At 63.8% G+C, this 57,671-nt stretch carries 43 protein-coding genes (1 of these 43 running past the window's edge); 20 read left to right on the top strand and 23 right to left on the bottom strand.

What is annotated here, in order from left to right; genetic code table 11:
* Positions 1-2,689 carry the 5' portion of an efflux RND transporter permease subunit gene (locus XH80_RS08085; protein ID WP_271598138.1) on the bottom strand. The gene continues 476 nt to the left of window position 1, outside the view, so only the first 2,689 of its 3,165 coding nucleotides appear in the window; it begins with the start codon at positions 2,687-2,689; its stop codon lies beyond the left edge, outside the window.
* Positions 2,686-3,939: an efflux RND transporter periplasmic adaptor subunit gene (locus XH80_RS08080; RefSeq protein ID WP_271598137.1), complete on the bottom strand. Its 1,254-nt coding sequence runs from the start codon at positions 3,937-3,939 to the stop codon at positions 2,686-2,688. The genes XH80_RS08085 and XH80_RS08080 overlap by 4 nt, the downstream gene beginning before the upstream one ends.
* Positions 3,940-4,214: 275 nt before the next feature.
* On the opposite strand from XH80_RS08080, the gene XH80_RS08075 reads away from it, so the two are divergent.
* From XH80_RS08075 to XH80_RS08045, 7 genes are all read left to right on the top strand, one after another.
* Positions 4,215-5,369: an iron-containing alcohol dehydrogenase gene (locus XH80_RS08075; protein ID WP_271598136.1), complete on the top strand. Its 1,155-nt coding sequence runs from the start codon at positions 4,215-4,217 to the stop codon at positions 5,367-5,369.
* Between the two features lie 19 nt (positions 5,370-5,388).
* Entirely contained in the window at positions 5,389-6,939 is a 1,551-nt protein-coding gene (locus XH80_RS08070; RefSeq protein WP_271598135.1) for an AMP-binding protein, read from the top strand.
* A 392-nt stretch (positions 6,940-7,331) separates the two neighbouring features.
* The gene (locus XH80_RS08065) at positions 7,332-8,930 is read left to right on the top strand and encodes an ABC transporter substrate-binding protein (protein WP_271598134.1); all 1,599 of its coding nucleotides are present in this window, start codon (positions 7,332-7,334) and stop codon (positions 8,928-8,930) included.
* Between the two features lie 41 nt (positions 8,931-8,971).
* A complete protein-coding gene (locus tag XH80_RS08060) occupies positions 8,972-9,919 on the top strand; it encodes an ABC transporter permease (RefSeq protein WP_057747179.1) in 948 nt (315 codons plus the stop codon).
* A 191-nt stretch (positions 9,920-10,110) separates the two neighbouring features.
* The gene (locus XH80_RS08055) at positions 10,111-11,004 is read left to right on the top strand and encodes an ABC transporter permease (protein WP_271598133.1); all 894 of its coding nucleotides are present in this window, start codon (positions 10,111-10,113) and stop codon (positions 11,002-11,004) included.
* Complete coding sequence (locus XH80_RS08050; protein WP_271598132.1) at positions 11,004-12,011, top strand: ABC transporter ATP-binding protein; 1,008 nt, start codon at positions 11,004-11,006, stop codon at positions 12,009-12,011. The genes XH80_RS08055 and XH80_RS08050 overlap by 1 nt, the downstream gene beginning before the upstream one ends.
* A complete protein-coding gene (locus XH80_RS08045) occupies positions 12,008-13,003 on the top strand; it encodes an ABC transporter ATP-binding protein (protein WP_271598131.1) in 996 nt (331 codons plus the stop codon). Before XH80_RS08050 ends, XH80_RS08045 begins: the two co-directional genes overlap by 4 nt.
* A 78-nt stretch (positions 13,004-13,081) precedes the next feature.
* Here XH80_RS08045 and XH80_RS08040 read toward each other — a convergent pair whose 3' ends face one another.
* The 6 genes from XH80_RS08040 to XH80_RS08015 all read right to left on the bottom strand — a co-directional run bounded on the left by XH80_RS08040 (position 13,082) and on the right by XH80_RS08015 (position 20,768).
* Entirely contained in the window at positions 13,082-15,073 is a 1,992-nt protein-coding gene (locus XH80_RS08040; protein ID WP_271598130.1) for an acetyl-CoA carboxylase biotin carboxylase subunit, read from the bottom strand.
* Complete coding sequence (locus XH80_RS08035) at positions 15,070-16,686, bottom strand: acyl-CoA carboxylase subunit beta (RefSeq protein WP_271598129.1); 1,617 nt, start codon at positions 16,684-16,686, stop codon at positions 15,070-15,072. Before XH80_RS08035 ends, XH80_RS08040 begins: the two co-directional genes overlap by 4 nt.
* Positions 16,687-16,786: 100 nt before the next feature.
* On the bottom strand, positions 16,787-17,653 hold the full coding sequence (locus tag XH80_RS08030; RefSeq protein ID WP_271598128.1) for a 3-keto-5-aminohexanoate cleavage protein: 867 nt from the start codon (positions 17,651-17,653) through the stop codon (positions 16,787-16,789).
* A gap of 200 nt (positions 17,654-17,853) precedes the next feature.
* Positions 17,854-18,657 carry a helix-turn-helix domain-containing protein gene (locus tag XH80_RS08025; RefSeq protein ID WP_271598127.1) on the bottom strand — a complete coding sequence of 268 codons (804 nt, stop codon included), beginning with the start codon at positions 18,655-18,657 and terminating at the stop codon, positions 17,854-17,856.
* Between the two features lie 195 nt (positions 18,658-18,852).
* On the bottom strand, positions 18,853-19,506 hold the full coding sequence (locus tag XH80_RS08020) for a glutathione S-transferase family protein (RefSeq protein ID WP_271598126.1): 654 nt from the start codon (positions 19,504-19,506) through the stop codon (positions 18,853-18,855).
* A 125-nt stretch (positions 19,507-19,631) separates the two neighbouring features.
* Positions 19,632-20,768 carry an acyl-CoA dehydrogenase family protein gene (locus XH80_RS08015; protein ID WP_271598125.1) on the bottom strand — a complete coding sequence of 379 codons (1,137 nt, stop codon included), beginning with the start codon at positions 20,766-20,768 and terminating at the stop codon, positions 19,632-19,634.
* 265 nt (positions 20,769-21,033) lie between these two features.
* Here XH80_RS08015 and XH80_RS08010 point away from each other — a divergent pair, with 265 nt between their 5' ends.
* Positions 21,034-22,584, top strand: a complete 1,551-nt coding sequence (locus XH80_RS08010) for an acyl-CoA synthetase (protein WP_271598124.1) — start codon at positions 21,034-21,036, stop codon at positions 22,582-22,584.
* A 52-nt stretch (positions 22,585-22,636) separates the two neighbouring features.
* Here XH80_RS08010 and XH80_RS08005 read toward each other — a convergent pair whose 3' ends face one another.
* Positions 22,637-24,091 carry a glycosyltransferase family 2 protein gene (locus tag XH80_RS08005; RefSeq protein WP_271598123.1) on the bottom strand — a complete coding sequence of 485 codons (1,455 nt, stop codon included), beginning with the start codon at positions 24,089-24,091 and terminating at the stop codon, positions 22,637-22,639.
* Positions 24,092-24,094: 3 nt separating this feature from the next.
* Positions 24,095-24,865 carry a helix-turn-helix domain-containing protein gene (locus XH80_RS08000; protein WP_271598122.1) on the bottom strand — a complete coding sequence of 257 codons (771 nt, stop codon included), beginning with the start codon at positions 24,863-24,865 and terminating at the stop codon, positions 24,095-24,097.
* Between the two features lie 186 nt (positions 24,866-25,051).
* Between XH80_RS08000 and XH80_RS07995 the strand changes: the two genes are divergently transcribed.
* The 5 genes from XH80_RS07995 to XH80_RS07975 all read left to right on the top strand — a co-directional run bounded on the left by XH80_RS07995 (position 25,052) and on the right by XH80_RS07975 (position 32,504).
* The gene (locus XH80_RS07995) at positions 25,052-27,325 is read left to right on the top strand and encodes a marine proteobacterial sortase target protein (protein WP_271598121.1); all 2,274 of its coding nucleotides are present in this window, start codon (positions 25,052-25,054) and stop codon (positions 27,323-27,325) included.
* A 105-nt stretch (positions 27,326-27,430) separates the two neighbouring features.
* Positions 27,431-28,024: a class GN sortase gene (locus XH80_RS07990; protein WP_271598120.1), complete on the top strand. Its 594-nt coding sequence runs from the start codon at positions 27,431-27,433 to the stop codon at positions 28,022-28,024.
* A gap of 150 nt (positions 28,025-28,174) precedes the next feature.
* Positions 28,175-29,167 (top strand): glycosyltransferase family 2 protein, encoded by a 993-nt coding sequence (locus XH80_RS07985; protein ID WP_271598119.1) that lies wholly within the window; start codon positions 28,175-28,177, stop codon positions 29,165-29,167.
* A 133-nt stretch (positions 29,168-29,300) separates the two neighbouring features.
* Entirely contained in the window at positions 29,301-31,520 is a 2,220-nt protein-coding gene (locus XH80_RS07980) for an acetate--CoA ligase family protein (protein WP_271598118.1), read from the top strand.
* 153 nt (positions 31,521-31,673) lie between these two features.
* Positions 31,674-32,504: an MlaD family protein gene (locus XH80_RS07975; RefSeq protein ID WP_271598117.1), complete on the top strand. Its 831-nt coding sequence runs from the start codon at positions 31,674-31,676 to the stop codon at positions 32,502-32,504.
* A gap of 8 nt (positions 32,505-32,512) precedes the next feature.
* On the opposite strand, the gene XH80_RS07970 is transcribed toward XH80_RS07975, so the two are convergent.
* The 8 genes from XH80_RS07970 to urtA all read right to left on the bottom strand — a co-directional run bounded on the left by XH80_RS07970 (position 32,513) and on the right by urtA (position 40,559).
* The gene (locus XH80_RS07970) at positions 32,513-33,553 is read right to left on the bottom strand and encodes an aliphatic amidase (protein ID WP_271598116.1); all 1,041 of its coding nucleotides are present in this window, start codon (positions 33,551-33,553) and stop codon (positions 32,513-32,515) included.
* Between the two features lie 43 nt (positions 33,554-33,596).
* Positions 33,597-33,974, bottom strand: coding sequence for an FmdB family zinc ribbon protein (locus XH80_RS07965; RefSeq protein ID WP_271598115.1), 378 nt, complete (start codon positions 33,972-33,974; stop codon positions 33,597-33,599).
* 177 nt (positions 33,975-34,151) lie between these two features.
* Positions 34,152-35,381: a formamidase gene (gene fmdA, locus XH80_RS07960; RefSeq protein ID WP_271598114.1), complete on the bottom strand. Its 1,230-nt coding sequence runs from the start codon at positions 35,379-35,381 to the stop codon at positions 34,152-34,154.
* Positions 35,382-35,409: 28 nt separating this feature from the next.
* On the bottom strand, positions 35,410-36,099 hold the full coding sequence (gene urtE / locus XH80_RS07955) for an urea ABC transporter ATP-binding subunit UrtE (protein ID WP_271598113.1): 690 nt from the start codon (positions 36,097-36,099) through the stop codon (positions 35,410-35,412).
* 216 nt (positions 36,100-36,315) lie between these two features.
* Complete coding sequence (gene urtD / locus XH80_RS07950; RefSeq protein ID WP_271598112.1) at positions 36,316-37,071, bottom strand: urea ABC transporter ATP-binding protein UrtD; 756 nt, start codon at positions 37,069-37,071, stop codon at positions 36,316-36,318.
* A gap of 10 nt (positions 37,072-37,081) precedes the next feature.
* Complete coding sequence (gene urtC / locus XH80_RS07945) at positions 37,082-38,224, bottom strand: urea ABC transporter permease subunit UrtC (protein ID WP_271598111.1); 1,143 nt, start codon at positions 38,222-38,224, stop codon at positions 37,082-37,084.
* A gap of 18 nt (positions 38,225-38,242) precedes the next feature.
* Positions 38,243-39,169, bottom strand: a complete 927-nt coding sequence (urtB, locus tag XH80_RS07940; RefSeq protein WP_057749914.1) for an urea ABC transporter permease subunit UrtB — start codon at positions 39,167-39,169, stop codon at positions 38,243-38,245.
* A 130-nt stretch (positions 39,170-39,299) separates the two neighbouring features.
* A complete protein-coding gene (urtA, locus tag XH80_RS07935) occupies positions 39,300-40,559 on the bottom strand; it encodes an urea ABC transporter substrate-binding protein (protein ID WP_057749917.1) in 1,260 nt (419 codons plus the stop codon).
* Between the two features lie 171 nt (positions 40,560-40,730).
* On the opposite strand from urtA, the gene XH80_RS07930 reads away from it, so the two are divergent.
* Together XH80_RS07930 and XH80_RS07925 are read left to right on the top strand one after the other, a co-directional pair.
* Positions 40,731-44,102, top strand: coding sequence for a hybrid sensor histidine kinase/response regulator (locus tag XH80_RS07930; protein ID WP_271598110.1), 3,372 nt, complete (start codon positions 40,731-40,733; stop codon positions 44,100-44,102).
* Positions 44,086-45,012: a response regulator gene (locus tag XH80_RS07925; RefSeq protein ID WP_057749923.1), complete on the top strand. Its 927-nt coding sequence runs from the start codon at positions 44,086-44,088 to the stop codon at positions 45,010-45,012. Before XH80_RS07930 ends, XH80_RS07925 begins: the two co-directional genes overlap by 17 nt.
* 217 nt (positions 45,013-45,229) lie before the next feature.
* Here XH80_RS07925 and XH80_RS07920 read toward each other — a convergent pair whose 3' ends face one another.
* Both XH80_RS07920 and XH80_RS07915 read right to left on the bottom strand, forming a co-directional pair.
* Positions 45,230-46,732: a flavin-containing monooxygenase gene (locus XH80_RS07920; protein ID WP_271598109.1), complete on the bottom strand. Its 1,503-nt coding sequence runs from the start codon at positions 46,730-46,732 to the stop codon at positions 45,230-45,232.
* Positions 46,733-46,854: 122 nt separating this feature from the next.
* A complete protein-coding gene (locus XH80_RS07915; RefSeq protein WP_271598108.1) occupies positions 46,855-47,613 on the bottom strand; it encodes a S1 family peptidase in 759 nt (252 codons plus the stop codon).
* Between the two features lie 85 nt (positions 47,614-47,698).
* On the opposite strand from XH80_RS07915, the gene XH80_RS07910 reads away from it, so the two are divergent.
* Positions 47,699-48,334 carry an HAD-IA family hydrolase gene (locus XH80_RS07910; protein ID WP_271598107.1) on the top strand — a complete coding sequence of 212 codons (636 nt, stop codon included), beginning with the start codon at positions 47,699-47,701 and terminating at the stop codon, positions 48,332-48,334.
* A gap of 95 nt (positions 48,335-48,429) precedes the next feature.
* Here XH80_RS07910 and mtnA read toward each other — a convergent pair whose 3' ends face one another.
* The 3 genes from mtnA to XH80_RS07895 all read right to left on the bottom strand — a co-directional run bounded on the left by mtnA (position 48,430) and on the right by XH80_RS07895 (position 50,852).
* Positions 48,430-49,539: an S-methyl-5-thioribose-1-phosphate isomerase gene (mtnA, locus tag XH80_RS07905; RefSeq protein WP_271598106.1), complete on the bottom strand. Its 1,110-nt coding sequence runs from the start codon at positions 49,537-49,539 to the stop codon at positions 48,430-48,432.
* A gap of 29 nt (positions 49,540-49,568) precedes the next feature.
* Positions 49,569-50,444, bottom strand: coding sequence for an S-methyl-5'-thioadenosine phosphorylase (locus tag XH80_RS07900; protein ID WP_271598105.1), 876 nt, complete (start codon positions 50,442-50,444; stop codon positions 49,569-49,571).
* 135 nt (positions 50,445-50,579) lie between these two features.
* A complete protein-coding gene (locus XH80_RS07895; RefSeq protein WP_271598104.1) occupies positions 50,580-50,852 on the bottom strand; it encodes a phosphopantetheine-binding protein in 273 nt (90 codons plus the stop codon).
* A 360-nt stretch (positions 50,853-51,212) separates the two neighbouring features.
* Here XH80_RS07895 and XH80_RS07890 point away from each other — a divergent pair, with 360 nt between their 5' ends.
* The 4 genes from XH80_RS07890 (at position 51,213) to XH80_RS07875 (ending at position 57,407) form a co-directional block, all read left to right on the top strand.
* Positions 51,213-52,430: an acyl-CoA dehydrogenase family protein gene (locus XH80_RS07890; protein WP_271598103.1), complete on the top strand. Its 1,218-nt coding sequence runs from the start codon at positions 51,213-51,215 to the stop codon at positions 52,428-52,430.
* Positions 52,431-52,469: 39 nt separating this feature from the next.
* Positions 52,470-53,450, top strand: a complete 981-nt coding sequence (locus tag XH80_RS07885; RefSeq protein WP_271598102.1) for an amino acid--[acyl-carrier-protein] ligase — start codon at positions 52,470-52,472, stop codon at positions 53,448-53,450.
* Between the two features lie 36 nt (positions 53,451-53,486).
* On the top strand, positions 53,487-54,362 hold the full coding sequence (locus tag XH80_RS07880; protein WP_271598101.1) for an acyl-CoA acyltransferase: 876 nt from the start codon (positions 53,487-53,489) through the stop codon (positions 54,360-54,362).
* A gap of 177 nt (positions 54,363-54,539) precedes the next feature.
* Positions 54,540-57,407 carry a PAS-domain containing protein gene (locus tag XH80_RS07875; protein ID WP_271598100.1) on the top strand — a complete coding sequence of 956 codons (2,868 nt, stop codon included), beginning with the start codon at positions 54,540-54,542 and terminating at the stop codon, positions 57,405-57,407.
* Positions 57,408-57,671 lie beyond the last annotated feature (264 nt).

Genomic DNA, 57,671 nt, shown 5'->3' with positions numbered 1-57,671 from the left:
CGAGATAGACGAACAGCACGCAGATCGGGAACACGTAGAGGCCGGCATTGCCGCCGGTGATCTGCTGATAGGACAGGTCGGTCCATTCGAAGGTGAAGCCGCTCGGCAAGGTGTCGTCGGCGAGCTTCTTGATGGCGTTGAGCGCGGTGGTCGAGCTCGTCCCCGGCGCCGGCTCGCCCTGCAATTCGGACGCCGCGTAGAGATTGTAGCGCGCCACGCGATCCGGACCCGAGACGTCCCTGAAGTCGACCACGCTGCCGAGCATCACCATGTCGCCGGAGGCGTTGCGCGTGCGCAGCCGCGCAAGGTCAGCCGGTTCTTTTCGGAACGGGAAATCAGCCTGCGCGGTGACGTGATAGGTGCGGCCGAACAGGTTGAAGTCGTTGACATAGGTCGATCCGAAATAGGTCTGGATCGTGTCGTTGATGTTCGAGATCGGCACGCCAAGCTTCTGCGCCTTGGTGCGGTCGATGTCGACGAACAGCTGCGGCGTATTGGCCGAGAACGGCGAGAACACCGAGGCGCCGAGGAGCGCGGGCGACTTGCGCGCGGCGGCGACAAGTTCGTCGGTTGCGGACGCCAGCAGCTGGGGTCCACGGCCCTGCCGGTCCTGGATGCGGATGGCGAAGCCGCCGCCGGTGCCGATGCCGGGCACGGCCGGTGGCGGAATCACGATGATGAAGGCGCCCTGGATCGCGGCGAGCCGCTTGCGCAGCTCGGCCGTGATGGCATTCGCCGTCAGGCCCTTCTTCAGCCGCACCTCGGGCTCATCGAACACAGGGAAGAGCGCCGCCGCATTGCCGGCCTGGGTTCGTGTCGCGCCCGAGAAGCCGGCGAAGGCCGCAACACGGATGATGCCCGGCGTGTCCAGCGAGATCCGCTCGATCTCCCGCACGATCTCGGTGGTGCGCGCCAGCGACGCCGCCCCCGGCAATTGCACCGAGATGATGACGTAGCCGCGGTCCTGGGCCGGGATGAAGCCCTGCGACGTCGTCCCGATCAGCCAGCCTGCGCTGCCGATCAGCACGACATAGATCAGCAGCATCACCACCGAGTGCCGGATGACGAAATTGGCGAGGCCGGCATAGCCATGCGAAAGCCGGTCGAACACACGATTGAAGGCGCCGGTGAAGGCGTTCCAACCCCGCGCAAGCAGATTCCAGGCGGCGGGCGGCCGCTTCTCCTCATGCGGGGTGAGGATCTGCGAGGCCAGTGCGGGCGACAGCGTCAGCGAGCAGAAGCAGGAGATCGCGGTCGCAACCGCGATGGTCACCGCGAATTGCTGGAAGAATTGCCCGGAGATGCCGCCCAGGAACGCCGTCGGCACGAACACCGCGCAGAGCACGAGCGCAATCGAGACCAGCGCGCCGCCGACCTCTTCCATGGTCTTCAGCGCCGCGTCGCGCCGGCTGAGGCCGTGCTCGAGATGCCGCTCGACATTCTCGACCACGACGATGGCATCGTCGACCACGATGCCGACGGCGAGCACGAGCCCGAACAGCGTGAGATTGTTGATGGAGAAGCCAAGCGCCGCCATCACCGCGAAGGTACCGACCAGCGACACCGGAATCGCGATGATCGGGATGATCGCCGGCCGCCACCCCTGCAAAAACACCAGCACGACGACGACCACGAGCAGCATGGCCTCGTAGATGGTCTTGATCAGCTCGTGGACCGACTGCGCGATGAACTCGGTCGGGTTGTAGCCGATGTTGAAGTCGAGGCCCTTCGGAAAGCTCTGCTTGAGCCTCGCCATGGTGTCGGAGATGTTCTTGGCCGTCGCGAGCGCATTCGAGCCCGGCCGCTGCGTCACCAGCATGGCGACCGCGGATTTGCGCAGCAGGAAGCTGTTGGTCGAATAGGCCAAAGCACCGAGCTCGATGCGGGCGACGTCGCGCAGGCGCACCGTGCGGCCGTCGGAGCCGGCCTTGATCAGGATGTCCTCGAACTGCTTCTGGTCTTTCAGACGCCCGGTGAACACGAGGTTCGGCTGGAAGGCGCGGTCGGCGATCGGTGGCTCGGCGATCTGGCCGCCGGCGATCTGAACGTTCTGGGCGCGGATCGCGGCCAGCACCTCCGCCGAGGTCAGGCCAAGATTGGCGATGCGATCCGGGTCGAGCCAGAGCCGCATCGAATAGTCGCGCGCACCAAAGATCTGGATGTCGCCGACGCCGTCGATGCGCAGCAGCTGGTCGCGGACCTGCAGCAGCGCGTAGTTGGATATATAGAGCTGGTCGAACGTGTCGTCGGGCGACAGCATGAACACGACCATCAGGATGTCGGGCGAGTTCTTGCGGGTGACGACGCCGTTGCGCTGCACCTCGTCCGGCAGTTGCGGCTGCGCGATCGCGACGCGGTTCTGCACCAGCACCTGGGCCTTGTCGAGATCGGTGCCGAGCTTGAAGGTGACGGTGATGGTGAGCTGGCCGTTCGAGGTCGCCTGGCTGTAGAGATACAGCATGTCCTCGACGCCGTTGATCTGCTGCTCGATCGGAGCGGCGACGGTGTCGGACACGGTCTGCGCCGAGGCGCCGGGATATTGCGTGGTGACGACGACGGTCGGCGGCACCACTTGCGGATATTCGGAGATTGGCAGCGTCGAATAAGCGAGCGCACCGACGATCAGGAGCACGATCGACAGCACCATCGCGAGGATGGGCTGGTTGATGGACAGACGGCCAAGATTCATGACTTGTCACCAGCCTTGCCACCGGCCGGGGCTTGAGCGGTCTGCGGGCTGACCTTGGCGCCAACACGGGCGCGCTGGATGCCATTGACGATGACGCGGTCCTCGGCCTTCAGCCCTTCGCGGATTACGCGCAGGCCGTCATCGAGGGGCCCGAGCACCACCGGGCGCGCTTCCACAGTATCGTCGGGCTTCACCACGAACACGATCTTGCGCGACTGGTCGGTCGCGACTGCCGCATCCGGAATCAGCAGCGCCTCGTAGGGCACGCTGCCGATCAGGCGAACGCGGCCGAATTGGCCGGGCAGGATCGAGAGATCGGTGTTCTTGACCACCGCGCGGCTGCGCAATGTCCCGGTGGAAACATCGAGGCGGTTGTCGAGGAAGTTGATGGCGCCGTCATGCGACGGCTTGGTCTCGCCTGCGAGCGTCACCTGCACGGGGTTCGCAGTATCGCGCGAGCTCGGGCGCTTACCCTCGAACCACAGCTTGCTGTATTTGATGAAGGTCGTCTCATCCATGTCGAAATAGATGTAGATCGGATCGAGCGAGACGATCGAGGTCAGCAGCGTCGAGGTGCCGGTGTCGCTGCCCTGCACAAGGTTGCCGGGGCTGACGAGGTGCCGGCTGACGCGGCCGGTCAGCGGCGCTGTGACATGGGTGAACTCGATGTTGAGCCGGGCGGCCTGCAGTGCGCCTTCGGCCTGGGTTTCCGCCGCGTGCGCGGCCTGCAAGGCCTGGCGCCGCTGGTCGACGACCTGCTCGGAGACCGCGCTGGTCTGCACCAGGTTCAGGCCACGATCGAGCTCGCGCTTGGCCAGCTCCACCTTGGCGCGGGCGTCGGAGAGCTGGCCCTCGGCCTGCGCCGCCACTGCCTCGAATGGCCGGGGGTCGATGACGTAAAGCAGATCACCCTGGTGCACGATGGCACCGTCCTGGAATTCGACCGAGTTGACGAAGCCGCCGACACGCGGACGCACCTGGACCTCCTCGACCGCCTCGAAGCGACCGGTGAACTCATCCCAATCAGTGACGGTGCGCTTGACCGGCTGGGCGACGGTCACCGCCGGCGGCGGCGGCGCAGCCGCTTGCGAGGTCGGCTGGCCACAGCCACTGAGTGCGAAGGCGGCGACGAGAAGGCCGGCTATGGCGTAGGGCTTGGCATGAGGCTTGTCATAAGGCTTGTCATAAGGCTTGGGCCGAACGAAATCGTGCGTTTTGACAAATTGCTCGCTTCCGTCCGATCCACTCATCCCAGGTCCTCGCATGAAAGCCGCGGAAAATGCAGCGTAGTCCTCTACCCGCGGGCGCCACAAGATGGGTGGCGATAATGAAATCTTCAAGACTACGTCACGCGCAATGCTCCGCCGGATGTCCTAGCCTGATGACGGGTTGACATTGCCTTCGCCTCTCCCCCGCTCGCGGGGCGAGGGAGACGAGCAATCAGCGTCTTCGCACATGACGGAGGCGGCCGGCTTGGCTAGACTACCCCCAACAAATCAAGACGAATTATCCGGGGAGGGCAGGCGTGCACCAGGGACGTGTCGTTTACGGCGCGATCGAGGAGGTCGTGTTCGGCCATCCGGCGGCCGAGGCCGTCGTCGCGCAGATGGACCGGCTGGGAACCCGCCGCGCCTTCCTGATGGTGTCAGGGACGCTGAACCGCCAGACCGACGAGATCACGAGGATCGTGCAGGCGCTGGGCTCGCGCTGTGTCGGGCTGTTCGATGCGATGCCCGCGCACACGCCGCGCGAGGCGGTGATCGCGGCCACCAACGCAGCACGCGAGGCCGGCGCAGATCTCATCGTCACTGTCGGCGGCGGCTCGATCACCGACGGCGCCAAAGCGGTGCAGCTCTGCCTTGCCAATGGGATCGACGATATCGCAGGCATCGACCGCATCCGCGTGCGCAAGGGCGTCGCGCCCGAGATGACCGCGCCGACCGTGCGCCAGATCAGCGTGCCGACCACGATTGCCGGCGGCGAGTTCTCGTCGATCGCCGGCGTGACCGACAGTAGCACGCATGTGAAGCAGATGCTGCGGCATCCGCTCACCGTGCCGCGCGCGACCATTCTCGACCCTGCGATCACCGTGCACACGCCGGAATGGCTGTTTCTCTCCACCGGCATCCGCGCCATCGACCATTGCGTCGAGGCGATCTGCTCGCACGAGACCCACCCTTACGCCGACGCGCAATCGGTGAAGGGCCTCGCCATGCTCGCCGACGCGTTGCCGCGGGTGAAGGCCGACCCCAGAGATCTCGACGCTCGGATGGACGCGCAGATCGGCACCTGGCTGTCGATGGGCGCGCTCGCGGCCGGGGTGCCGATGGGCGCGAGCCACGGCATCGGCTACGTGCTGGGCGCCGCCTTCGGCGTGCCGCATGGCCACACCTCCTGCATCATGCTGCCGGCGGTGATGCGCTGGAACGCGAGCGCCAATGCCGAGCGCCAGATGATCGTCGCCGCCGCGATGGGCTTTCCCGGTCACAACGCCGCCGACGTGCTCGACGCCTTCATCCGCTCGCTGGGCATGCCGCGCAGCCTCGCTGAGGTGAGTGTCTCGCCCGAGCATTTCGACTCCATCGCCGAGCAGGCGATGCGCACGAACTGGATTCCGCATAATCCGCGCAAGATCGAGAGCCCGCCGCAGATACGCGAAATCCTGGATCTCGCTGCATGATATTAAGGCAGGAGGACTGATGTACCCTGGTCTGCATGCCCGCCTGCGCCCGCTGCAGCCCGCCTTCATCATGGCGGCGACCGGCGAGGCCGTCACCTATCGCGAGCTGGACGCGCGAAGCAATCGGCTGGCGCATCTGTTTCGCAAGCACGGATTGAAACGGCTCGATCACTACTCGATCTTCATGGAGAACAACTCCCGATATCTCGAAGCCTGCGGCGCGGGCGAGCGGTCCGGACTGTACTATACCTGCATCAACTCGTTCCTGACGCCGGGGGAGCTCGCCTATCTCCTCGTCAACAGCCGGTCCAAGATCCTGATCACGTCGGTGGCAAAGCTCGGCATCGCACGCGAGGCGATCCAGGCCTGCCCCGATGTCAAGCTCTGCATCGTCGCCGACGGCCCGGGGGAGAGCGATCGCATTGTGAGCCTTGCCGACGTCACCGCCGACCTGCCGAAGACGCCGATCGCGGATGAATGGCTCGGCACGGCCATGCTCTATTCATCCGGCACGACGGGGAGGCCGAAAGGCATCTTGCGGCCGTTGCCGGAAGAGCCGCCAAAACACAATCTGCCGCTGTTCGATTTCCTGACAAGGCTTTGGCACTATCGCGAGGGCATGGTCTATCTGTCGCCGGCGCCGCTCTACCACTCCGCACCGCAGGCTGCCGTCAATCTCACGATCCGGATGGGCGGCACCGTGATCATCATGGAGACGTTCGATCCCGAGCGTTACCTTCAACTCGTCCAGCAATGGGGCATCACCCACACCCAGCTGGTGCCGACGATGTTCTCACGGATGTTGAAGCTGCCGGAAGAGGTGCGCAAGCGCTACGACCTTTCTTCGCTGGAGATCGCGATCCACGCCGCGGCACCCTGCCCGGCGCTGGTCAAGGATGACATCATCAAATGGTGGGGCCCGATCATCCACGAATATTACGGCGCGACCGAAGGCCTCGGCTTCACCGCCTGCAACAGCGAGGAATGGCTGGCGCATCGCGGCACCGTCGGCAAGGTGCTGCTGGGCGACCTCCACATTCTCGACGAGAATATGCGGGAGTGCCCGACAGGCACGCCGGGCCAAGTCTGGTTCAAGACGGCGTCGCCGTTTGAATATTTCAACGACCCCGAGAAGACGAAGGAGGCGCGCTCGGCCGACGGCAGCATGAGCACGGTCGGCGATGTCGGCTATGTCGACGAGGACCGCTTCCTCTATCTCACCGATCGCGCCACCTTCATGATCATCTCCGGCGGCGTGAACATCTATCCGCAGGAATGCGAGAATTTGCTGATCACCCATCCCAAGGTTGCGGATGCCGCCGTGTTCGGCGTGCCCAATGCCGATCTCGGCGAGGAGGTGAAGGCGGTGGTGCAGCCGATGCCGGGCGTAATGCCTGGCGAGGCGCTTGCGGACGAGCTGATCGCCTTCTGCGCAAAATCGCTGTCGCGGCAGAAGGTGCCGCGCTCGGTGGATTTCGAGAAGGAATTGCCGCGGCTGCCGACGGGCAAGCTGTACAAGCGGCTGCTGCGGGACCGGTATTGGGGCAACAAGACGTCAAGGATTGTGTGAAGCGTTTGGTGTGCGGGTCTTTGGCACGCACGGCGCCACAAAATCGATGTCGTCCCGGCGCAGGCCGGGACCCATACCGCGTGATTTTTCGATTGTAGTCGGAAGCAATACCGAGCGACTTTCTTCGTCAAACTCCTGCCTGTGGTTATGGGTCCCGGCCTGCGCCGGGACCACGGCGGAGTTTGTGAAGGCGGCTGCGCGCAACACGCGCTTAGGAACCGTTCGCACCTGCACTCTAACATTGTGAGAGAGTGAAACCTGCGACCTTCCGTCATCCGAATTGCCGAGAGCGCGGCCGCCCTTGCCCGTTGCCTCGCTGCACCTGCCTCGCTATCGTCCTGACAAACAGGCCAGAAAAGGCCCAGAAGACTAAAGTCCAGGGAGGACCGAGGATGCGGAGCGTGCGGGCATTCGCCGCGGCGGCGGCGTTGTCTTTGTTGGCGTTTTCGACCACGACTTTCGCCGGCGAGCCCAAGCAGGGCGGAATCCTGCGGATGTATCACCGCGACAGCCCGGCGAATGCGTCGATCCTCGAGGGCGCGACCTATTCGGTCAACGTGCCCTTCATGGGGGTGTTCAACAATCTCGTCATCTATGATCAGCATATCGCGCAGAACAGTCCTGATACACTCAGGCCTGAGCTGGCCGAGAGCTGGTCCTGGGGCAGTGACAACAAGAGCCTGACGTTCAAGCTGCGCCAGGGCGTCAAATGGCATGACGGCAAGCCGTTCACGTCGGCCGACGTCAAATGCACATTCGACCTCCTCATGGGCAAGTCGCAGCAGAAGCTGCGGCAGAATCCGCGCAAGGCCTGGTACAGCGAGGTCGACGACGTCACACCAAACGGCGACTTCGAGGTCTCCTTCAACCTGAAGCGGCCGCAGCCCTCGCTGCTGGCGATGCTCGCCTCCGGCTATACGCCGATCTATCCCTGCCATATCTCGCCGGCGGACATGCGCACCCACCCGATCGGGACCGGCCCCTACAAATTCGTCGAGTTCAAGGCCAATGAATCGATCAAGCTGACGCGGAATCCGGACTATTGGAGGAAGGGCCTGCCCCATCTCGATGGCATCGAATACACCATCATCACGAACCGCTCGACCGCGATCCTCGCCTTCGTCGCCGGCAGGTTCGACATGACGTTCCCGACGCATATCACCATCCCGTTGCTGAAGGACATCAAGTCGCAGGCGCCGAACGCCGTCTGCGTCGTCGAACCGACCAACGTCTCGACCAACATCATTGTCAATTCTACCTCGGCCCCGTTCGACAACATCGATATCCGCCGCGCGATGTCGCTGGCGCTCGATCGGAAGGCGTTCGTCGATATCCTGTTCGAAGGTCAGGCCGACATCGGCGGCACCATGCTGCCGCCGCCGCAAGGCATCTGGGGCATGCCCAAGGACAAGCTCCAGACCATTCCGGGTTACGGTCCCGACGTGAACGCGAACCGCGAAGAAGCGAAGAAGCTGATGCAGAAGGCGGGTTACGGCCCCGACAAGCATCTGGCTGTGAAGGTTTCGACGCGCAATCTGGCGGAATATCGCGATCCCGCGGTAATCCTGATCGACCAGCTCAAGAGCATCTATATCGACGGTGAACTCGATGTGGTGGAGACCGCGAACTGGTTCCCGAAGGTTGCGCGCAAGGACTACATGCTCGGCCTCAATTTGACCGGCAATTCCGTCGACGATCCCGACCAATCCTTCTACGAGAACTATTCCTGCGGTTCGGAGCGGAACTACACCAATTACTGCAACAAGGAGATCGAGAAGCTGTTCGACCTGCAGTCGCAGGAGATCGATATTGGCAAGCGCAAGCAACTGGTCTGGGACATCGACCAGAAGCTGCAGGAGGACGTCGCCCGTCCGATCATCTTCCATGCGCGGGCCGGCACCTGCTGGCAGCCTTATGTCAAGGGGATCACGATCATGTCGAACAGCTCCTATAACGGATTTCGCTACGAGGATGTGTGGCTCGACAAATAAAGCGGCAGGCTGAAGATTAGCAGTTTCGGCGGAGGGCGCGAATGTTTGCCTATCTGGTGCGGCGCCTGTTCCTGATGCTCGTGACCCTGTTCGGGATCTCGGTCGTCATCTTCTTCCTGCTGCGTATCGTGCCCGGCAACATCGTCGACATCCTGTTCGCCGCGGCCGGCTACGTCGATCCCGCCGACAAGGTCGATCTCGAGAAGCAGCTCGGCATCGACCAGCCGCTGGTGGTGCAATATCTGCACTGGATCGGCGGCTTGCTGCGCGGCGATCTCGGCTACTCCTACGTCTCGGAGAAGCCGGCGCTGCAGGAGATCCTGCCGCGCATCCCGATCACCGCGCGGCTCGCCGGGCTCGCGCTGCTGTTTTCGGCGTCGATCGGCATTCCGCTCGGCGTCATCAGCGCGGTGAAGCAGGGCTCGCGGATTGACTACGCGCTGCGCGTGCTGAGCCTGAGCGGATTGTCGCTGCCCTCGTTCTGGCTCGGTCTGCTGGTTCTGACCGCGTCCGTCGCCATGTTCGGGCAGATGCCGATCTTCAATCCCAATCCGCAGAGTTTTGCCGAGGCCTTCGCAACCTATTGCATCCCGGCGATGGTGGTCGGCTTCCGCAGTTCAGCGCTGACCATGCGCATCACGCGATCGTCCATGCTGGAAGTGCTGCGGCAGGATTATATCCGCACCGCCCGAGCCAAGGGCGCATCTGACGCGGCCGTGAACTATCACCATGCGCTGAAGAACGCGATCCTGCCCGTGATCACCGTGATCGGCATCGAGGCGGCGTTCCTGATCGGCGGCCTCATCGTCACCGAGACCGTGTTCAACATCCCCGGCGTCGCCCGCTTCCTGGTCGAGGCGATCCGCTGGCGCGATTATCCGATCGTGCAGAACCTCGTGATGTTCATCGCGGTCGTGGTGGTGTTCGCGAATTTCACCGTCGACATGCTCTACGCGGTGTTCGACCCGCGCATCCGGTACACGGATTAGCGACATGAGATTGGAACAATCTAACGCGACGGCGGTGCTCTACCTCTCCCGTAGGGAGAGGTCGGAACGCATCGCAAGATGCGGTCCGGGTGAGGGGTTACGCTGCCGCCTGAGGACAGCGCCCCCTCACCCGGCGCTGCGCGCCGACCTCTCCCCGGTGGGGAGAGGTGCATCTGCCTGCGGAGCCCCCTATGGCTGCGATCGACTTTGATGTTGAGCTGAGGCGGGCGGGCGCGCATGCGACCGGCGGCTGGCGGCGCGTGCTGTTCCTGGCGCAGCGGCATGTGCTGGGCGCGGCCGGGCTGACCATCATGACGGTGTTCGTGCTGACCGCGATCTTCGCCGATTTCATCGCGCGCTATGACCCCTTAAGCGTCGATGCCGCGCATGCGCTGGCGCGCCCGAGCTTGGCACACTGGATGGGCACGGATTCCTTTGGCCGCGACGTGTTCAGCCGCATCATCCACGGCGCACGGATCTCGCTCGCGGTCGGAATCGGCTCGACCGCGCTCGGCGGCACCATCGGCGTGATCGTCGGGCTGACGTCCGGCTATCTCTCGGGCTGGGTCGATCTCATGTTCCAGCGCGTCTCCGACATCCTGCAGGCGCTGCCGCTGCTGGTGCTGGCCCTGATCATGACGGCCGCGCTCGGCCCGTCGCTGCCGAACGTCATCCTGGCCATCGCCATTCCGCTGATCCCCACCGTGTCGCGCGTCACCCGCGCCAACACGCTGGCGCTGCGCGAGCAGCCGTTCGTCGAGGCGGCGAAATCGATCGGCATGAGCGAGATCCGGATCGCGCTGCGTCATGTGCTGCCGAACACGCTGGCGCCCCTGATCGTGCTGGCGACCGCGCAGCTCGGCTCAACCATTTTGACCGAGGCTTCGCTCTCTTTCCTCGGCCTCGGTATCCCCGAGCCGTACCCGTCATGGGGCCGCATGCTCTCCGAATCCGCCGCCGAATATGTCCGCACCGCACCGTGGCTGGTGATCTTCCCAGGCATCGCCATCAGCCTCGCCGTGTTCGGCGCCAATCTTTTTGGTGACGCCTTGCGCGACATCCTCGATCCCCGGCAGCGCGGCTGATGACTGATTCCTCCGATCTCGTGCTCGAGGTGAAGAACCTGAAGACGGTGTTCTTCACCAATTCCGGCCTGTTCAAGGCCGTCGACGACGTCTCCTTCACCGTGAGCCGCGGCGAGACGCTCGCGATTGTCGGCGAATCCGGCTGCGGCAAGAGCGTCACCGCGTTGTCCTTGATGCGGCTCGTGCCTGATCCGCCCGGGCGGATCGTCGGTGGCTCGGTCTCGCTTGAAGGCACCGATCTCCTGGCCCTGAGCGAGGCCGAGATGCGCAAGGTCAGGGGCAATCGCATCTCCATGATCTTCCAGGAGCCGATGACATCGCTCAATCCTGTTATCAGGATCGGCGACCAGATCGTCGAGGCGGTGCGGCTGCATCGGAATCTGTCATCGAAACAGGCCCGCGACATCGCCGTCGAGATGCTGCGGCTGGTGCGCATCCCGGAGCCGGCGCGGCGCGCGCGCGAATATCCGCATCAACTCTCAGGCGGCATGCGCCAGCGCGCGATGATCGCAATGGCGCTGGCGTGCCGGCCGGCGCTGCTGATCGCGGACGAGCCGACCACCGCGCTCGATGTCACCATCCAGGCGCAGATCCTGGCGCTGATCCTCGATCTGCAGAAGGAGCTAGGGACCGGCCTCGTGCTGATCACGCACGATCTCGGCGTAGTCGCGCAGACCGCGCAGCGCGTGATCGTGATGTATGCGGGACGGAAGGTCGAGGAAGCCAGTGTCGAGGCGCTGTTCGCTGCGCCAAAGCATCCCTACACGCGCGGGCTGATGGCCTCGATTCCGGCGGTGCCTGCGCCCGGCGTCGCCGCGCAGGAACGGCTGAACGAAATTCCGGGGACCGTCCCCTCGCTGGTGCGGCTTCCCGCGGGCTGCGCTTTCGCCCCACGATGCAAGCTCGCGATCAAGCGCTGCGAAGCCGAATATCCGCCGCTGATCGATTGGGGCGGCGGCCATCTTGCCGCCTGCTGGCGCGCGGCTGACGTGGCGGAGGTGGCATGAGCAAGGTTCTGCTCGAGGTCACCGACCTCAAGAAATATTATCCGGTGCGTGCCGGCGTGCTGCGCCGGCAGGTCGGCACCGTGCATTCGGTCGACGGCGTCTCGTTCTCCCTTGGAGCCGGCGAGACGCTCGGCCTTGTCGGCGAGTCCGGCTGCGGCAAGTCGACGGTGGCGCGCAGCGTGCTGCGGCTGGTCGAGCCGACCTCAGGCCGGATCCGCCTCGACGGTGAGGACATCACGCATCTGTCCAAGTCGGCGCTGCGACCGCATCGCCGCGCCATGCAGATCGTATTCCAGGATCCGTTCGCCTCGCTCAATCCGCGCATGACCGCCGGGGATATTGTCGGCGAGCCGATCGCGGTCCATGGTCTCGCAACCGGCAAAGAGCTGGAGACGCGGGTCGCCAAACTGTTCGAGCAGGTCGGCCTCCGCCCCGACCAGATGCGCAACTTCCCGCATCAATTCTCCGGCGGCCAGCGCCAGCGCATCTGCATCGCGCGCGCGCTCGCGCTGGAGCCGCGCCTGATCGTCTGCGACGAACCGGTGTCCGCGCTCGACGTCTCGATCCAGGCACAGGTGATCAATCTGCTGATCGATCTGCAGAAGCGGCACGGCTTTTCCTATCTCTTCATCGCCCACGACCTCGCCGTGGTCGCCCATATCAGCCACCGCGTCGCGGTGATGTATCTCGGCCGCATCGTCGAGATCGCCGACAAGGATGAGCTGTTCAGCAATCCGCGCCATCCCTACACGCAGGCGCTGCTCGCCTCGGTGCCGATTGCCAATCCGCTGGCCAAGAAGCTCGCGCCGCTGGTCGACGGCGACGTGCCGAGCCCGGTCAATCCGCCGCCCGGCTGCGCGTTTCACACCCGCTGCCGGTTTGCGATGGAGCGATGCAGGACGGAGCGGCCGGTGCTGATGGATGCAGGTGACGGGCATCGGGTGGCGTGCTTGTTGAACGAGGGGACGGGAAAGCCAGCTTCGGTGCCGTAGGGTGGGCAAAGCGGTGCGTGCCCACGATCCCGCAATCGTGGAAAGATGTGGGCACGGCGCTTTGCGCCTTTGCCCACCCTACGAGACTGAATTCGCCGCGCTACCGATCTCCGCGATGATCCTGCCTGTCGTCACCTGCTCGCCCTCGACCACGTCGATGGCCGCGACAACACCATCGATACCTGCCTTGTGGACGTGCTCCATCTTCATCGCTTCCAGCGTCAGCACCGGTTGGCCTGATGTGACGCGGTCACCCGGCTTGACCAGGACGGCGACGACGCGGCCATTCATTGCGGCGCGGACTTTGCCATCGCCGCCATTGGTTGCCGCCGCCTTGGGGGCCGCGAGGGTGAGATCGGTGACCGCAACCGGGATGCCGCCGCGCTGGAGATACAATCGGTCGCCATCGCGCAGGAATTTTGCGCTGTCCATCACACCATCGTGGCGGAAGCGGATTGCGTCCGCATCGAGCTGCTCGATCTCGAACTTGTCCTGGCGGCCATTGGAGACAACGATGTATCTGCCATCGCGCTCGCGGGTGACTTCGAGCTCATGGGCGTGACCGGCGATCGCGATCTTCGCGGGCAGAGGAAACGTCGCTGACAGGCTGCGGCCGCGTCGCCATGCCGGCGCGCGCGGATTGGTGACATAGAGCAGCAGGCCCGCCAGTGCCGTGTTGAATGCAGCATTCCCCGACAACGCCGGCAGCTCGTCACGATGCGCACCGATGAAGGCCGTCGTCGCCTCGCCCCTGGCAAAGCCGGGATGACGCAGGCACGACATCAGGAACGCCTGGTTGGTGGTCACGCCAAGCGCGGTCAGCTGCTCCAGCCCGACGATCAGCCGCCGCCTCGCCTCCTCGCGCGTCGCGCCGTGGCTGATCACCTTGGCGATCATGGAATCGTAGAATGGCGGGATTTCCGTGCCCGATTGCAGCGCGTGCTCGACGCGGATGCCATCAGGCACCTGCCAGCGCGCGATGCGGCCGGATTGCGGCATGAAATCCTGGGCGGCATCTTCCGAGCAGAGCCGCACCTCGATGGCGTGGCCGGAGAATTTGATGTCCTGCTGCTTCACCGGCAAGGCTTCGCCGCGCGCAACACGTAGTTGCAGCTCGACCAGATCGAGCCCGGTGATCGCTTCCGTGACGGGATGCTCGACCTGAAGGCGCGTGTTCATCTCCATGAAATAGAATTCGCCGCTGGCGTCGAGCAGGAATTCCAGCGTTCCGGCACCCTCATAGCGCAGCGCCTTCACCGCCGCGACTGCCACCTCGCCCATTTTCGCACGCAGCTCGGGTGTCACCGCCGGCGACGGCGCCTCCTCGATCAGCTTCTGATGCCGGCGCTGCACCGAGCAGTCGCGCTCGCCGAGATGGATGGCGTTGCCGTTGATGTCGCCGAACACCTGGATCTCGATGTGGCGGGGATTCTGGATGGCGCGTTCGAGGATGACGGTCGAATCGCCAAACGCTGCCTTCGCTTCCGACCGCGCGCTGCGCAGCGCATCGGGGAACGATGCGGCGTCGGTGACGAGCCGCATGCCACGCCCGCCACCGCCCGCGACCGCCTTGATCATCACGGGGAAGCCGATGTTCTTGGCCTCCTGGAGCATCACTTCCTCGCCCTGCTCAGCGCCCTGATAGCCGGGCACGACGGGCACGCCGGCCTTTTTCATGATCTCCTTGGCACCGGCCTTGTTGCCCATCGCCTCGATCGCCTGCGGCGACGGGCCGATGAAGACGAGACCGGCATCCTTGCAGCCTCTCGCAAACGCCTCGTTCTCGGCGAGGAAGCCGTAGCCGGGATGCACGGCATCCGCGCCACTGGCCCTGGCCGCGGCAATGATCGCGGGGATGTTGAGATAGGATTGCGCCGGCAAGGCCTCGCCGATCCGCACAGCTTGATCGGCCTGCCTCACATGCAGCGCATCGCGGTCTGCATCCGAATAGACCGCGACAACGCCGAGGCCAAGCTGCCGCGCGCTGCGCATGATGCGCAGTGCGATCTCGCCACGGTTCGCGATCAAGACCTTGACGAACGGCCGGTGCTGCACTGATCCGTTCCTCATGGGCGGGCCACCGAGAATTGCATGCGCTGGGGCGTGCGGGCATCGCCCTCGCGGCAGATCGCGAGCACCTCGGAAAGGACCGCGCGGGTATCGCGCGGATCGATCACGCCGTCGTCGAGCACACGGGCGCTGGTTGCGAACACGTCCATCTGGCCGTCGAACACGCCAACGATCTGTGCCTTCATGGCATCGAGCTTTTCTTTCTCGACCGGCTTGCCGCGGCGCGCGGCGGCCGCCTCGGCCACGATCGCCATGGTCTCGGCGGCCTGCTCGCCGCCCATCACCGCGGTCTTGGCGTTGGGCCAGGAGAAGCAGAAGCGCGGATGGAAGCCGCGCCCGCACATGCCGTAGTTTCCGGCGCCGAACGAGGCGCCGCAATAGATGGTGATCTGCGGCACGGTCGCTGATGTTACCGCCTGGATCATCTTGGAGCCGTGCTTGATCATGCCGGCTTCTTCATAAGCCTTGCCGACCATGTAGCCGGTGGTGTTGTTGAGATAGAGGATCGGCGTGCGGGTCTGGCAGCAGGCCTGGATGAAATGCGTCGCCTTGTTGGCGCCGGCAGGATCGAGCGGACCGTTGTTGGTGATGATGCCGATCGCCTGGCCCTGGATGCGGGCATGGCCGCAGACGGTGGCCGGACCGTAATTCGGCGCCATCTCGGTGAAGTCGGAATCGTCGATGATGCGGGCGATCACCTGCTTCATGTCGACCGGGCGCTTGTGGTCCATCGGCATGATACCGAGCAGCTCGTCCTGCTCGTGGCGCGGCGGCTTGAACTCTTGAGCCGCCCGGCCCGGCCGCTCCCATTCCAGTGCCGCCATGATCTCGCGGGCGATGCGCAAGCCATCGCGGTCGTCCTCGGCGAGATAGTCGCCAAGACCAGAAACCTGCGTGTGCATCTCGGCACCGCCAAGCTCTTCTTCCGTCGCGATCTCGCCGGTCGCGGCCTTCAGCAGCGGCGGCCCGGCGAGAAAGGCGCGGGTGCGGCCGCGGACCATGACGATGTAATCGGACAGGCCGGTCTGATAGGCACCGCCAGCGGTGGACGAGCCATGCGTCACGGTGACGACCGGAAGGCCCGCTGCCGAGAGCCGCGCGAGATTGCGAAAGATGTTGCCGCCGCGGACAAAGTCCTCGACCCGGTAGCGCAGAAGATTTGCGCCGGCGCTTTCGACGAGCTGGACGTAAGGCAGTTTGTTCTCCAGCGCGAGCTCCTGCACGCGCAGCATCTTGTCGAGGCCGAAGGGCTGAAGCGCACCGGCATCGATCCCGGAATCGCTGGCGCTGACCATGCAGCGGATGCCCGAGACGAAGCCGATGCCGGCGATGACGCCGCCGCCGGGCACGCTCTTGGCAGCATCCGGCACGTCGAACATGTAGCCGGCGAGCGTCGACAGCTCGATGAAGGGCGCGCCGGGATCGAGCACCAACGCGACGCGTTCGCGCGGCAAGAGCTGGCCGCGCTTGTGGAAGCGGTCCTTTGCTGCGGCCGACGCGGCACGCGTGCGTTCTTCCAGCGCGCGCATGCGGTCGATCAGCGCGAGCATGCCGTCGCGGTTGGCATGGTAGGCGGCGCTGCCGGGGGAGATGGTGTTTTCGATGGTGGACATGACAGACCTTGATCGTCATTCCGGGGCACGCGAAGCGTGAACCCGGAATCTCGAGGTTCCGGGTTCGATGCTGCGCATCGCCCCGGAACGACGAGGATGTTCAGCGATTCGTCCCAAAGATCTTCCGCGCCTCGGCCGGAGACGCGATGTCGCGGCCGGCGCGGCGGGCGCAGGCCGCAATGGCTTCGATCAGCTGACCGTTCGAGGTCACCTTCCTGCCGTCGGCAAGATAGAACGTATCCTCCAATCCGGTGCGCAAGTGGCCCCCGAGTTCGGCGCAACGCTGGTGCAGTGGCCAGATCTCTTCGCGGCCGATGGCCGTGACCTGCCAATGCGCCTCAGGGCGCTTCAGCTTGAGCAGGATCGGCAGCAGTTCCGGATCCGACGGCATTCCTGACGCGACGCCCATCACAAAGTTATATTCGAGCGGACCCTTGTACATGCCAACCTGGTGATACATGCCGACGCAGCGGACGATGCCGACGTCGAAACATTCGAACTCGGGGATGGTGCCGACCGCATTCATGACGTCGAGATAATCCTTCACTTTCTCGACCGCGTTGTCGAACATCATGGGCGGCCAGGCCCAGCTATTGTCGGCCTTCACCTTCAGATAATTCAGCGAACCGGCGTTGCATGCGGCGATCTCCGGTTTGGTCTCGCGGATGCAGTCGAGTGCGCCCGAGTAGTTCGGCCCTGAAACGCCCGAGGTGTGGTTGATGATGACGCCGGGGCAGGCTTCGCGGATCGCCTGCTGGATCTCCCTGCTGATGCTGACATCCCAGGACGGCAGATGCCCCTTGTTCGGCGCCTGCTGGCGCAGATGGATGTGCATGATGGACGCGCCGGCATCGAACGCAGCCTTGGCCTCGCGCGCCATCTGCTCTGGCGTCACAGGCACGTTGTGCTGCCTGGGGTCGGTGAGCACGCCATTCAGGGCGCAGGTGATGACGGCCTTGTCGCTCATACCACTGATGTCTCGCAACGCTGGGAATTCAACGCCTGCGATCATCTGATGCTGGGCATGCGGCTTCTTGCGCGGAGAAGCTAGCTAAAGACGAGTTATCGTAGGGTGGGCAAAGCTTAGCGTGCCCACCGTCCTTGCCCGTTGCCGAGAGGTGGTGGGCACGGCGCAAGTGCGCCTTTGCCCACCCTACGAGACCAAGCCTAGCCCGCCTCCGCGAGCTCCCTCACCGTCTCGGTGCTGCGATAGATCGCAAGATCCCGCGAACCGACGAAGATCGCGCGCGGCTTCAAGCCATAGAAGCGGCGGATCGAGTGGCTGAAATGCGTTGAGTCGGGATAGCCGATGTCCTGCGCGAGATGGGCGAGGTTGAGGTTCTGGTTGGCGAAGTGCAGCAGATGCCGCGCGCGCTTCCAGGCGCGGAAGGAGCGGAACGAGATGCCGGTCTCTTCCTTGAACAGATGCAGGAAGCGCGAGGCGGACAGACCTGCTTCGGCCGCGCACGTATCCGCTGTCACCGGCTCGCCCGAGAAGCGCCCGATGCGGGCGACTGCACGCACCACCCTGGGGTCAAGCACGCGGCGCGGCAGCGCTTCGCCAAAACACATCTCGTCGAATTCGGCGGTGGTGATGTCGCCGTAGCGGCGCTGGCGCAGCAGCGCGTAGGCGGCGAGGATCTTTCGGGAATAGGCCGCGCGGTCGGCTCCCATCAGCCGCTGGGCCAGACCTTCCAGCACGCCATCCGGCACGCTTTCCGGCTCCAGCGTCACGCTGATCGCAGTACGGTAGTCGCTGGCAATGGAGTGCCGCTGGTTCGGAAGGGTGACGAACAGCTCGCCGGTGGCGAGCACGTCGTCGATGGTCATATACAGGCTGCCCTTCACCGCGACATAGACGTGACAGCAACCGGGGGTTCGCTTGCGGGGGCGGCCGAGCAGGCCGGCATAGAAGACCCGCTCCGGCGTGATCAGCATCAAATGGTCGGATTCGCGACCCATGTCTTCCATTTGGGGTATCCTCCTCGCGCGGCTCTTAGGCCGCTGCGGAACAGAGGTCACCTTAGCGGAAATCTGGGCGCTGTCACGACGGGATAGCGCTGTCATCGAGATTGATCCGTCGTTCCGGGGCGGTCCGCAGGACCGAACCCGGAACCCCGAGATTCCGGGTTCGATGCTTCGCACCGCCCGGAATGACAGCTTCCCTTACGCCCTCGCCCTTGGCGCAATATTCTGTTCAACGCTGGCCTTCTGCTCCGCAGCAACCGCGCGCTTGAAACCGTCGCGCCGCTGCAGGCGTGCCCAATAGGCTGCGACATTCGGGCCGAAATCCTTAGCAAGGCCGGTGGTTTCGGCGAGCCGGAGCGCGAATCCGATCGCAATATCGGCAGCGGTGAAGCGCCCGGCGCACAATGTATCGGCACTTGCAGTTGCTGCTTCAACTGCGCGCAGCCGTCCCAGGAACCATTTCGAATAGTCGCTCACGACCTTATTGTCCCGCTGCTCCGGCTCGTGCTGGCTGTAGCGAAGCACCAGCGTCTGCGGGAAGGTTAGCGTGGCGTCGCTGAAATACATCCAATTCAGGAACGCGCCGTAGGCGGAGTCCTCAGGCCCGACCATGAGAGGCGTCGGACCATATTTGATGCCGAGATAATGGCAGATACCCGAGGACTCGGTCATCTTCGTCTCGCCGTCGATCAGATACGGAATGGTGCCGAGCGGATTCAGCGCGAGATATTCTTTGGCGAAGACGCGCGGCGGGAACGGCAGCATCTTCAATTCATAAGGCAGCCCCATCTCCTCCAGCATCCAGAGCGGACGGAACGAGCGCGCGGCCTCGCAGTGATAGAGCGTGATCATCAGGCGTTTCCTCTACTTCTTCCCCCTGTCATTCCGGGGCGCGCGAAACGCGAGCCCGGAATCTATTCCTCTGCGGAGTCTGGCCGAGCCCGACGCTTCGCGTCGCCCCGGAATGACGGTGTCCATCACAACCCCATCTGCCTTGACGCCAGATCCTTCATGATCTCCTCGGTGCCGCCGCCGATGGCGTTGACCTTGACTTCGCGGTAGATGCGCTCGGCCTTGATGCCGCGCATGAAGCCGGCGCCGCCAAAGATCTGCACGGCTTCCGAGGCGCAGAACGCCATGGTCTGCGTCGCCTGGTTCTTCATCATGCAGATTTCAGCGACCGGGCTCTCGCCTTGCTCCAATCGCCAGGCCAACATCTCGAGCATTGCTTGCGAGGCTGCGACCTTCTGCGCCATGTCGACGATCTTGTGCCTGATGACCTGGTGCTGGGCAAGCGGCTTGCCAAAGGTCTTGCGCTCCTTGGCGTAGGCGATGGCTTCATCGAGGCAGACCCGCGCGAAGGCGGTGCAACTCGCCGCCATGCCCATCCGCTCGCTGTTGAAATTTTGCATGATGATCTTGAAGCCGTGCCCCTCCTCGCCGATCAGGTTCTCCGCCGGCACGCGGCAATCATCGAAATGCAGCGCCGCAGTGTCGGAGGCCCACCAGCCCATTTTCTTCAGCCTGGTGCGGGACAGGCCCGGCGTATCGCCCTCGATCAGGAGCAGGCTGACGCCGCCGGCGCCCTCACCGCCGGTACGCACCGCAACGGTCAGATAATCGGCGCGGACGCCTGAGGTGATGAAGGTCTTTTCGCCGCTCACGACGTAGTGGTCGCCGTCGCGCCGCGCCCTGGTGCGGAGGTTCGCGACATCCGAGCCGCCGCCCGGCTCGGTAATCGCGAGCGCCGAGATCTTCTCGCCCGACAGCACCTGCGGCAGCACGCGTGCCTTGATCTCTGGCCGCGCCGCGCGGGCGATTGGCGGCGAGCCGATGGTGTGGCTCATCAGGCTGGCGCTGACGCCGCCGGCGCCGGCGCGCGCCAGCTCCTGGCTCGCCACGATCTTCATGAACTGGTCGGCGGCGATCCCGCCATATTCCTCGGGAAATCCGAGCCCCAACAGCCCGATCTCAGCTGCCTTGCGATAGAGCGCGCGGGGGAATTCGCCGGCCTCGTCCCATTCATGGGCGAACGGGGCGATCTCCCTGTCGACGAAGCGGCGCATCATTTCGCGAAAGGCGTCGTGCTCGGCGGTATAGAATGGGCTCTTCATTGCGATATTGCTTTCGACCACTCCTGCCGTTCCACCATGGCTGGAACACCGGCGGCTCACTTGCGCGGAGTGGCTGGATTCGCGAGCCGCTTGGCGGCAAGCCGTGATCTAGCAACTCAACGCAAGACGATTTTCACCCATCGCAGGCCAACTCCAAGTCAAAAAAGACTGCTGCACAAACTCCGGCTGGCCTCCCAGGGCCATGCCGGGCATGGTGCACAGCAATAAGAATCCAGACGACACAGGACCGCCGAGGGAGGGAGTGTTGGCCGTTCGTTATTACGATTGGATCGCTCATCACGCCCGCCGCGCGCCTTCCAAGGTCGCGGCCATCGATCTCGCAAGCGGGCGCCGCTTCAGCTATTCGGAGTTCAACGCCCGCATCTCGCGCCTGGCTTCGTTCTTGCGTCACTCGCTGAAGGTCTCGCGCGGCGACCGCGTCGCCGTGCTGGCGCCGAACACCACCGATATGCTGGACGTGCAGTTCGCCTGCGGACGGCTCGGCGCCGTCCTCGTGCCGCTGAACATCCGCCTCACCATTCCCGAGCTTCAGTTCATCACCGGCGATTGCGCGCCTGACGTGATGATCTACGACACCGAACTGGCCGAGACAGCGCTCGCCGTCGCAAAGCTCTGCAACGTCGCGACCAGCGTGCCGCTCGGCTCCGGCGGAGCCTATGAAGCCGGCATCGCCGCGGCCAAGCCGCTCGACCGCACCGAGGAGGTCACGCTCGATGATGTCTCGACCATCATGTACACGTCGGGCACCACTGGTCACCCCAAGGGCGCGACCATCACGCATGGCATGACGTTCTGGAATTGCGTCAATCTCGGCGGCCCCGCCTGTATCGGACCATCCTCGGTGGCTCTTACCGTGCTGCCGATGTTCCACACCGGCGGACTGAATTGCTACACCAATCCCGTGCTGCATGCCGGCGGCACCGTGATCATCATGCGCGCCTTCGATCCCGCCGCGGCGCTCGGCCTGATCAACGATCCCGCACACGGCATCAACGCGTTCTTCGGCGTGCCCGCGATCTACCAGTTCATGGCGCAGCATCCGGCCTTCGCGACGACCGATCTCTCCAGGCTGATCGTTTGCGGTGTCGGCGGCTCACCGGTACCGATGCCGCTGCTGAAGGTCTGGGAGGCGCGCGGCGTGGCGCTCCAGCAGGGCTACGGCATGACCGAGACCTCACCGGCCGTGCTGGTGCTGGACCGCGAGGACGCGGCGCGCAAGGCCGGCTCCGCCGGCAAGCCAGTGCTGCACACCGAAGTGCGCATCGTGCGCCCCGACGGCAGCGATGCCGATGTCGGCGAGCTCGGTGAGCTCTGGGTCAAGGGACCGAACATCACGCCGGGCTACTGGAACAGGCCCGAGGCCAACAAGACGTCGTTCACCGACGGCTGGCTGCACACCGGCGATGCCACGCGCGTCGACGACGAAGGTTTCTACTACATCGTCGATCGCTGGAAGGACATGTACATCTCCGGCGGCGAGAACGTCTATCCGGCCGAAGTCGAGAACGTTCTGCATCAGATCGCGGCGGTTGCGGAAGCCGCGGTGATCGGCATTCCTGACGCGCAATGGGGCGAGGTGGGCCTTGCGATCGTTGCAGTGAAGCAAGGCCAACAGCTGACGGAGGCAGATGTCTTCGCGCATTGCGCGGCCAATCTGGCGCGCTTCAAATGCCCGCGCCAGGTCCGCTTCGTCGATGCCCTGCCGCGCAACGCCACCGGCAAGATCCACAAGCCGACCCTGCGCAAGGAATTCTCGGTGGCTTCGGAGGTCGACAAGAAAGTCGCCGAGGCCTGATCAAGGCGCTCCTCGCGATTCCGCGCCGATCGAGCAGCTGAAGATGCGTGGTTCAAGGCTGTTTAACCTCGATGCCAACGACAGGCAGGCCGAGACGACGCGCATCGCCGATACCTCTGAACTCGGGGCAGGCCCAGGCCAGGATGGCGATGCCTGATTGCGGCAGGTCGAGGCTCAACATGTAACGGTCCACGCCGACCTCGATCGCGGCGCGATCGAGAGCTGCGCCGTCGAGATAGAATTGCGCACCGATCTGGTCGAGCGGCTCACGCAGGGCGGGACTGCGGATGCAGATCGTGCTGCGTCCCGGCGCGCCCTTGATCCGAACGGCTGCCTGCGGCTCGCTCCAGCGAAAAGCATGGCCGGCAGCCGATTCCAGCTCGTGAAAGCCGAGCTGCGCGAGGACCTGATCGCCAAGCAGCTTCTTCGCCGATCTGGTGTGCCCGCGAACACGACGGATAGATGCGAGCCGCTGAAGGTGGATCAGCGATGCGATGTAGAGCTTCATCCACCGCGCAATGGCATCGCGCGAGCCGAATGGAGCCAGCGCTGACAGCACCAGGCGCGCATGAGCGGTGGCAAGGAAAGCCGTGACGCGCGCACGGAGATCACCGAACAGCGCCGGCCCGCTCCAGCGCCACAGTGCACGCAGTTCCTCGTCGGGCCATTTCCGACCGAGACGCGGCAGGCTGTAACGCAGCAGCGCGTTCAATGCATTGAACGCAAGCGGACGATCCAACTCGTCCCGGTCTTTCCATTCAAAGGGAATTTCGATCAGCTCGCTGCCCGGATCGCGCCGATCCTCGCTGAGAAATCGGCTCTCGCCCTGGACGAAATCGAGCGTGAACGTCTTCAGCTCACCGATCCGGCCAATATAATAGTGGTGGAAGCGCGCTTGCTCGAGATAGCCGATGGCGTAGCCTCGCGCATGGTAAGCGGCGGCGAGCACCCATTCGGCGAAATGACCGAGCTCTTCGCGCAGGCCCCCGCACTCCCGATAGACGTCGCGCCGCGTTACGAAGCACTGGTCGAGCACCTTGCGCCAGGGATGCTGCTTCATGCCGAACTCGATGTCGGCCTGGTACATCGCGGCCTCCGCCTCGGACAGGCGGTTGTGGCAGATCGGGACCGAGCGGCAGGAAAATCCGGCCCAGTCGGGATGATCTTCGATTGCGCGGATGCAGAGCGCGATGACGTCGGACTCGGGCCAGCAATGCGATTCCGTGAAGAATAAATAGCGGCCGCCAGCCCTGGCGGCGCCGGCCGCGCAGAGCCCGATATCGTGCACGGAATCCGCGAATTCGAGGCGGGCCTGGCCTGCGGCAAGCGCGTTCAGCTCCGCATGCGCCGTGAAGTCGGGTGGAATGACCAGAATGATCTCGTAGAGAGACCTGTCCGCCGTCTGTGACGTCCAGCCAAGCCAGGACTGCTCCCACTGCCCGCGGTGAAATTCGAGCGGGATGATGACCGAGAACAGTGGGCACGCGACGTCGGATGTTACAGCCACGTCCTATACCGACAATAACAGCGCGAATGACTCCTCCACCGTGCGGCGCAGGTGGCTCAGATACAGCGCATGGTTGGCGTGGTCAGGCATGATCCGTCCGAGCGCCGGCTCCTTGACGTTGTTGATCGGAACATAGGCGATTGGCGCCGCGACCGGCATCAGCTGGGAGCCGGCGCCGGCACGCAGCGTCGAAATGATGCCGTACATCGCACCTGTTACGGTCGGCCGCGACACCGTGATGACGCGATGCTGCCCGTGCTTGTTGATGACGAGATAGATGAAGCCGGATTGATGCGGCACCGCAACTTCGCCGGTGTGCTCATAGGCGGCATCGGTTCGCTCGCCCTCGCGGAAGACCAGCGAGGACACTTTCGGCTCCCAGGCGATTTCGGTGCGATAGGCGAAGATCGCATCCCTGTCGCCAAAGGATGGCCGCAGGGTGAGGTAGACGCCCTCGATCCAGGTCACCGCTCGATGTGAATAGGAGCCGAGGCCGTCGGGTGCGACGTCGTTGCCCCCCGCGGGCGCCGGCGTGGCGGTGCTCTTTCGCAGGGACACGCCCAGGGCCTGCTCCAGCCGGACCGTGGTCGCCAGCGTGAACGGGCGCCGGCCTCCGAGCGCCTTTTCCAGGGTCGACAGGCTGAGCTTGGCCTGCTCGGCCAGCGCCTGCCGCGAGATCCGGCGCCTGGCGATTTCCTCGCGGATCATCTCCGCGACCTCGCGGCTTTGCTCGTCCGAAAGCTGCTTGTCGGAGAGCTTGTCTTGCGTCTGCATCGTTAACCCCGCTCCACGGCGTCCAGTCTAGCAGGGCGGACAAGTCAGCACAAAACCGGACATCGCCGCCAAACGGCTGATGGCTCCGACCGGCCGTGGCGGAACATTACCGATCATTCTGCTCGCGAAATCAGGCCCTCCCGACCGATGCTCGGCAGCATCAAACATGCTTCGGGAGCAGGCCAAATGGACAATTACGACACGGTCGAAAGCGACGAACACCCTGACGAAAATCCGTGGCTCGGCAGGCTGATCAAGGTCGGGCTGTTCCTTCTGGCGCAAAGCATCGCCGTGCTCCTGGTCAGTTTCGTGGCCCTGCTGGTGAGCTTCGAGACCTCCTGGTCGGCGACGACGGAGCAGGCCAGCCTGCTCCAGCCCGGCGATGCCAAATCCGGCACCCTGCTCCTGAAGGAGAATGGCGCCACGACCGAAGCCATCCGGCTCGGGATCGACGTCGACATCACGGTCTCAGGCCCGACGCTGCGCACGCGCGTCACCCAGGTCTTCCGCAACCCGACCAAGGACTGGGCCGAGGCGACCTATGTCTATCCGCTGGGTGCCGACGGCGCCGTCGACACGCTGAAGATGGTGGTCGGTGACCGCGTCATTGTCGGCGATATCAGGGAACGCCAGCAGGCCCGCGTCATCTACGAGGAAGCGCGCCGCACCGGGCAGAAGGCCGCGCTCACCGAGCAGCAGAGGCCCAACATCTTCACCAATTCGGTGGCCAATATCGGTCCCGGCGAAACCGTGCTGGTGCAGATCGAATATCAGGAGCCCGTGCGTCAATCCGGCAACGAATATTCGCTGCGCGTGCCGCTCGTGGTCGGGCCGCGCTACAATCCGGCGCCGATCGTGCAGAGCGTCGATTTCCGCAATGACGGCTCCGGCTGGGGCGCGACCCGCTCAGATCCGGTGCCCGATCGTGAGCGCATCTCGTCACCCGTTCCCGATCCCGCCGGGAATGCACCGGTCAATCCGACCAGCATCACAGTGCACCTGAAAGCCGGCTTCGCGCTCGGCGAGGTGAAGAGTCACTCCCACAACGTCAAGATCGAAAGTCCTGATGACGCGACGCGTGTCGTGACGCTCGCGGACGGCTCCGTGCCCGCTGACCGCGACTTCGAGCTGACCTGGAAGCCGGCCGCTGAAAAAGCACCGTCAGTCGGGCTGTTCCGTGAGCGTGTCGGCGATGCCGACTACCTCCTGGCTTTCGTCACGCCGCCGGCCGCCGAGCAGACAGCGCAGAAGCCGCTGCCGCGTGAAGTGGTGTTCGTGATCGACAATTCCGGTTCGATGGGCGGCACCTCGATCGAGCAGGCCAAGGCGAGTCTGCTTTATGCGCTCGGCCGCCTGCAGCCGAGCGATCGCTTCAACGTGATCCGCTTCGACGACACCATGGACGTGCTGTTTCCGGCCTCGGTTGCCGCCGATGCCGCGCATGTCGGTGAAGCGACCTCCTTCGTCAGCGCCTTGCAGGCGCGCGGCGGCACCGAGATGGTGCCGGCGATGCGCGCCGCGCTGACCGACAGGGTCGCCGACACCAGCATGGTTCGCCAAATCGTGTTCCTGACGGACGGCGCGATCGGCAACGAGCAGCAATTGTTCGAGACCATCACGGCGATGCGTGGCCGCTCGCGCATCTTCATGGTCGGCATCGGCTCCGCGCCCAACACTTATCTGATGACGCGTGCTTCCGAGCTCGGCCGCGGGACCTTCACCCATATCGGCTCCGTCGATCAGGTCGAGGAGCGTATGCGCGGCCTGTTTGCCAAGCTGGAGAACCCTGCCGTGACCGGCCTCACCGCGAAGTTTTCCGATGCCAAGGCCGACGTCACGCCGGCAATCATCCCGGACGTCTATCGCGACGAGCCCTTGCTGCTTGCAGCGAAGCTCGACAAGCTCGCGGGCTCGCTGGAGCTCAAGGGTCATGTCGGCGATCGTCCGTGGTCGGTGACGCTGTCCTTGAAAAATGCCGCTGAGGGCAAGGGCCTGTCGAAGCTTTGGGCCAGGCGCAAGATCGGCGATGCGGAAGTGGCGCGAACGCTCCGCGAGATGACGCCGGAGGACACCGACAAGACGGTCCTTGCGCTGGCACTCGACCATCAGATCGTCACGCGGCTGACCAGTCTCGTCGCTGTCGACAAGACGCCGAGCCGTCCCGAAGGCGCGCCGCTCAAGCTCAGCGAGCTTCCGATCAACCTGCCGGCGGGCTGGGATTTCACGAAGGTGTTCGGTGAACGGCCGCAGCAGACCCCGGCACATCTGCGCGAGCGCCGCGCCGATGCGGGCCAGCCCGCGGCAAGACGGCCAGCACCTGTCACCTCGGATACGATCCGCCTGCCCAAAACTGCGACCTCTGCAGAACTGAAGATGATCGCAGGCCTGATCCTGATCGTGCTCGCCCTGATCCTGCTCGTGTTCAACCGGCGTCAGACCTTGCTCACTGACGCCGCTTGAGAGAGGAGCCCCCCGAACTCCTCTTGCTTGGCGCGCGCGGCTGCCCGTCCCGAAACCAACGGCCGCGCGCGCCTTTTTCTTGGAATGACGAACGAGAGATACGCCATGCCCCGCCTCATCTCGCCTCTGGACTTGGCGCAGGTCCTGGCGCTGGTCCTGGCGCTGGTCGGATCAATCCTGTTCGGTGACGGCGCCTACATCCACGCCAAGGCGTGGCTCGCCCAGGTGCTGCTGGAGCATGCGTTCGAACGGAGCATTGCGACCGGCCAGCCGGTCAAGCCATGGTCCTGGGCCGACACCTGGCCGGTGGCGCGGATCGAGGTCAAGCGGATCGGCGCCAGCGCGATCGTGCTGGAAGGCACGAGCGGCCAGGCGCTCGCCTTTGGGCCCGGCCACGTCGACCGCACGGTTGACGCCGGCGAGCGCGGGGTTGCCGTCTATGCGGCACATCGCGATACACATTTCCGCTTCCTGCGAAACGTCGTCATCGGTGATGTGATCGACGTCACACGCAGTGACGGCAACCGTTTTCGTTATCGGGTGGATTCCTCGACGATCGTCTATTTCGACGCGTCTGACATCGATCCCGAAACTCAAGGTTCAGAGCTTGTCCTTGCGACTTGCTGGCCGTTCGACGCTCTCACCTCCGGCCCGGAGCGCTACCTGCTGCGTGCGACCTTGGTGGATGATCGTGAATAGCCGTTCGCAATTGCGAAGTTTGATCTCGGGCTCGCAGGGCTGACGTCCGCAACAGCGACGTCGTCAGCCGCTGAACTGGCGCTGCCGGCAGGAGACCTATAAGAAGGCCTGCGGATCTTTGTGGCGGAGCCGGGCGGGAACACGGGGTAGATGGACGAAGACTTCAGGCAGGGTCTCGAATACCGATTGGAACAGCTGGAAAACCGCGTCGCGCTGTTGGAGCGCAACCTGAGTCTCGTTGCGGCCGGCCAGAGACGGGCCTCGTTCCGCGGTCTCTGGCGGCGTCCGCCAATGTGGACCTTCGAGCAACATCTGCCGCGCCTGCTCAACCTCAACGCGTTCAAGTCCCCGCCTGCGATCCCTGCGAACGCACCGCGGATCGCGATGGTCACGCCAAGCTACAACCATGCGGATTATATCGGCGCCACGATCGACAGCATCGTCGGCCAGGCTTACCCGAATCTCTATTATCACGTGCAGGACGGCGCCTCGATCGACGGCACGGTTGATCTCCTGAAGAGCCGCGGCAACAGCATCAGCTGGAGGAGCGAGCCGGACAACGGCCAATCCAACGCCATCAATCTCGGTTTTGCCGGCGTCGAATGCGAGATCATGGCCTATCTCAACAGCGACGACATGCTGCTGCCTGGGACGCTCGCTCATGTCGTCGACTATTTCATGTCGCATCCCGATGTCGACATTGTCTACGGCAACCGCATCTTCATCAATCGTGATGGGCTTGAGGTTGGACGCGCGGTGCTGCCTCGCCACGATGACAAGACGCTACAATATGCCGACTACATTCCGCAGGAGACGATGTTCTGGCGCAAGCGCGTGTGGGACAAGATCGGTCCAATCGATGAAAGTTTCCATTTCGCGATGGACTGGGATTTCATCCTGCGGGCACAGGCCGCCGGATTCAAGTTCGTACGCCTGCCGCGGTTTCTTTCCTGCTTCCGGATCCATGACGCACAGAAGACGACGGCAACCTATGCAATCGGTGTCAAGGAGATGGGCATCCTGCGGCGTCGCGTGCTTGGATTCGATCCGACGCAGATGCAGATAAGGCGCGCCATTGCGCCTTATCTGCTGCGGCAGCTGGCCTATCACTACAGCTACAAATTGGGCCTGCTGCGCTACTGAGAACGGCGCGGTTACGTGCGATCCGCCGCGCATTCCGCCACGCGGCATGCAGCGCCGCCGGTTGCCACTCCTGTCAACTCACCCTACGATCAGCTGACGCGCCGCCAAGAAGAACAACAGGTGAGGTCACGCCATGGAAGCTCAGGTCTCAGTCGCGTCGGTTCCTGGCCGTCCATGGTCGCCACCGCCCGATGCCGGCGACATCGTCAAGCGCATCCACGCCATGCTGCATCCACACAACATCGTGCTGGTGGGTGCGACCGACAAGCCGGGCAATTACGCCGAGCGCATCTGGAACAATCTGGTCAAATACGGCTTCGAGGGCGGGCTCTACCCTGTCAACGCCAGGCGCGAGAGCATCTGGGGCGTCACTTGCTACAAGGACTTTGCGAGCCTCCCGGAAAAGCCCGACCATGTTCTCGTGCTGGTGCCCGCGCGCTTTGCCGTGCAGGTGATCCGCGACGCCGCCGCTGCCGGCGCGCGGTCCGCGACCATCGTCACCTCGGGTTTCAGCGAATTGCAGGATGAGGAGAGCCAGAGGCTCGCCACTGAGCTGCAACAGGCGGTGCGCGAGACGGGGCTCGCCGTCACCGGTCCGAACTGCCTCGGCAATTTGAGCGCCGGCGAAAAGCTCTTCACCAATATCGACGACCGAACCGTCACCATGGAACAAGGCGCGGTGGCGATCGCCGGGCAGTCGGGCGCCATCGTCATGGCAATCAGGCAGGCGCTGGAAGATCGCGGCGTCGGTGTCGGCTACATGGTGACAACAGGCAACGAGACCGGGCTCGAGACACCGGACCTGATGCGCTATTTCGCCGAGGATCCGAGCATCAAGGTGATCGTGGTCTATCTCGAGGGCGTGCGCAACACCAGAGCGTTTCGCGATGCCTGCAAGGCCGCGCGCGCCGCCAGCAAGCCGGTCATCGCGCTCAAGCTCGGGTCATCGGAGGGCGGCCGCGCCGCCGCGATGGCACACACCGGCGCGCTCGCGGGCTCGATCGAGACATTCGATGCGATTGCAACGCGCGAAGGCGTGATCCGCGTCGCCGGCCTCGACGAGCTGATCGAGACCACCGAATGCTTCGTCCACGCCACCGTGCCCAAGGGCGACCGGCTCGCGGCGGTGACGCTGTCAGGCGGCAAGCGCGGCATGCTGATCGATGCCTTCTTTGCACAAGGGCTGAGTTTCGCGCCGCTCAGCCCGCATGTCAGCCGCGAGCTCAGCAAGATGCTCGGACCGGGCTCGATCGTGGGCAATCCGCTCGACGCCGGCTTTGCCGCGGTGGTTGATCCCTCCGTCTACATGAAGTCGATCAAGCTGATGATCGACGATCCCGATATCGACATCGTCATCGTCGACGCCGAGTTTCCAAAGGCGCCGCACGAGCAACGCGAGCGGAACTTGCGCATCGTCAACGAGATGGCGGGCCGGGCCGGAAAGCCCGTGATCTATATCAGCGCGATGTCGATCGGCTTCACCGAGTTCACCAAGGACTTGCGCAAGTCGCTGCCGCATCTGACGGTGATGCAGGGCATGGACCGCGCGGTGACCGCGATCAAATCACTGCTCGCCTATGCGAAACTGCGCAAGGAAGTGCCCGACATCGTCTCGAGCTCGAAGCCGGCGGCACGCGCCTTGCTGGAGAAGACGCTGAAGTCGGCGCACGGCGCCGCGCTCGACGAAGTCGCGTCGAAGAAGCTGCTGAAGGCCTATGGCATCCCGGTCTCGAAGGAGGGAATCGCGCAGACCGCCGCAGAAGCCGCGGACATCGCCAGGCAGATCGGCTTTCCGGTCGTGGCAAAGGTCGTCAGCGCCGAGATCCTGCACAAATCCGACATCGGCGGCGTGGTGCTGAACCTCAACAGCGCGGCCGAGGTGAAGCAGGCGTTCGCTGACATCACCGCGCGGGTGAACAAGCTAAAGGGCAGGCCGAAACTCGACGGCATCCTGATCGCACAGCAGGTCAAGGCCGATCTCGAGCTCGTCGTCGGCGCCTCGCTCGATGCCGAGATGGGCCCCGTCGTGCTGTTCGGCACCGGCGGCATCGATATCGAGCTGATGAAGGACGTGGCGCTATCAGGCGCACCGCTCGACCAGGCCGAGGCGCGGCTTTTGATCGGCCGGACCAAGGCCGGCGTCAAGATGCGCGGCTATCGCGGCAAGCCGGCGCTGCACGAGGCCTCGGCCGTCAAGGCGCTGGTCGGCCTGTCCAATCTGATTGCGGATGCCGGCAACCGGATTGCCTCGATCGACGTCAATCCGTTCCTGATCAATGCCAGGACGGGCGTGGCCGTCGACGCGCTGATCGTGCTGAACAATGCCGCCGCCAAGCGCGCCGCCGGGCATTGAGTTCGCGTACGGCCGTAGGGCGGATTAGCGCAGCGTAATCCGCCAATTTTGCACCACTGGAGACAAAAACGGCGGGTTACGCTTCGCTAACCCGCCCTACGTACCATGACTGCCTCCTTCCAACTTCCCGGCATTGGCCGTAGACTCCACTTCATGGCACGCGCGAGCAATCTTGTGATCGGAACGGCGACGCTGACGGCGATCGCCGTCGCGTTCGGCGGCCTGCTCGGCGTGCAGAAATGGCGCGCCAACCAGAGCCGCAGCCAACTGCGCGTCGTTTTCGAAGGCGGCTCCGCGAGCGGCCTGCGCCGCGGCGGTCCGGTCAATTTCGACGGCGTGCCCGCCGGCCAGATCCTGTCGATCAAGCTGGAAAGTCCGCGCAAGGTCGTGGCGCTGGTGTCGCTCGACAACACCGCGCCGATCCGCAAGGACACGGTGGCCGGCATCGAGTTCCAGGGCCTCACCGGCGTTGCCGCGGTCTCGCTGATCGGTGGTGCCCCGTCGGCGCCACCGGTGCCGCTGGACTCGGATGGCATCCCCGTGCTGACCGCCGATCTCAGCGACGCCGAATCCATCGTCGACACCTTGCACAGCGTCGACCGCACCATCGTCAGCAACGCGCCCGCGATCAAGGACGGTCTGCGCACGTTCGAAAACTATACAGCCGATCTCGGCGGCAAGGGCGAGGAGATCGACGCCGTGATGCTCAAGGTCGACAACGCCTTTGCAGGATTCGACAAGGCGGTCTCGAAGATCGAGGGTGCGGTGCCGGGTTTCGTCGACGGCAAGGCCGACGAGCTGTTCGAAAAGGTGAAGGGGCTGCACGAGCTCGCCGACACCATGAAGAAGAAATCGGCAAGCTTCCTTGAGGAAACCCGTCGCTCATTGCTCGACGTCAGCGAAGCCGCCAACAAGATGAGCGGGCTGCCTGCGCCCGCCGCGGCCCCGCGCCCGCCGCGCAAACCGGCGCAGCCGAAGCGATAGGTCTGCCCCTAATAATTACTCGGCGCGGCCTCGTTCGGGATGCCGTCGATTGGGCATTCGGCGGTGCCCGGCGTGGCGCGCGTCATGGCCTCGACCATGTCGCGGGTACCCTCGGGGTCCCTGATCCAGTTCTTGTAGAAATCATACGGGCAGGCCGCGACGCCGCGCGGGCTGTCGCCGGAATTGATCATGCCGGTGTAGCCGCGATGGACCAGCTTGTAGAGATGGTTCTGCGACTGGCCGTTGCGGCGCGCATCGCGGATCAGGTGTTTCGAGAGCTGGGCGTACTGGATGCCGTAATCCTCCTCGCCACACTCGCCGAGCGTACGGCCATCGAAGCCGATGATCGCGGAATGGCCGAAATACGAATACACGCCGTCGAAGCCGGCGGCGTTGGCGACCGCGACATAGACATTGTTGGCCCAGGCCATGGCCTTGGAGATCATGACCTGCTGCTCCTTGGCCGGGTACATGTAGCCCTGGCAGCGCACGATCAGCTCGGCGCCCTTCATCGCGCAGTCGCGCCAGATCTCCGGATAATTGCCGTCGTCGCAAATGATCAGGCTGACCTTGAGACCTTTCGGACCCTCGGAGACATAGGTGCAATTGCCGGGATACCAGCCTTCGATCGGCACCCATGGCATGATCTTGCGATATTTCTGCACGATCTCGCCCTTGTCGTTCATCAGGATCAGCGTGTTGTAGGGCGCCTTGTGCGGATGCTCCTCATGGCGCTCGCCGGTCAGCGAGAACACGCCCCACACTTTCGCCTTGCGGCAGGCCTCGGCGAAGATCGCCGTCTCCTCGCCCGGCACTATCGACGCCGTCTCATACATCTCCTTGGAGTCGTACATGATGCCTTGCGTGGAATATTCCGGGAAGATCACGAGATCCATGCCGGGCAGGCCGACCTTCATGCCCACGATCATGTCGGCGATCTTGCGGGCGTTGTCGAGCACCTCGGCCTTGGTGTGCAGGCGGGGCATCTTGTAGTTGACCACTGCGACGCCGACGGTGTCGTTGCTGCTGGAAATATCGCCGTGAAGCATGTTGAGCGCTCCTGTACTTTATTTGATTGATGTTGGCGTGGCGTTAGTGGCTGATCATCCAGGGCCGCGCGGTGGGAAAGCCTTTGGCGCCACTTTTGCTCTTGGTGATCAAACGCGCGGGCTTCTTCTTGTCCGCCGCGTTCTTGTTCTTGACGGTTTTGCCCGATGAGCAACAACCGCAGCCGGGGCCGTGCGAGGCCTTGTATTGTGCCAACGTCTGCGGCGCGTGCGCACTGCGCTCGTTGACGGCGTGCGCCTTGCGCTTGTCTGCCGGCATGCAGAAGAAGTTCGGTGCGGTCAGGATCACGCGCGGCGCCATCGTCTCGCAGTGCGGACAGTTTTGCGGATCGTCGCATTCCGCCATCGGGCGGAGGTCCTTGAAAGGTCCGCAGTCGTCACAGAGATATTCATAGACCGGCATCGTGTTGTCCTTCGTGTTCCTTGATCCTTCATCCTGAGGCGCTCTGGATGGGGCGCGTTGCGCCTCATCTAGAGCCTCGAAGGATGTACTGCCGAGATGCAGCCGAGCCGTCGTCCTTCGGGGCTCGCCTTGCCTTGCAAGGCGAGCACCTCAGGATGACGGGGATAGAACGCACGATCATTTGTCCGGCGAGATCGGCATCTTGATATCGCCGGTGATGTGCTTGATCGGGCCCGCCGCCGAAGGCATCACGTCGAAATCGAAGATCTCGGTCGGCAGCCACAGCGTGGCGCAGGCGTTGGGCACGTCGACCACGCCGGAGATGTGGCCCTGGCACGGCGCGGTGCCGAGGATCGAATAGGCCTGGGCGCCGGAGTAGCCGAACTTCTTCAGATACTCGATGGCATTGAGACAGGCCTGGCGATAGGCGATGTGGACGTCGAGATAGTGCTGCTTGCCGGCCTCGTCGACCGAGATGCCTTCAAAGATCAGATAATCCTTGTAGTTCGGCGTGATCGGCGACGGTTTGAAGATCGGATTCTTGATGCCGTATTTCGACATGCCATCTTTGATCACCTCGACCTTGAGATGCAGCCAGCCGGCCATCTCGATGGCCCCGCAGAAGGTGATCTCGCCGTCGCCCTGGCTGAAATGCAGATCGCCCATGGAGAGACCCGCGCCGGGCACATAGACCGGGAAGTAAATCTTCGAGCCGCGCGAGAGATCCTTGATGTCGCAATTGCCGCCATGCTCGCGTGGCGGCACGGTGCGCGCGCCCTCGGCGCCGATCTTGGCCTTGACGTCGCCCTTGGCACGGCCGCCATGCGCCGTCGCCGCGAACGGCGGATTGGCGAGACCAGGCACGCGGGTCGGGTTGGTCGAGATCAGCTCGGCCTCGCGCTTGTTCCATGTCTCCAGCATCTTCGGATCAGGCAGACAGCCGATCAGGCCGGGATGGATCAGGCCGGCGAAGTTGACGCCGGGCACATGGCGCGACGAGGTGTAGAGGCCCTTGATGTCCCAGATCGATTTCTGCGCCAGCGGAAAATGGTCGGTGAGGAAGCCGCCGCCATTCTGCTTGGAGAAGAATCCGTTGAAGCCCCACAGGCTCTCCTTGAGCGGGCCGACGTCGAGCAGGTCGACCACGAGGAGATCGCCGGGCTCGGCGCCCTTGACGCCGATCGGACCGGAGAGGAAGTGCACGATCGACAGGTCGATGTCGCGCACGTCGTCGGCGGAGTCGTTGTTCTTGATGAAGCCGCCGGTCCAGTCATAGGTCTCGATGATGAAATCGTCGCCGGGATTGACCCAGGCCACGATCGGGATGTCTGGGTGCCAGCGGTTATGCACCATGTCATTTTCGTAGGCCGACTTGGTGAGATCGACCTTGATCAGTGTCTCTGGCATCGAGATGCTCCCCTTTTACTACGGTTGGTTAGACGGACAGATATTTCGAGACCTGCGCGGCATCGACAGCATCGCGCGGGTCGTCACGCACGATCTCGCCGTTCTCGATCACCAGCACGCGGTCGGCGATATCGAGCGCGAAGCTCAGGACCTGCTCGGAGACGACGATCGACAGCCCCTTTTCGTCGCGGATGCGTTTCAGCGTCCGCGCCATGTCCTTGATGATCGACGGCTGGATGCCTTCGGTCGGCTCGTCGAGCAGCAGCACCTTCGGCTTGGTCGCGAGCGCCCGCGCAATCGCGAGCTGCTGTTGCTGACCGCCGGAGAGATTGCCGCCACGGCGGCTCTTCATCTCCAGCAGCACCGGGAACAGCTCATAGATGTCGCTTGGCACTTCCGATCCGCCCGAGACGACGAGGCCGGTCTCGATGTTTTCCTTCACTGTCATGGTGGAGAAGATCATGCGGCCCTGCGGCACATAAGCGAGGCCCTTGGCGACGCGCTCATAGCTCGGCAGACCGCCGAGCTCCGCGCCGTCCATGGTCACCGAGCCGCTTCTAGCCGGCAGGATGCCCATCAGCGATTTCATCAGCGTGGTCTTGCCCATGCCGTTGCGGCCCATGATCGCAACGATCTCGTTAGGCGCGACCTTGACGTTGAGCCCATGCAGCACCTCGCTCTGGCCGTAGGCGACGTGAAGATCGGAAATTGCCAGCATCGTCGTACTCCTAGGCTCGGTGTTCCTTCACCTCTCCCCACCGGGGAGAGGTCGCGCCGAAGGCGCGGGTGCGGGGGTGCAGGTCCCTCGAGAGAGCGGAACCCCTCACCCGAATTGCACTTGACGACGCTTCGCATCGCAAGGCGCAATTCGACCTCTCCCATAGGGAGAGGTGGACCGTCGTTGCCGCGACAGGCTCGACCAACTTCGCCATCGTCAGTGCCCCAGATACACTTCGATGACCTTGGGATCGTTCTGCACTTTCTCCATGGTCCCCTCGGAGAGGATCTGGCCCTGGTGCAGCACGGTGACCTTGTGCGCGATATCCTCGACGAACTTCATGTCGTGCTCGATCACCAGCACCGAACGGTTCTGGATGATGCGGTTGAGCAGCTCGGCGGTCTTGGCACGCTCGGACACGCTCATACCGGCGACGGGCTCGTCCAGCATCAAGAGGTCCGGATCCTGGATCAGCAGCATGCCGATCTCGAGCCATTGCTTCTGGCCGTGGCTGAGCAGGTCGGCGCTCATGTTCAGCTTGTCCTTCAGGAAGATCATCTCGGCGACCTCGTGGACGCGATCGCGCACGGCGGCATCGCGGGTGAAGGTCAGCGCGCCGAACACCGAGCGTCCGCGCGGATAGGAGATCTCCAGATTCTCGAACACCGTGAGATCGTCGTAGATCGACGGGTTCTGGAATTTGCGCCCGACACCGGCCTTGACGATCTCGTTCTCCTTCATCCGCGTCAGCTCCTTGCCGCGGAACTGGATCGAGCCTGAGGTCGCTTTGGTCTTGCCGCAGATCAGGTCGAGCACGGTGGTCTTGCCGGCGCCGTTGGGGCCGATGATGACGCGGATTTCGTTCTCATCGACATAGAAGGAGAGATCGTTGACCGCCTTGAAGCCGTCGAACGAGACAGTGAGAGCTTCAACGGCCAGAAGGAATTCCTTGGGCTGGTGTCCTATGAGCATGATGACCTCCTCACTCTGCCGGGGCGCCGTCGGCGACCGAGCCGTCGGTCCAGCCTTCGGGCTTGGGTTTGCGCGAAGCGATCAAGCGCTCGATGCGTGGCTGCACGTAGTCGCCCCAGATCCCGGCAAGACCGTTCGGGAATGCGAGCACCACGGCAATGAACAGACCGCCGAGACCGAACAGCCACAATTCGGGGAAGGTTTCCGACAGGCTGGTCTTGGCGAAGTTCACCAGCAGCGTGCCGTAGATGGCGCCGAGGATCGACAGCCGGCCGCCGACGGCGGTGTAGATCACCATTTCGATCGAGGGCACGATGCCGACGAAGGATGGCGACATGAAGCCGACATTGAGCGCGAACATGGCGCCGCCGACGGCGGCGAACACAGCGGCGATGCAGAAGGCGAAGATCTTGAAGTTGGCGACGCTGTAGCCGGAGAACCTGACCCGGTCCTCCTTCTCGCGCATCGCGACCAGGATGCGCCCGAGCTTGGAGTGCCGGACGAACTGCGCGATCATGATGCAGACGAGCAGGCAGCCGACCTCGAAGAAGTACAGCGCGATCTTGGCGTGATCGGGCCGGATGTCCCATCCTTTCAGGGTGCGCAAATCGGTCATGCCGTTGATGCCGCCGGTGTAGCCCTGCTGGCCCACGATCAGGATGGTGAGGATGGCCGCGACCGCCTGGGTGATGATGGCGAAGTAGGTGCCGCCGACGCGGCGCTTGAACATCGCGGTGCCGATGATCAATGCGAAGATGCCGGGCACCAGGACAATCGCCGCGATGGTGAAGGTGAGGCTGTGGAACGGCTTCCAGAAGAACGGCAGTGCGGTCAGCTGATTCCAGTCCATGAAATCAGGGATACCCGGCGTCGACTGGATCTTGGTGTTCTCCACGCTCGAGGCCTCGAGCTTGAGGAACATCGCCATGCAGTAGCCGCCGAGCCCGAAGAACACGCCCTGGCCGAGGCTCAAGATGCCGCCATAGCCCCAGCAGATGACAAGGCCCAGCGCAACGAAGGCGTAGGTCAGGTACTTTGCGACCAGGTTGAGCCTGAAGACATCGAGCGTGAGCGGCAACACCGCGACCAGGAACACCGCGAGCACCAGAATTCCGATCAACTCTGATCGATTGAAGAACCTGTTGTCGGTCATTGCATCAGCCTCATATTCTCACTTGCGAACCTTGAGGGCGAACAGCCCCTGCGGCCGCAGCATCAGGATTCCGACAACGGCGAGTAGCGTCAGCACCTTGGCCATCGAGCCCGACATGAAGAACTCGAGGGTGGATTGCGTCTGCGAGATCGAGAAGGCCGAGGCGATGGTGCCGAGCAGGCTGGCGGCGCCGCCGAACACGACGACAAGGAATGTGTCGACGATGTAGAGCTGCCCCGAGGTCGGCCCGGTCGATCCGATCATGGTGAAGGCGCTGCCGGCGACGCCCGCGATGCCGCAGCCGAGGCCGAAGGTGTAGCGATCGACCTTCTCGGTGTTGATGCCGACGGCGCCAGCCATGATGCGGTTCTGCACCACCGCGCGGACCTGGCGGCCCCAGCGCGATTTGAACATGACATAGGCGACCACGATGGTGATCAGCACCGTCAGGCACATCACGAATACGCCGTTGATGGGGACTTCGATGCTGCTGGTCACTTGCAGAGAGCCGAGCATCCATTGCGGCAGCTCGACGCCGACCTCGCGCGCGCCGAACACGGAACGATAGGCCTGCTGCAACATCAGGCTGAGACCCCAGGTCGCCAGCAGCGTGTCGAGCGGACGCTTGTAGAGGTGACGTATCAGCACCCATTCCACGAGCATTCCCAGCGCGCCTGAGGCGAGGAAGGCGAGGATCATGGCGAGGAAGAAGTAGCCGCCGAACAGACCAGGCATGTAGGCCTGGAACAGATTGGAGGTCATCCAGGTGACGTAGGCCCCCAGGATCATGAACTCGCCATGGGCCATGTTGATGACGCCCATCTGGCCGAAGATGATCGCAAGCCCGAGCGCCATCAGCACGTAGACCGAGAACAGGATCAGTCCTGCAAAGCCCTGCATGACGAAGATGGAGCCAAGGTCACCAAGCGAGTAGTCGCCGAACATCGATGTCCTCCGTCAGGGAATAGGGTCCCGCGTCGCGCGCAAATGCGCGACGCGGGGTCTTGGGCATGGACTTGCAATCCACGCCAGGGAGAGGCTTGAGCTTGAGGGACGTTGCCGGAGAGGCCGCGACTTACTGGTAACCCTTCGGGAACGGATCCGGCTCGACGAGGTCGGCGGTCTCGTAGATCAGCTCGAACTGGCCATCGAGCTTGGCGCGGCCCACGCGGGTCTTCGACCAGAGGTGATGGTTTTCGTGGATGCGCACATAACCTTCCGGCGCGCCCTTGAACTCGACGCCGGGCGAAGCCGCAGCGATCTTGTCGACGTCGAAGGAGCCGGCCTTCTCGACCGTCAACTTCCACAGCCACGGGCCGAGATAGGCAGCCTGGGTGACGTCTCCGATCACGGTCTTTTCGCCCCACATCTTCTTGAACGCGGGCACGAAGGCCTTGTTGTTGGGATTGTCGAGCGACTGGAAGTACTTCATGCAGGCATAGGCGCCCGCGATGTTCTCGCCGCCGATGCCGTCGATTTCGTCCTCGGTGACCGAGATGGTGAGCAGCGGCTGCTTGGCGAGATCGATGCCGGCAGCCTTGAGCTGCTTGTAGAAGGCGACATTGGAGCCGCCGACGACGTCGGTGAAGATCACGTCGGGCTTGGTCAGCTTGATCTTGTTGATGACCGAGTTGAACTGGGTGTTGCCGAGCGGATAATACTCCTCGCCGACGACCTTGCCCTTCAGCACGTTCTCGACGTGCTTGCGCGCGATCTTGTTGGAGGTGCGCGGCCAGATGTAGTCGGAGCCGATGAAGAAGAAGGTTTTCGCGCCCTTTTCCTTGGCGATCCAGTTGAGACCGGCGAGGATCTGCTGGGTCGCTTCCTGGCCGGTGTAGATCACGTTCTTGGACTGCTCGAGGCCTTCATAGAAGGTCGGGTAGTAGAGCATGCCGTTGTACTGCTCGACGACCGGCAGCACCGCCTTGCGCGAGGCCGAGGTCCAGCAGCCCATGATCGCCGCAACCTTGTCGTTCACGAGCAGCTTCTTCGCCTTCTCGGCGAAGGTCGGCCAGTCGCTGGCGCCGTCTTCCTGGATGAACTTGATCTTGCGTCCGAGCACGCCGCCGGCGGCGTTGATCTGCTCGATGGCGAGCTTTTCGGCCTCAATCGAACCGGTCTCGGAGATCGCCATGGTGCCGGTCGCCGAATGCAGGATGCCAACCGTCACCTCGGTGTCGGTGACCGCGAGACCGGTGGTGTTCACCGCCGAGGTCGCCGGGGTCTGCGCAAACGACGTCCGCGGCAGCATCGTGATGGCAGGGACGGCCGCCATTCCCATCAATAGTTTGCGCCGGAGCGGCGACAACAAGCCCTTGTTGGTTTCGTCTGACATGAGCACCCCACTGTTTGTTCGAGGACACGCGATTGGTGTCGTGAGGATGGCTCGAATTTGTGCACCGCAAGCATACGCAAGATCGCGTATACTGCACCGCAAAATACCGACGTAGGCTTTTGGTACGGGATTTGCGAGGGCTCCGGGTCCGCATCGGGAGTGGGGTAAAGCGTGGCAGGGCGGCAGCGAATAGACCGCGTCAGGCGCCAGTACAACCAATGGGTCGCCAACCAGACGCTGGAAGACTACGCGCTGCGCTTCACCGCCAAGAGCGCGCGACGCTGGTCCGCCGCCCGCGTCGCCAACACCGCGATCGGCGCGATCTCCTTCCTGGTGCTGGAGGCGATCGGCGGCACCATCACCCTCAACTACGGCGTGACCAACGCCGCATCCGCAATTCTCGTCGTCTCCGCCATCATCTTCTGCTGCGGGGTTCCGATTGCCTACTATGCCGCCAAATGCGGCATCGACATTGACCTCCTCACCCGCGGCGCCGGCTTCGGCTATATCGGCTCGACCGTCACCTCGCTGATCTACGCCTCCTTCACCTTCATCTTTTTTGCGATTGAGGCGGTGATCCTGGCAACCGCGCTGGAGATGTGCCTCGGGATTCCCCGCCCGATCGGCTACCTCATCAGCGCGGTCGCGATCATTCCGCTGGTGACCTACGGCATCACGCTGATCAGCCGCTTCCAGCTCTGGACGCAGCCGCTCTGGGTCGTGCTGCACATCCTGCCCTTTGCCGCGATCGCGTGGGCCAACCCGCACTCTTTTACGGAATGGCACAAATTCGCCGGCGAGCACGGCGATCTCGGCGGCCATTTCGATCTGTTGCTGTTCGGCGTCGCATCCTCCGTCGTATTCTCGCTCGTGGCGCAGATCGGCGAGCAGGTCGACTTCCTGCGATTCCTGCCGCGCGACCGTCGCACCTCCAGGGCGTCGTGGTGGATCGCGCTGATGAGCGCAGGGCCGGGCTGGATCGTGCTCGGTGCGCTGAAGCTGCTGGCGGGGTCGTTCCTCGCTTTTTTTGCGCTCAGCCACGGCGTGCCGCCCGAGGAAGCCGCCGAGCCCGCGCACATGTATCTGGTGGCGTTTCGCTACGTGCTGTCGGATCCGGATCTTTCACTGGCGCTGACCGGCTTCTTCGTGGTGTTGTCGCAGATCAAGATCAACGTCACCAACGCCTATGCCGGCTCGATCGCCTGGTCGAACTTCTTCTCGCGCCTGACGCACAGCCACCCCGGACGCGTGGTCTGGCTGGTGTTCAACGTGATGGTCGCGCTGCTGTTGATGGAGATCGGCGTCTACAAGGCGCTGGAGCAGACGCTCGCGCTCTATTCCAACGTCGCGATCGCCTGGGTCGGCGCGCTGGTGTCCGACCTCGTCATCAACAAGCCGCTCGGCCTCCGTCCGCCGCAGATGGAGTTCAAGCGGGCGCATCTCTACGACATCAATCCGGTCGGCGTCGGCGCGATGACTCTCGCGATCATCGTTTCCATCGCGGCGTTCTACGGCCTATTCGGCCCGACCATGAAGGCGCTCGCGGCGTTCGTTGCGCTGACGGTGGCTTTCGTCACCGCGCCGATCATCGCCTGGCTCACGGACGGAAAATTCTACATCGCCCGCAAGCCGAAGCGGAGCTGGGCCAATATCGAGGCGATCCAGTGCTGCATCTGCGAGCACAGTTTTGAGCCGGAGGATACCACCTCCTGCCCCGCCTATGCCGGCCCGATCTGCTCGCTATGCTGTTCGCTCGATGCGCGCTGCCACGATCTCTGCAAGCCGCATGGGCGCGCGCAGGTGCAGTTCTCCGAGGCGCTCGGCAAGATCCTGCCGCAGCAGATCTATCAGCGCATCAACTCGCAATTCGGGCACTATATCGGTGTCTTCGTCGTCTCCGCCGGCCTCGTCGCGCTGGTGCTCGGGCTGATCTATCTGCAGACCTCGGCCAGCGTGCATGGCGAGAACGCGCTGGTCTCCAACGTGCTGTGGAAGGTGTTCTTCTCGCTCAGCATCATTATCGGCGTGGTCGCCTGGCTGTTCGTGCTGGCGCAGCAGAGCCGCCGCGCCGCGGAGGCCGAGACGCGCCGGCAGACCGCGCTGCTGATCCAGGAAATCGACGCGCACAAGCGCACAGACGCCGAGCTGCAGCGCGCCAAGGAGGTCGCCGAATCCGCCAACCTCGCCAAGAGCCGCTATGTGGTGGGGCTGAGCCACGAGCTGCGCTCGCCGCTGAACGCGATCAGCGGCTATGCGCAGCTGCTGGAGCAGGATGCGTCGCTCAATACCAAGCCGCGCGATCAGGTCCGCGTCGTCCGTCGCAGCGCCGACCACCTCTCCGGCCTGATCGACGGCATTCTGGATATTTCCAAGATCGAGGCTGGCAGGCTCTATCTCTCCCGCGACGAAGTCCGCCTGAGCGAATTCCTCGATCAGCTCGTCGGCATGTTCCGCCTCCAGGCCGGCGCCAAGGGCATCGACTTCGTGTTCCGGCGTCCGGCTACACTGCCGACAGTGGTCTATGCCGACGAGAAGCGGCTGCGCCAGGTGCTGATCAACCTCCTCTCCAACGCCATCAAGTTCACCCAGACCGGCAGCGTGCAGTTCGTGGTCCATTACCGCAGCCCGGTCGCCGAGTTCGAGGTGACCGACACCGGGCCCGGTATCCAGAGCGACGATCTTGAACGCATCTTTGCACCGTTCGAGCGCGGCGCGCTCGGAGTCTCGCAGCCGCAGACTGGCACAGGGCTGGGGCTCACCATCAGCCGGTTGCTCGCCGGCGTGATGGGCGGCGACATCAAGGTCACCAGCACCGTCGGCCGCGGCAGCACCTTCAAGGTGAAGATGCTGCTGTCGGAGGTCACCAATCCCAGGCGCACCGCGCCGGTGGAGGCGCCAATCTCGGGCTATCACGGCGCGCGCAAGACCATCCTCATCACTGACGACGACCCTGTTCATCGCGATCTCCTGCGCGAGGTGCTGACGCCGCTCGGATTCATCCTGCTGAGCGCCGGCGACGGTCCCGGCTGCCTCGCGCTGGCGAAGCATTGCCGGCCCGATCTGTTCCTGCTCGACATCTCGATGCCGGCCATGGACGGCTGGACCGTCGCGGAACAGCTGCGCGCCGACGGTCATCACCAGGCCCGTATCCTGATGGTGTCGGCGAGCGCGCTGGAGGCGCACGGCGCGCCGCTGGCACAGCCGTTCCACGACGGCTATCTGATGAAGCCGATCGACATTCCCCGATTGCTGGAAACCATTCGACAGCTGCTCAAGATCGAATGGCAATACGGCTCCGACGAGACGGCCGTGCCGCTGTGGCGGCCGGAGAGCGGCTCGCGCCCCCCGGCCAGGCACATCGAGGCGCTGATCGGGCTCGGCCAGATCGGCTACGTCAAAGCCATCCAGCTCAAGCTGGACGAGATCGGCAGCGAACACCCTGAACATGCCGACTTCGTCGCGGAAATGCGATCGCTGGTCGATCGCTTCGACCTCGACCAATACATGAGAACATTGAAAAACCTGCATGCTTATGAGCATTGAGCCGAAAAAGCGCGACGTCGCGCTCGTTGTCGACGACTCGCCGGAGACGCTGAGGCTGCTGACCGACGCGCTCGACGGCGCCGGGATGACAGTGATGGTCGCGCTCGACGGCGCCAGCGCGATGCGCATCGTCGACCAGATCACGCCCGACATCGTGCTGCTCGATGCCGTGATGCCAGGCATGGATGGATTCGAGACCTGCCGGCGACTCAAGCGCGACACCGGCCTTGCCAATGTGCCCGTGATCTTCATGACCGGCCTCGCCGAAACCGAGCATATCGTGCGCGGACTGGAAGCCGGCGGGGTCGACTACGTCACAAAACCGATCGTGATCGAGGAGATGCTGGCGCGCATCCGCGTCCATCTCGGCAATGCGCGGCTGACCCAGAGCGCGCGCGCCGCGCTCGACGTCTCCGGCCGCTTCCTGTTCGCAGTCAACCGTCAGGGCCACATCCTCTGGGCAACGCCGCAGGCCCAGAAGCTTCTCGCCGATCACCATGGCATGCAGACGGACGACTTCGTCCTGCCGCCGTCGCTGCTGCAATGGCTGGAGCAGGCGAAAGGCAAGGGCAGTGCGAAGTCGCAGACCGCTTCGTTGCCCGACAATCCGCAGCTCCGCTTCTACTACATGGGCGAAACCGCTCCGAACGAGTTTCTGCTGCGGTTGTCGAAAGAGGCCGGCACCGCGCTGCCGCCGGAATTCACCAGCGAGCTCGGCCTCACCACACGCGAGGGCGAGGTACTGGCCTGGCTCAGCAAGGGCAAGACCAACCGCGACATCGCGCAGATTTTGGGCCTCAGCCCGCGCACGGTCGACAAGCATCTGGAGCAGATCTACGCGAAACTCGGCGTGGAGAACCGGACGGCGGCGGCAGCAATCGCGACGAATGCGACAAGGAGGAATTCGTAGGCCTATCAGGAATGAGTTGGAACGCTAGCGCCTAACAACCGGTGTCGTCCCGGCGAAGGCCGGGACCCATACCGCGTGATCTCTCAATTTTGGAAGCTAGTCGTACCGGACAACGAGTCTTCGCCAAACTACTCCCTGGGGTTATGGGTCCCGGCCTTCGCCGGGACGACAGTGGAGTGCGGAGCGGATGCTCTCGCCCAACACATCAAGAACCACCTCACCCATACACAAACGCCTTGTCATCCAGATCCGTCTTCGGGATCTCGTCCTTCTCGGTCCAGTAATCCTGGCTGTGCTGCCATTCCGGCTTGTCACCACGCTTGGGCAGCAGGTTCATGTTGCGCATGATATAGCCGGGATTGAAGTTTTCCGGATCGATCCAGGGCAGGATCGGCATGTTGTGATCTTCGGGCCGCAATTTGACCTCGACCTTCTTCGCCCCCTTCGCCTTCATGTGACCGAGCAGGCGACAGACAAAATCGGCGACCAGATCGACGCGCAAGGTCCAACTCGCGCGGAAATAGCCGAACACCCAGACCATGTTCGGCACACCCGTGAACATCATGCCACGATAGGTGACAGTGTCGCCGAAAGCGAGCGGCTTGCCGTCGATCTCGAAGGCGATGTCGCCGAGCGCCGAGAGATTGAAACCGGTCGCGGTGACGATGACATCGGCCTCCAGCAACTTGCCTGACTTGAGCTGGATACCGTTCTCGACGAAGCATTCGATCTCGTCGGTGACGACCGAAGCCTTGCCGCTGGCGATGCCCTTGAACAAATCGGCATCGGGCACGAAAGCGATGCGCTGCCGCCACGGCCGGTAGCTCGGCGTGAAATGCGTCTCGACGTCGTAATCAGGACCGAGCACCGCGCTGATCTGGCCGATCAGCTCCTTCTTCACCTGCTCGGGCTTGGCCAGACAGAGCTTTGTGAATGCGTCTTGCTCGAACAGGATCTTGCGCCGGACAATCTCGTGGATCCAGGCTTCATCGACCTGAAGCCGGCGCAATTCCTCGGCGATCTCGATGGCGTTGCGCCCGAGGCGGAAATAGGTTGGCGAGCGCTGCAGCATGGTGACATGCGCGCAGTCGTCCGCGATGTTCGGCACCAGCGTCGCAGCAGTCGCCCCCGAGCCGATCACGACCACCTTCTTGTCCTTGAGGTCGATGTCGTCAGGCCAGGTCTGCGGATGGACGATGCGCCCCTTGAAGCGGTCCACGCCCTTCCATTCCGGCGTGTAGCCTTCGGAATGGCGATAGTAACCCTGACACATCCAGAGGAAGTTTGCGGTGAAGGTCCTTGCCTCGTCGGTATCCGTCGTCACCGCCTCGATGGTCCAGAGATTCCGCTCGCTCGACCAGCTCGCCGACATGATCTTGTGCTTGTAGCGAATGTGGCGAGCGATATCGTTGTCGTCGATCACCTCTTTCATATAGGCGAGGATCTCCTCGGCGGTGGCGATCGGCGGCCCGACCCAAGGCTTGAAGCTGTAGCCGAAGGTATGGAGATCGCTGTCCGAGCGAATGCCGGGATAACGATGCGTGCTCCAGGTACCGCCGAACGTCGCCTGCGTCTCCAGGATGACGTAGCTGGTGCCCGGCAGCTGCTTTTCGATGTGGTAGGCACTGCCGATGCCGGAGATGCCGGCGCCGACGATCAGCACGTCGAAATGTTCTGAGGCCTGTTGAGTGGCGGCGTGACTGCGAACAGCGACATTCATTTTTGCTTCTATGCCTTGTCATTTTCAGGCCGCCATTGCTTGGCGACGCGTTTCCTCCGCGACGGGCATGGTTGCCAACCGCGCTTCCCTCGCAAAATGACATAGATCAAGTCGCGATCAAACTACAACGCCGCGCCCCAGCTCCGCGCCGTCTGCAGGATCCAGTCGCGATAGAGCGTCAGCGGCGTGACACCGGTCAATCCGCCGCAGCCCGCGGCATTATTCGGCCCTGTCGACCAGCTGATGACCCCGACAAGCACCGCGCCACCAGGCTTGTCCTCAAACACGGGACCACCGGAATCGCCGGTGCAGGCGCCGATTCCGTCGCGAACACCGTTGGTTACGGGATCGACCAGACGGATCTGGAACGTGCCGGGCTGGCCGGTAACAACGAGGCCCGCAACGCGAATCGTGCCGCCACTCTTGCCGTCGCCGCGCACGGTGACGCCGATCCCGGCGATGGTGAAGCGACTGCCGACCTGGACTGGAATAGTTGGCGCTCCGACCGGCACCGTCGATTTTCCCTTGAGTGGAATTTCCAGTTGCAGCAATGCCACGTCGGCCGTGGCGCGATGCGCCAGCATTGCCTGCATGTTGAAGCCCGGATGGATCGCAACGGTGCGCACGTTCAGCAGTTGCGGCTGACCGTCCGCGCCTCGCTCGACGATCTTGTAGTCTGCGCCCGGCTGCACGCAGTGCGCGACCGTGAGCACAAGCATCGGAGCGATCAAGGTGCCGGTACAGAAATTGCCGCGCGAGCCGACGATGGTGACAACCGCGCGCGCAACGCCTTCCGTCTGCGGCGTGCCGCCGCCGACGATGGCATGAGCGGGCGTCGCAACCAGCAGCGCGGTTATGGCGAATATGGCAAGCTTCTTCATGGAACAGATTCGGGCATCGGCAGGACTGGTCCTTGCCGATAGCGCATGCTAGCCGTCTTGGAAAGCAATTGACGAGGGCGGGACATTGGCGATCGAGGCGGTGATCTTTGATTTTGGCGGCGTGTTGACGAGCTCGCCGTTCGAGGCGTTTTCGCGGTTCGAGACCGAACGTGGCCTGCCCGTCGACATTATCAGGCGTACCAACGCCGCCAACCATTTGGAAAATGCCTGGGCCAAATTTGAGCGCGCCGAGGTCGACATCGAGACATTCGACAAATTGTTCGCGGCGGAATCACTGGCGCTCGGCGCCGAAGTGCGCGGCCGCGACGTGCTGCCGCTGCTCCAGGGCGATCTCCGTCCCGAGATGGTCGAGGCGCTGAAGCGCATCAAGACCGGGTTCAAGACCGGCTGCATCACCAACAACCTTCCGGCCAACGCCATCGGCAGCATGACCGGGCGCTCGCTCTATGTCGCCGAGGTGATGGTGTTGTTCGACCACGTCATCGAATCCGCCAAGATCGGCCTGCGCAAACCGGACCCGCGCATCTACCAGTTGATGGTCGAAACGCTGCAGGTCGATCCGAGGAAATGCGTCTATCTCGACGACCTCGGGGTCAATTTGAAGCCCGCGCGCGAGATGGGCATGACCACGATCAAGGTGACGAGCGGGGCGCAGGCGATCGCGGAGCTCGAGGCGGCGACGAAGATGAAGCTGGGATAGTTCGCCAATGCCGTAGGGTGGGCAAAGCGGAAGCGTGCCCACCAAAAGCATGTGGTGGGCACGGCGCTTTCGCGCCTTTGCCCACCACACGAGAGCTACTCTGCGGCGGCAGCGATGCGCTCAGGGAACGCAGCCGCGAGCGAAGCACGATCAGGCTTCAGCACGCCGCGTTCGGTGATGAGGCCCGTCACGAGGCGCGCCGGGGTCACATCAAAGGCGTAATTCGCAACAGGCGAACCTTCCGGCACGATGCGCACGGTCTCGAGCCGGCCATCGGCCGTGCGGCCGGTCATGTCCGTTACCTCGGCTCCGCTGCGCTGCTCGATCGGGATATCCCTGATGCCGTCATTCACCGCGAAATCGATCGTCGGCGACGGCAGCGCGACATAGAACGGCACGTTGTTGTCGTGCGCTGCGAGCGCCTTCAGATAGGTGCCGATCTTGTTGCAGACGTCGCCATTGGCGGCGACGCGATCGGTGCCGACGATGGCGAGATCGACCATGCCGTGCTGCATCAGATGGCCGCCGGTGTTGTCGGGGATCACGGTGTGCGGCACGCCGTGATGGCCAAGCTCCCACGCGGTGAGCGAGGCGCCCTGGTTGCGCGGACGGGTCTCATCGACCCAGACATGGATCTTGATGCCGCGCTCATGCGCGAGATAGATCGGTGCGGTTGCCGTGCCCCAATCGACAGTCGCGAGCCAGCCGGCGTTGCAATGGGTCAGCACGTTGACGGTCTCGCCCGGCTTCTTTCTGGTCACGATCGCCTCGATCAGCTTCAGCCCGTTGCCGGCGATGCCGCGGTTGATCTCGACATCCTGTTCGACGATCTCGTCAGCGCGCGCATAGGCCGCTTCCGCCCGTTCGACCGGATCGATCGGCGCGAGCGTCGCGCGCATCTCATCGAGCGCCCATTTCAGATTGATCGCGGTCGGCCGCGCCACGACCAGCGTGTCGTAGGCGCGCCTCAGTCCGGCGTCGGAGGCGTCCTCGCGCATCGCAAGCGCCATGCCGTAGGCGGCGGTGGCGCCGATCAGCGGCGCACCGCGCACCAGCATGTCGCGGATCGCGACCGCCGCGTCCTCGCATGAGGTCAAACGCGCAACGACGAACTCATGCGGCAGCCGGCGCTGATCGATCGCACCGACCGACCAGCCGTCGCGCTCGCGCCAGATGCTGCGGAAATGCTTGCCGTCGACCTTCATGGCGTTCTGCCTTTCGACCTTGTTGCGTCTCAACCGCGCAGGATGCGCCCGGCCACCGCATCGAGCTTCTTCAACAGCTCGGGATCGCGCGCCTCGGGCGCGGTGATCAGCGCGGTGTCGAGCGCCCGGTCCGATCCGATCGGACACGGCTCATGCTCGCGCGGAAAATCCCTGGCCAGCCGTGCCACGAGTGACTTTGCCTTGTCGGCGTTCGAGGTCAGCACGCGGATGATGTCCTGCACGGTGACGGCGTCGTGATCGGGATGCCAGCAATCGAAATCCGTCACCATCGCCACGGTCGCGTAGCAAATCTCCGCCTCACGCGCGAGCTTGGCCTCGGGCATGTTCGTCATGCCGATCACGGAATAGCCCAGCGTCTTGTAGGTCATGCTCTCCGCATAGGTGGAGAATTGCGGTCCCTCCATGCAGACATAGGTGCCGCCGCGCGCGATCGCGATACCCTCGGCCTCGGCCGCTGCGGCGAGATGAATGCGCAGCCGCGGCGAGACCGGATGCGCCATCGAGACATGCGCAACACAACCCTTGCCGAAGAACGAGCTCTCGCGCTTGTGGGTACGGTCGACGAACTGGTCGACCAGAACGAAGGTGCCGGGCGGCATCTCGTCCTTGAAGGAGCCGCAGGCCGAAAGCGAGATCAGATCGGTGACACCGGCGCGCTTCAGCACGTCGATATTGGCGCGGTAGTTGATGTCGGAGGGCGACAGCCGATGACCTTTGTCGTGGCGCGGCAGGAATACGATCGGCAGGCCCGCGATGGTGCCGCGCCGCACCGGCGCCGACGGCTCGCCCCAGGGGCTCCCGATCACCTCTTCGCGTGCGCCCTCCAGACCCGGCAAATCGTAGATGCCGGAGCCGCCGATGATGCCCAATACCGCCTGTGTCATGCCTACTCACCCCTGTCCGCCGCGTGCGACATGGTTAAGCTATGCCAGTTTTGCGGCGAATTTGGAACGGGGGTGTGGTGGCGGAGCGTGACAAGCCTAGGCGCTTGCCACACATTCAGTGTCGTCCCGGCGAAGCTAAGCCGCCGCCGCCAACTTCAGCTGCGTCGCGACCATCCGCTCCAGCGTCTCGACCGACTGGAAATTCTCCGGCGTGATCTCGGTCTGCGGAATGGTGAAGTCGAACTCGGCTTCGACACCCAGCATCAAATTGACCATGTCCATCGAGGTCAGGCCGGCATCGACGAGCTTCGTCGACGGCGTGACGTCAGCGCTGAGCGAGTTCTGCTCGAGGATGCCCTTCACCAGCTTGATGATGCGGTGACGCACGTCGGTGTCGAAGGCCTGCATGGTTAAATTTCCCGTCTGTCAACAATCGATCGAACCCGTCGCCCGGTACGATGGGCGCGACGGGTCGATCTCACAATGGGCGCGACCAATACTTCGCGTTTGTTAGTAAACGATGACTCAGATTGTCAGGAATTTGGGCTTCTTCCAGAACCCTAACGCGATCGCGGAAATCCGGGGGATGCGAAAAACCGGCCTTTAACTGTTCGTTCCGAATTGCGGTCCGTTTACCCTGTATTTCATCGACGAATTTGAATTAAATCCGTAGCCTCGTCTCACAAGCAAAGATGGTCGGAGGATCTCTTTCAGCGACATCGCGAATGATGCCGGCGATCCCGAACGACGAAGCGGAGGCGGACGAGTATGAACGTGCGTGAAGCAGTCCAGACTTTCGACGAAACGCGGCCGAGCCTTTTCGAGCATGGTCCTTCCCTGATCGAGCGCGCAGCGCGCACCGCCAGCGTGGCTGCGGCCGAGGCCGACGGCGTCGACCGAGACGCCGGCTTCCCGCACAAGGCATTCGATACCGCGCGTGAGCAAAAACTGCTCGGCGTCATGATCCCGGTCGAGTTCGGCGGCTTCGGCGCCTCGATCCATGACGTCACCGACATCTGCTACACGCTCGGGCGCGCCTGCGCCTCGACCGGAATGATCTACGCGATGCATCAGACCAAGGTCGCCTGCATCATCAGGCATGGCCATGGTATCCCCTGGATGGAAACCATGATGCGCCGGGTCGCCCGCGACCAATGGCTGCTCGCCTCTTCTACCACCGAAGGCCAGAACGGCGGCAACATTCGCGCCAGTGCGGCCGCGGTCGATCACGCCGGCGATACTGTCTCGCTGGTGCGCGACGCCACCGTGATCTCCTACGGCGCACAGGCCGACGGCCTCGTCACCATCGCCCGCCGGGCCACCGATGCGGCTGCTTCCGACCAGGTGCTGCTGGCACTCGCCAAGGATGACTATTCGCTGAAGCAGACGCAGGGCTGGGAAACGCTGGGCATGCGCGGCACCTGTTCGACCGGCTTCGAGCTCAAGGTCGACTGTCCTGCCGATCGCGTCTTCCCGGAAGCCTATGACAAGATCCACGCCCAGACCATGACGCCATTTGCACATCTGTGTTGGTCATCGACCTGGGCCGGCATTGCAGCGGCCTCGGTGACGCGCGCGCAGGCTTTCGTCCGCAAGGCCGCTCGCTCTTCCGGTGGCCAGATGCCGCCGGCCGCCGCGCACTTCACCGCCGCAAAGATGTCGCTGGCCAAGCTGCGTGCTTTGATCGCTGCCAATCTCGATGCTTTTGCCCGCGCCGAGCATGACGAGCGCGCGCTCGGCTCGCTCGACTTCCAGTCCTCGATCACGCTGCTGAAGGTGCAGGCCTCCGAGCTCGCGGTCGAGACCGTGATGCATGCGATGCGTACCGCAGGCCTCGCCGGCTACCGCAACGACGGCGAGTTTACCATGGGCCGCCACCTGCGCGACGTCCTGTCGTCACCCATCATGATCAACAACGACCGTATCCTGGCCAATGCCGCCACCTCGACGCTGATGAGCGGCGTGCCGGCGAGCCTTCGTGACTAATTCAACAAGAACAAATTTGAGATAACAGGACATCGGACCATGAACATTGCCGTCTTCCCCGATTCGCCCGAGACCGCGCCTGAGATCGCGGATCCGCTCGATCATCTCGCCGACAAGCTGTTCCACCGCATGGGCGCGGACGGCGTCTATGCGCGCACCGCGCTCTATGAGGGCGTCGTCGAGAAGCTCGCTGCGCTGATCACCAGCCATCGCGAAGCCAGCACCGAGGTGATGCGGTTTCCGCCGGTGATGAGCCGCGCCCAGCTCGAGAAATCCGGCTACCTCAAGAGCTTTCCGAACTTGCTTGGCTGCGTCTGCGGTCTGCACGGGACCGAACGCGAGATCAACGCCGCGGTGAGCCGCTTCGACGCCGGCGGCGATTGGACTTCGTCGCTCTCGCCCGCCGACCTCGTGCTGTCGCCGGCCGCCTGCTATCCGGTCTATCCGATCGCGGCGAGCCGCGGGCCCCTGCCCAGGGGTGGCCTGCGCTTCGACGTCGCAGCCGATTGCTTCCGTCGCGAGCCATCGAAGCATCTCGACCGGCTGCAATCGTTCCGGATGCGTGAATATGTCTGCATCGGCACGCCCGATGACGTCGCCGATTTCCGGGAGCGCTGGATGGTGCGCGCGCAGAAGATCGCGACCGATCTCGGCCTTTCTTTCCGCGTCGACTATGCCAGCGATCCCTTCTTCGGCCGCGTCGGCCAGATGAAGGCGGTCAGCCAGAAGCAGCAGCAGCTCAAATTCGAGCTCCTGATCCCGCTGCGCTCGGAGGAGCAGCCGACCGCCTGCATGAGCTTCAACTATCACCGCGAACATTTCGGCACGACCTGGGGCATCCAGGACGCCAACGGCGAGCCTGCCCACACCGGCTGCGTCGCCTTCGGCATGGATCGTCTCGCCGTCGCCATGTTCCACACCCACGGCACAGATCTTTCCGCCTGGCCCGCCAAGGTGCGGGAGATGCTGGGTATCCAGCCGCAAATCGCGGCCGACGCCCACGGCGAAGGTTGGCGCTAAAACAAGAGGCTTCCTATTTCTACGGGCAAGACGAGCGTGATCCATACCAAGGTTCGATGTCGCGAGATCACCGAGTCCGATGTCGAAGGCATCGCGGACCTGCTGACGCGCGGCTTTGTCGGCCGCTCGCGCAACTACTGGATCCAGGGCCTGCGCCGGCAAGCCTTCCGGCCGGTGCCGGACGGCTATCCGCGCTTCGGCTACATGCTCGACAATGACGGCGAGCCGGTCGGCGTGCTGCTGCTGATCTATACCGCGCGCAAGGACGGCGAGGAGACCGCCATCCAGTGCAACCTGTCGAGCTGGTATGTCGAACCAGCCTATCGCAACTACGCGCCGCTGCTGACCAAGATCGCGCAGCGGCACAAGCACGTGACCTATCTCAACATCAGCCCGGCACCGTGGACCTGGCCGATCGTCGAGACGCAGGGCTTCCGCGCCTATTGTCGCGGTCTGTTCGTCTCGGTCCCGGCACTGTCGCGCGCGCCGCGCCGGAGCAAGATCGAGGTCATCTCGCAGCACGCCAAGACGATCGAGGGGCTTTCCGAAGCCGAGACCGAGCTCCTGACACGGCATGCGCGCTACAATTGCCTCAGCCTGGTCTGCCGCACGCCGAAGGGCGTATTCCCCTTCATCCTGCAACCGGTGCGCATCCGCCGCGGTTTCATCGCACCGCCGGTGATGCAGTTGATCTACTGCCGTGGCGCCGCCGAATACGCCACCTGCGCCGGCCGCATCGGCCGGCTGCTGCTGCGGCTCGGCAAGATCTCAGTGCTCGTCGATTCAAACGAGCCCATTCCCGGCCTTGTCGGTATTTATACCGAGCAGCGCGGCCGCAAATATTTCAAGGGCCCGCATCGCCCGCGACTGGCCGATCTCACCGATACGGAACTCGTGCTGTACGGGCCGTAGGCGCGATACGCGCTGACGACAGCGCGAATTGTCGTGCGGTCTGGGATCAACACTCTCAGCATCAGTAGACACCCTCCGTAAACTACGGCGCTTAAGGGAATTTTCCCGCCTCTTCGCTACGCTCAGTGGCTGAATTACGTTGTGTTAAGTTTATTGCCACCGAGATCCGCTGATCCCATGATGTCGACCTGCGACAACGAGCTCGGTGCGCGCCGCGAGCAAGGCCAAGAGGCCCTGCTGTCGCTGAGTCAGCTTGCGCTCGACGGCATGGAACAGGGCGTCTGCGTCTACGACGCGGACAACCGGATCGTCCTGGTCAACCGCCGGTATGTCGAACTGTTCGACATGTCGCCCGACATCGTCCGGCCCGGAACGTGCTACCGCGACGTGCTCGCCCACAGCGCAGCGCGCGGCAATATCCCGGCGAGCGAGCTCGACGCGCTCTACGCTACGCGGATCGCGTCGATTGCGGCCGGCGAACCGTTCCGGACCCGGCAGACGCTCGCAAGCGGCCTTGTCATCACGCTCGAGCTGAAGCCGCTTCCCGCTGGCGGCTGGATGACGATTTGCGACGACGTCAGCCGCCTCGCCCGCCTAGAAGCCGAGTTACGGCTTCAGACCGAGCGCAGCCAGCACGCGCTCGCGAACATGTCTCACGGCCTCATCATGTTTGACGCCGATAGCCGCCTCGTCGTCTGCAACGAACGTTTCCTGCACCTCTACGACCTCGATCCCGACATTCTGAAACCGGGTATTACGCACACCGAGTCGATCGACCTTTGGCTCGCCCGCGGCAACCGAACGGACATGCCGGGAGACGAATTCCGCAATGCCCGGATCAACGATGTCCTGACCCGGAACCCCAAATCCGTTTTGGTGACGCGCTACGACGGCCGGAAGATCCAGGCCGTATCGCGGTTCATGCCCGACGGCGGTTGGGTGACGCTGCATGAGGATGTTAACGAGCGGCTGCAATCCGAGGAGACCCTGAAGCAGCAGAACCTCATGCTGGATGCCGCGCTCGAGAACATGGCGCATGGTCTCGCGTTCTACGACAGCGACATGCGCCTGCGTGTCTGCAACTCCACCTATCAGAAGATCTACCGGCTGTCGCCGGAGGAGAGCAAACCGGGTACGCACCTGTCCGAGCTGATCGAACGATCGATGGCGAACGGCGCCTTTTCATCCGAATACAGCCCGCAGCAGATCCTTGAAGCCGCGCGCGCCCGGATCGAGAACAACGATTCCGCGCCGATGCGCCGGCGCATGACCAACGACACGATCATCTCGGTGCGCTATTGCGCGCTGCCCGAAGGCGGCTTCGTCGCCACCTATGAGGACATCACCGAGCGCGAGCGCGCGGTCGAGGAGCTGAGCGAGCAGTACCGCCGCTTCGACGCCGCGCTGAACAACATGAGCCAGGGCCTGTGCATGCTCGATGCGAGCCTGCACGTGATCGTCTGCAACCGCCGCTACATCGAGATGTACGGCCTGTCGCCCGACATCGTTAAGCCCGGCGTCTCGATGCGCGAGATCATGGAGCACAGCTGCGATCTCGGCATCCATCCGAACACGACCGCCGCCAAGCTCTATGCCGACTATGTCGAGCGGCTGCGCGAGGGCGAACACACGCTGCACCGCCACTTAAGCGACGGCCGCATCATCAAGCTCAACCACAAGCGGATGGAGCATGGCGGCTGGGTCGTCACCTACGAGGACGTCACCGAGCGCCACAAGGCCGAGGCCCGCGTCGCGCATATGGCGCGGCACGATTCCCTGACGGATCTGCCCAACCGCACGCTGTTCCGCGAGAAGATGGGCGAGGGACTGAACCAGGTCGCGATCGCCGGCGGGTCCATGGCGGTGCTGTGCTTCGACCTCGACAATTTCAAGACCGTCAACGACCGGCTCGGCCACGCTGCCGGCGACCGGCTGCTGCGCTGGGTCGCGGCGCGGCTGAAGGAGAATGTCGGCGAGCATGACACCGTCGCCCGCCTCGGCGGCGACGAGTTCGCCGTGCTCCAGCGCGGACCGCAGCCGCAATCGGCGGAGCGGCTGGCGTGGCGCCTGGTCGAGATCATCGGCCGCCCGCCGCCGCTGGAAAGCCAGTCGATCCATGTCGGCGTCTCCGTCGGCATCGCGATCGCGCCCGACCACGGGCTCGATGCCGACGAGCTGATGAAATGCGCCGATCTTGCGCTGTACCAGGCCAAGGCCAAAGGGCGCGGCGCCTATCAGTTGTTCGAGCCGCGGATGGAAGAGGAGGCGCGCAGCCGCCACGCGCTCGAGCACGATCTGCGCGGCGCGCTGGAAGATAACCAATTCCATCTGGTGTTCCAGCCGCAGGTGCGGCTCGACAGCAGCGAGCTGACCGGCTTCGAGGCGCTGCTGCGCTGGAAGCATCCCTCGCGCGGCGTGGTCTCGCCGGCCGAGTTCATTCCGATCGCCGAGGAGAACGGGCTGATCGTTCCGATCGGCGAATGGGTGCTGCGGACCGCCTGCGCCACGGCCGCCTCATGGCCTGAGGTGATCGTCGCGGTGAACCTGTCGCCCGTGCAATTCCACTCGCGTGGACTGGTGGCGATGGTGACGAACGCGCTGGCGGAAGCCGGGCTGCCGCCGCAGCGGCTGGAGCTCGAAGTCACCGAGACGGCGCTGCTCGACGACAGCGAAGCGACGATCGAGATGCTGCACCAGCTTCGCGCGCTCGGCGTACGCGTCAGCCTGGATGATTTCGGCGTCGGCTATTCGTCGCTGAGCTATTTGCGCAAGTTCCCGTTCGACCGCATCAAGATCGACCGCTCCTTCGTCGGCACGCTCGGCGAAAGCCCGGAGAGTGTCGCGATCGTCCGCACCATCGCGAGCCTCGGCTCGGTGCTCGGCGTCGAGACCACGGCGGAGGGCGTCGAGACGATCGAGCAGCTCGACTTCGTGCGCGAATGCGGCTGCACCGCGGTGCAGGGCTATTATTTCGGCAAGCCCTGCCCGGCGGCGGAGGTCGGGATGACCATCGAGACGCTGAACGCGGTTCGCCGCGTGGCGTGAACTCGGTCTCGTCTCCTCAAGTTTCGAAAACAACCCCATGCACAGTAGAACGGGTGTTGATTTCACAGGAGAAATTCGTCGCAAACGTAGGGTGGATGAGCCGAAGGCGTAATCCACCACTTCTCTCCACGCGGATAGCAGGTGGTGGGTTACGCCAAGGGACTGCGCTTCGCGCAGCCCGGGGCTAACTTTGGTGTTTCAGGAGGTTGTCCATCTGGTCTGAACCGAGGAAGCTGAGGTTGCGAAGCTTCAACGTTCCAAGGA

It is taken from the genome of Bradyrhizobium sp. CCBAU 45384, from assembly GCF_028128665.1.
Taxonomy (GTDB): domain Bacteria; phylum Pseudomonadota; class Alphaproteobacteria; order Rhizobiales; family Xanthobacteraceae; genus Bradyrhizobium; species Bradyrhizobium manausense.
This window is presented reverse-complemented; position numbering and strand designations above follow the sequence as displayed.

What these genes read in the sequence shown, in the direction of transcription:
- XH80_RS07980 (WP_271598118.1), top strand. Translation starts at nt 29,301, where the DNA reads ATGGAAGCTCAGGTCTCAGTCGCGTCGGTTCCTGGCCGTCCATGGTCG.
- XH80_RS07990 (WP_271598120.1), top strand. Translation starts at nt 27,431, where the DNA reads ATGCCCCGCCTCATCTCGCCTCTGGACTTGGCGCAGGTCCTGGCGCTG.
- XH80_RS07985 (WP_271598119.1), top strand. Translation starts at nt 28,175, where the DNA reads ATGGACGAAGACTTCAGGCAGGGTCTCGAATACCGATTGGAACAGCTG.
- XH80_RS07890 (WP_271598103.1), top strand. Translation starts at nt 51,213, where the DNA reads ATGAACGTGCGTGAAGCAGTCCAGACTTTCGACGAAACGCGGCCGAGC.
- urtB (WP_057749914.1), bottom strand. Translation starts at nt 39,169, where the DNA reads ATGTTCGGCGACTACTCGCTTGGTGACCTTGGCTCCATCTTCGTCATG.
- XH80_RS08060 (WP_057747179.1), top strand. Translation starts at nt 8,972, where the DNA reads ATGTTTGCCTATCTGGTGCGGCGCCTGTTCCTGATGCTCGTGACCCTG.
- XH80_RS07885 (WP_271598102.1), top strand. Translation starts at nt 52,470, where the DNA reads ATGAACATTGCCGTCTTCCCCGATTCGCCCGAGACCGCGCCTGAGATC.
- XH80_RS08065 (WP_271598134.1), top strand. Translation starts at nt 7,332, where the DNA reads ATGCGGAGCGTGCGGGCATTCGCCGCGGCGGCGGCGTTGTCTTTGTTG.
- XH80_RS07995 (WP_271598121.1), top strand. Translation starts at nt 25,052, where the DNA reads ATGGACAATTACGACACGGTCGAAAGCGACGAACACCCTGACGAAAAT.
- XH80_RS07875 (WP_271598100.1), top strand. Translation starts at nt 54,540, where the DNA reads ATGATGTCGACCTGCGACAACGAGCTCGGTGCGCGCCGCGAGCAAGGC.
- XH80_RS07925 (WP_057749923.1), top strand. Translation starts at nt 44,086, where the DNA reads ATGCTTATGAGCATTGAGCCGAAAAAGCGCGACGTCGCGCTCGTTGTC.
- urtE (WP_271598113.1), bottom strand. Translation starts at nt 36,099, where the DNA reads ATGCTGGCAATTTCCGATCTTCACGTCGCCTACGGCCAGAGCGAGGTG.
- XH80_RS08080 (WP_271598137.1), bottom strand. Translation starts at nt 3,939, where the DNA reads ATGAGTGGATCGGACGGAAGCGAGCAATTTGTCAAAACGCACGATTTC.
- XH80_RS08020 (WP_271598126.1), bottom strand. Translation starts at nt 19,506, where the DNA reads ATGATCACGCTCTATCACTGCGAGGCCGCGCGCTCGTTCCGTCCGCTC.
- XH80_RS08055 (WP_271598133.1), top strand. Translation starts at nt 10,111, where the DNA reads ATGGCTGCGATCGACTTTGATGTTGAGCTGAGGCGGGCGGGCGCGCAT.
- XH80_RS07965 (WP_271598115.1), bottom strand. Translation starts at nt 33,974, where the DNA reads ATGCCGGTCTATGAATATCTCTGTGACGACTGCGGACCTTTCAAGGAC.
- XH80_RS07900 (WP_271598105.1), bottom strand. Translation starts at nt 50,444, where the DNA reads ATGACACAGGCGGTATTGGGCATCATCGGCGGCTCCGGCATCTACGAT.
- XH80_RS08050 (WP_271598132.1), top strand. Translation starts at nt 11,004, where the DNA reads ATGACTGATTCCTCCGATCTCGTGCTCGAGGTGAAGAACCTGAAGACG.
- urtD (WP_271598112.1), bottom strand. Translation starts at nt 37,071, where the DNA reads ATGCTCATAGGACACCAGCCCAAGGAATTCCTTCTGGCCGTTGAAGCT.
- XH80_RS08030 (WP_271598128.1), bottom strand. Translation starts at nt 17,653, where the DNA reads ATGAGCGACAAGGCCGTCATCACCTGCGCCCTGAATGGCGTGCTCACC.
- urtC (WP_271598111.1), bottom strand. Translation starts at nt 38,224, where the DNA reads ATGACCGACAACAGGTTCTTCAATCGATCAGAGTTGATCGGAATTCTG.
- XH80_RS07975 (WP_271598117.1), top strand. Translation starts at nt 31,674, where the DNA reads ATGGCACGCGCGAGCAATCTTGTGATCGGAACGGCGACGCTGACGGCG.
- XH80_RS08070 (WP_271598135.1), top strand. Translation starts at nt 5,389, where the DNA reads ATGTACCCTGGTCTGCATGCCCGCCTGCGCCCGCTGCAGCCCGCCTTC.
- XH80_RS07895 (WP_271598104.1), bottom strand. Translation starts at nt 50,852, where the DNA reads ATGCAGGCCTTCGACACCGACGTGCGTCACCGCATCATCAAGCTGGTG.
- XH80_RS07915 (WP_271598108.1), bottom strand. Translation starts at nt 47,613, where the DNA reads ATGAAGAAGCTTGCCATATTCGCCATAACCGCGCTGCTGGTTGCGACG.
- mtnA (WP_271598106.1), bottom strand. Translation starts at nt 49,539, where the DNA reads ATGAAGGTCGACGGCAAGCATTTCCGCAGCATCTGGCGCGAGCGCGAC.
- XH80_RS08025 (WP_271598127.1), bottom strand. Translation starts at nt 18,657, where the DNA reads ATGGAAGACATGGGTCGCGAATCCGACCATTTGATGCTGATCACGCCG.
- XH80_RS08035 (WP_271598129.1), bottom strand. Translation starts at nt 16,686, where the DNA reads ATGTCCACCATCGAAAACACCATCTCCCCCGGCAGCGCCGCCTACCAT.
- XH80_RS08015 (WP_271598125.1), bottom strand. Translation starts at nt 20,768, where the DNA reads ATGAAGAGCCCATTCTATACCGCCGAGCACGACGCCTTTCGCGAAATG.
- XH80_RS08000 (WP_271598122.1), bottom strand. Translation starts at nt 24,865, where the DNA reads ATGCAGACGCAAGACAAGCTCTCCGACAAGCAGCTTTCGGACGAGCAA.
- XH80_RS08045 (WP_271598131.1), top strand. Translation starts at nt 12,008, where the DNA reads ATGAGCAAGGTTCTGCTCGAGGTCACCGACCTCAAGAAATATTATCCG.
- fmdA (WP_271598114.1), bottom strand. Translation starts at nt 35,381, where the DNA reads ATGCCAGAGACACTGATCAAGGTCGATCTCACCAAGTCGGCCTACGAA.
- urtA (WP_057749917.1), bottom strand. Translation starts at nt 40,559, where the DNA reads ATGTCAGACGAAACCAACAAGGGCTTGTTGTCGCCGCTCCGGCGCAAA.
- XH80_RS08040 (WP_271598130.1), bottom strand. Translation starts at nt 15,073, where the DNA reads ATGAGGAACGGATCAGTGCAGCACCGGCCGTTCGTCAAGGTCTTGATC.
- XH80_RS07970 (WP_271598116.1), bottom strand. Translation starts at nt 33,553, where the DNA reads ATGCTTCACGGCGATATTTCCAGCAGCAACGACACCGTCGGCGTCGCA.
- XH80_RS07920 (WP_271598109.1), bottom strand. Translation starts at nt 46,732, where the DNA reads ATGAATGTCGCTGTTCGCAGTCACGCCGCCACTCAACAGGCCTCAGAA.